This window comes from Propionispira raffinosivorans DSM 20765 (genome assembly GCF_000381065.1).
GTDB lineage: Bacteria > Bacillota > Negativicutes > Selenomonadales > Selenomonadaceae > Propionispira > Propionispira raffinosivorans.
The window spans coordinates 1-57,671 of record NZ_KB905841.1; the positions used below are offsets into that span (position 1 = coordinate 1).

General features: G+C 38.7%; 52 protein-coding genes and 1 tRNA gene. 8 read left to right on the top strand and 45 right to left on the bottom strand.

All coding sequences use genetic code 11. From position 1 onward, the window contains the following. Positions 1–405: 405 nt before the first annotated feature. Positions 406–1,338: a Gfo/Idh/MocA family protein gene (locus tag F606_RS0102990; protein WP_019552385.1), complete on the bottom strand. Its 933-nt coding sequence runs from the start codon at positions 1,336–1,338 to the stop codon at positions 406–408. A 191-nt stretch (positions 1,339–1,529) separates the two neighbouring features. Here F606_RS0102990 and F606_RS0102995 point away from each other — a divergent pair, with 191 nt between their 5' ends. Both F606_RS0102995 and F606_RS0103000 read left to right on the top strand, forming a co-directional pair. Then, on the top strand, positions 1,530–2,312 hold the full coding sequence (locus F606_RS0102995; RefSeq protein WP_019552386.1) for an EFR1 family ferrodoxin: 783 nt from the start codon (positions 1,530–1,532) through the stop codon (positions 2,310–2,312). A 28-nt stretch (positions 2,313–2,340) separates the two neighbouring features. Further along, the gene (locus F606_RS0103000; protein ID WP_019552387.1) at positions 2,341–3,132 is read left to right on the top strand and encodes a class I SAM-dependent methyltransferase; all 792 of its coding nucleotides are present in this window, start codon (positions 2,341–2,343) and stop codon (positions 3,130–3,132) included. 194 nt (positions 3,133–3,326) lie between these two features. Here the strand turns inward: F606_RS0103000 and F606_RS0103005 are convergent, their stop codons facing one another. From F606_RS0103005 to F606_RS0103020, 3 genes are all read right to left on the bottom strand, one after another. After that, the gene (locus F606_RS0103005) at positions 3,327–4,400 is read right to left on the bottom strand and encodes a tartrate dehydrogenase (RefSeq protein WP_019552388.1); all 1,074 of its coding nucleotides are present in this window, start codon (positions 4,398–4,400) and stop codon (positions 3,327–3,329) included. Positions 4,401–4,749: 349 nt separating this feature from the next. Continuing rightward, the gene (locus F606_RS20445; RefSeq protein WP_169558417.1) at positions 4,750–5,190 is read right to left on the bottom strand and encodes a hypothetical protein; all 441 of its coding nucleotides are present in this window, start codon (positions 5,188–5,190) and stop codon (positions 4,750–4,752) included. A gap of 60 nt (positions 5,191–5,250) precedes the next feature. After that, positions 5,251–5,529 (bottom strand): hypothetical protein, encoded by a 279-nt coding sequence (locus F606_RS0103020; protein ID WP_019552391.1) that lies wholly within the window; start codon positions 5,527–5,529, stop codon positions 5,251–5,253. Between the two features lie 260 nt (positions 5,530–5,789). Between F606_RS0103020 and F606_RS0103025 the strand changes: the two genes are divergently transcribed. After that, positions 5,790–6,635, top strand: a complete 846-nt coding sequence (locus F606_RS0103025; protein ID WP_019552392.1) for an AraC family transcriptional regulator — start codon at positions 5,790–5,792, stop codon at positions 6,633–6,635. A 43-nt stretch (positions 6,636–6,678) separates the two neighbouring features. Here the strand turns inward: F606_RS0103025 and accC are convergent, their stop codons facing one another. From accC to F606_RS0103130, 21 genes are all read right to left on the bottom strand, one after another. Beyond that, positions 6,679–8,028 (bottom strand): acetyl-CoA carboxylase biotin carboxylase subunit, encoded by a 1,350-nt coding sequence (gene accC, locus F606_RS0103030; RefSeq protein WP_019552393.1) that lies wholly within the window; start codon positions 8,026–8,028, stop codon positions 6,679–6,681. Positions 8,029–8,057: 29 nt separating this feature from the next. Further along, a complete protein-coding gene (locus tag F606_RS0103035) occupies positions 8,058–8,501 on the bottom strand; it encodes an acetyl-CoA carboxylase biotin carboxyl carrier protein (RefSeq protein ID WP_019552394.1) in 444 nt (147 codons plus the stop codon). Between the two features lie 51 nt (positions 8,502–8,552). After that, positions 8,553–9,551, bottom strand: coding sequence for a 5-oxoprolinase subunit C family protein (locus F606_RS0103040; RefSeq protein ID WP_019552395.1), 999 nt, complete (start codon positions 9,549–9,551; stop codon positions 8,553–8,555). Continuing rightward, positions 9,551–10,312 carry a 5-oxoprolinase subunit PxpB gene (gene pxpB, locus F606_RS0103045; protein WP_019552396.1) on the bottom strand — a complete coding sequence of 254 codons (762 nt, stop codon included), beginning with the start codon at positions 10,310–10,312 and terminating at the stop codon, positions 9,551–9,553. The genes F606_RS0103040 and pxpB (F606_RS0103045) overlap by 1 nt, the downstream gene beginning before the upstream one ends. After that, the gene (gene pcp / locus F606_RS0103050; RefSeq protein ID WP_019552397.1) at positions 10,309–10,914 is read right to left on the bottom strand and encodes a pyroglutamyl-peptidase I; all 606 of its coding nucleotides are present in this window, start codon (positions 10,912–10,914) and stop codon (positions 10,309–10,311) included. The genes pxpB (F606_RS0103045) and pcp overlap by 4 nt, the downstream gene beginning before the upstream one ends. A gap of 26 nt (positions 10,915–10,940) precedes the next feature. Beyond that, positions 10,941–11,894 carry a DUF979 domain-containing protein gene (locus F606_RS0103055; protein ID WP_019552398.1) on the bottom strand — a complete coding sequence of 318 codons (954 nt, stop codon included), beginning with the start codon at positions 11,892–11,894 and terminating at the stop codon, positions 10,941–10,943. Further along, positions 11,891–12,592, bottom strand: a complete 702-nt coding sequence (locus F606_RS0103060) for a DUF969 domain-containing protein (RefSeq protein ID WP_019552399.1) — start codon at positions 12,590–12,592, stop codon at positions 11,891–11,893. The genes F606_RS0103055 and F606_RS0103060 overlap by 4 nt, the downstream gene beginning before the upstream one ends. Positions 12,593–12,690: 98 nt before the next feature. After that, complete coding sequence (locus F606_RS0103065) at positions 12,691–13,449, bottom strand: LamB/YcsF family protein (protein ID WP_019552400.1); 759 nt, start codon at positions 13,447–13,449, stop codon at positions 12,691–12,693. A gap of 342 nt (positions 13,450–13,791) precedes the next feature. Then, complete coding sequence (locus tag F606_RS0103070) at positions 13,792–14,727, bottom strand: 5-oxoprolinase subunit C family protein (RefSeq protein ID WP_019552401.1); 936 nt, start codon at positions 14,725–14,727, stop codon at positions 13,792–13,794. Further along, positions 14,724–15,479, bottom strand: coding sequence for a 5-oxoprolinase subunit PxpB (gene pxpB, locus F606_RS0103075; RefSeq protein ID WP_019552402.1), 756 nt, complete (start codon positions 15,477–15,479; stop codon positions 14,724–14,726). The genes F606_RS0103070 and pxpB (F606_RS0103075) overlap by 4 nt, the downstream gene beginning before the upstream one ends. A gap of 56 nt (positions 15,480–15,535) precedes the next feature. Further along, on the bottom strand, positions 15,536–16,432 hold the full coding sequence (locus F606_RS0103080; protein ID WP_281166755.1) for a LysR family transcriptional regulator: 897 nt from the start codon (positions 16,430–16,432) through the stop codon (positions 15,536–15,538). Positions 16,433–16,690: 258 nt separating this feature from the next. After that, positions 16,691–18,778, bottom strand: a complete 2,088-nt coding sequence (locus F606_RS0103085) for a BglG family transcription antiterminator (RefSeq protein WP_019552404.1) — start codon at positions 18,776–18,778, stop codon at positions 16,691–16,693. Positions 18,779–18,906: 128 nt separating this feature from the next. Continuing rightward, positions 18,907–20,274: a PTS ascorbate transporter subunit IIC gene (locus F606_RS0103090; RefSeq protein WP_019552405.1), complete on the bottom strand. Its 1,368-nt coding sequence runs from the start codon at positions 20,272–20,274 to the stop codon at positions 18,907–18,909. A gap of 22 nt (positions 20,275–20,296) precedes the next feature. After that, complete coding sequence (locus F606_RS0103095; protein ID WP_019552406.1) at positions 20,297–20,572, bottom strand: PTS sugar transporter subunit IIB; 276 nt, start codon at positions 20,570–20,572, stop codon at positions 20,297–20,299. Between the two features lies 1 nt (position 20,573). Further along, a complete protein-coding gene (locus tag F606_RS0103100; protein ID WP_019552407.1) occupies positions 20,574–21,038 on the bottom strand; it encodes a PTS sugar transporter subunit IIA in 465 nt (154 codons plus the stop codon). Between the two features lie 26 nt (positions 21,039–21,064). Beyond that, a complete protein-coding gene (locus tag F606_RS0103105) occupies positions 21,065–21,781 on the bottom strand; it encodes a transaldolase (RefSeq protein ID WP_019552408.1) in 717 nt (238 codons plus the stop codon). A gap of 313 nt (positions 21,782–22,094) precedes the next feature. Next, entirely contained in the window at positions 22,095–24,053 is a 1,959-nt protein-coding gene (htpG, locus tag F606_RS0103110; protein ID WP_019552409.1) for a molecular chaperone HtpG, read from the bottom strand. 180 nt (positions 24,054–24,233) lie between these two features. Continuing rightward, a complete protein-coding gene (locus F606_RS0103115) occupies positions 24,234–26,006 on the bottom strand; it encodes a methyl-accepting chemotaxis protein (RefSeq protein WP_019552410.1) in 1,773 nt (590 codons plus the stop codon). A gap of 201 nt (positions 26,007–26,207) precedes the next feature. Further along, complete coding sequence (locus F606_RS0103120; RefSeq protein ID WP_019552411.1) at positions 26,208–26,774, bottom strand: hypothetical protein; 567 nt, start codon at positions 26,772–26,774, stop codon at positions 26,208–26,210. Between the two features lie 193 nt (positions 26,775–26,967). Next, positions 26,968–30,123 (bottom strand): efflux RND transporter permease subunit, encoded by a 3,156-nt coding sequence (locus F606_RS0103125; RefSeq protein WP_019552412.1) that lies wholly within the window; start codon positions 30,121–30,123, stop codon positions 26,968–26,970. Positions 30,124–30,136: 13 nt separating this feature from the next. After that, the gene (locus F606_RS0103130; RefSeq protein WP_019552413.1) at positions 30,137–31,297 is read right to left on the bottom strand and encodes an efflux RND transporter periplasmic adaptor subunit; all 1,161 of its coding nucleotides are present in this window, start codon (positions 31,295–31,297) and stop codon (positions 30,137–30,139) included. Between the two features lie 312 nt (positions 31,298–31,609). On the opposite strand from F606_RS0103130, the gene F606_RS22145 reads away from it, so the two are divergent. Next, the gene (locus F606_RS22145) at positions 31,610–32,044 is read left to right on the top strand and encodes a MarR family winged helix-turn-helix transcriptional regulator (protein ID WP_019552414.1); all 435 of its coding nucleotides are present in this window, start codon (positions 31,610–31,612) and stop codon (positions 32,042–32,044) included. Positions 32,045–32,275: 231 nt separating this feature from the next. Beyond that, on the top strand, positions 32,276–33,232 hold the full coding sequence (locus F606_RS0103140) for an L-lactate dehydrogenase (RefSeq protein ID WP_019552415.1): 957 nt from the start codon (positions 32,276–32,278) through the stop codon (positions 33,230–33,232). 303 nt (positions 33,233–33,535) lie between these two features. Here the strand turns inward: F606_RS0103140 and F606_RS23090 are convergent, their stop codons facing one another. From F606_RS23090 to pdxS, 13 genes are all read right to left on the bottom strand, one after another. Continuing rightward, positions 33,536–33,706, bottom strand: coding sequence for a hypothetical protein (locus tag F606_RS23090; RefSeq protein ID WP_019552416.1), 171 nt, complete (start codon positions 33,704–33,706; stop codon positions 33,536–33,538). Positions 33,707–33,965: 259 nt separating this feature from the next. After that, on the bottom strand, positions 33,966–34,895 hold the full coding sequence (locus F606_RS0103150) for a 1-phosphofructokinase family hexose kinase (protein ID WP_019552417.1): 930 nt from the start codon (positions 34,893–34,895) through the stop codon (positions 33,966–33,968). Between the two features lie 121 nt (positions 34,896–35,016). Further along, positions 35,017–35,871, bottom strand: a complete 855-nt coding sequence (locus F606_RS0103155) for a tagatose bisphosphate family class II aldolase (protein WP_019552418.1) — start codon at positions 35,869–35,871, stop codon at positions 35,017–35,019. Positions 35,872–35,885: 14 nt separating this feature from the next. Further along, entirely contained in the window at positions 35,886–37,313 is a 1,428-nt protein-coding gene (gene lacG / locus F606_RS0103160; protein ID WP_019552419.1) for a 6-phospho-beta-galactosidase, read from the bottom strand. A gap of 30 nt (positions 37,314–37,343) precedes the next feature. Continuing rightward, positions 37,344–39,011: a PTS transporter subunit EIIC gene (locus tag F606_RS0103165; RefSeq protein WP_019552420.1), complete on the bottom strand. Its 1,668-nt coding sequence runs from the start codon at positions 39,009–39,011 to the stop codon at positions 37,344–37,346. A gap of 23 nt (positions 39,012–39,034) precedes the next feature. After that, positions 39,035–39,352 (bottom strand): PTS lactose/cellobiose transporter subunit IIA, encoded by a 318-nt coding sequence (locus tag F606_RS0103170; RefSeq protein ID WP_019552421.1) that lies wholly within the window; start codon positions 39,350–39,352, stop codon positions 39,035–39,037. A 32-nt stretch (positions 39,353–39,384) separates the two neighbouring features. Beyond that, a complete protein-coding gene (lacB, locus tag F606_RS0103175; protein ID WP_019552422.1) occupies positions 39,385–39,903 on the bottom strand; it encodes a galactose-6-phosphate isomerase subunit LacB in 519 nt (172 codons plus the stop codon). A gap of 24 nt (positions 39,904–39,927) precedes the next feature. Further along, positions 39,928–40,353, bottom strand: a complete 426-nt coding sequence (gene lacA, locus F606_RS0103180; RefSeq protein WP_019552423.1) for a galactose-6-phosphate isomerase subunit LacA — start codon at positions 40,351–40,353, stop codon at positions 39,928–39,930. Further along, on the bottom strand, positions 40,350–41,123 hold the full coding sequence (locus F606_RS0103185) for a DeoR/GlpR family DNA-binding transcription regulator (RefSeq protein ID WP_019552424.1): 774 nt from the start codon (positions 41,121–41,123) through the stop codon (positions 40,350–40,352). The genes lacA and F606_RS0103185 overlap by 4 nt, the downstream gene beginning before the upstream one ends. Before the next feature lie 382 nt (positions 41,124–41,505). Further along, the gene (locus F606_RS0103190) at positions 41,506–43,368 is read right to left on the bottom strand and encodes a glycosyl hydrolase 53 family protein (RefSeq protein ID WP_019552425.1); all 1,863 of its coding nucleotides are present in this window, start codon (positions 43,366–43,368) and stop codon (positions 41,506–41,508) included. Between the two features lie 104 nt (positions 43,369–43,472). Beyond that, the gene (locus F606_RS0103195; protein ID WP_019552426.1) at positions 43,473–44,897 is read right to left on the bottom strand and encodes an S-layer homology domain-containing protein; all 1,425 of its coding nucleotides are present in this window, start codon (positions 44,895–44,897) and stop codon (positions 43,473–43,475) included. A gap of 399 nt (positions 44,898–45,296) precedes the next feature. Further along, complete coding sequence (gene pdxT / locus F606_RS0103200; RefSeq protein ID WP_019552427.1) at positions 45,297–45,887, bottom strand: pyridoxal 5'-phosphate synthase glutaminase subunit PdxT; 591 nt, start codon at positions 45,885–45,887, stop codon at positions 45,297–45,299. Between the two features lie 2 nt (positions 45,888–45,889). Then, a complete protein-coding gene (gene pdxS / locus F606_RS0103205) occupies positions 45,890–46,768 on the bottom strand; it encodes a pyridoxal 5'-phosphate synthase lyase subunit PdxS (RefSeq protein WP_019552428.1) in 879 nt (292 codons plus the stop codon). 126 nt (positions 46,769–46,894) lie between these two features. Between pdxS and pdxR the strand changes: the two genes are divergently transcribed. Both pdxR and F606_RS0103215 read left to right on the top strand, forming a co-directional pair. Next, on the top strand, positions 46,895–48,337 hold the full coding sequence (gene pdxR / locus F606_RS0103210; protein WP_019552429.1) for a MocR-like pyridoxine biosynthesis transcription factor PdxR: 1,443 nt from the start codon (positions 46,895–46,897) through the stop codon (positions 48,335–48,337). 61 nt (positions 48,338–48,398) lie between these two features. Further along, positions 48,399–48,475 (top strand) — tRNA-Pro (locus F606_RS0103215). 76 nt (positions 48,476–48,551) lie between these two features. Here the strand turns inward: F606_RS0103215 and F606_RS0103220 are convergent. Both F606_RS0103220 and F606_RS0103225 read right to left on the bottom strand, forming a co-directional pair. Beyond that, entirely contained in the window at positions 48,552–48,947 is a 396-nt protein-coding gene (locus F606_RS0103220) for a thioesterase family protein (RefSeq protein ID WP_019552430.1), read from the bottom strand. Between the two features lie 76 nt (positions 48,948–49,023). Continuing rightward, positions 49,024–49,902 (bottom strand): LysR family transcriptional regulator, encoded by an 879-nt coding sequence (locus tag F606_RS0103225; protein WP_019552431.1) that lies wholly within the window; start codon positions 49,900–49,902, stop codon positions 49,024–49,026. Positions 49,903–50,057: 155 nt separating this feature from the next. Here F606_RS0103225 and F606_RS0103230 point away from each other — a divergent pair, with 155 nt between their 5' ends. Further along, positions 50,058–51,278 (top strand): MFS transporter, encoded by a 1,221-nt coding sequence (locus F606_RS0103230; RefSeq protein WP_019552432.1) that lies wholly within the window; start codon positions 50,058–50,060, stop codon positions 51,276–51,278. A gap of 187 nt (positions 51,279–51,465) precedes the next feature. On the opposite strand, the gene F606_RS0103235 is transcribed toward F606_RS0103230, so the two are convergent. The 5 genes from F606_RS0103235 to dapA all read right to left on the bottom strand — a co-directional run bounded on the left by F606_RS0103235 (position 51,466) and on the right by dapA (position 57,643). Beyond that, a complete protein-coding gene (locus F606_RS0103235; RefSeq protein WP_019552433.1) occupies positions 51,466–52,812 on the bottom strand; it encodes an enolase C-terminal domain-like protein in 1,347 nt (448 codons plus the stop codon). A 36-nt stretch (positions 52,813–52,848) separates the two neighbouring features. After that, a complete protein-coding gene (locus F606_RS0103240; protein WP_019552434.1) occupies positions 52,849–54,234 on the bottom strand; it encodes an enolase C-terminal domain-like protein in 1,386 nt (461 codons plus the stop codon). 82 nt (positions 54,235–54,316) lie between these two features. Then, positions 54,317–55,675 carry an MFS transporter gene (locus tag F606_RS0103245; RefSeq protein ID WP_019552435.1) on the bottom strand — a complete coding sequence of 453 codons (1,359 nt, stop codon included), beginning with the start codon at positions 55,673–55,675 and terminating at the stop codon, positions 54,317–54,319. Between the two features lie 179 nt (positions 55,676–55,854). After that, a complete protein-coding gene (garR, locus tag F606_RS0103250; RefSeq protein WP_019552436.1) occupies positions 55,855–56,739 on the bottom strand; it encodes a 2-hydroxy-3-oxopropionate reductase in 885 nt (294 codons plus the stop codon). 13 nt (positions 56,740–56,752) lie between these two features. After that, positions 56,753–57,643, bottom strand: coding sequence for a 4-hydroxy-tetrahydrodipicolinate synthase (gene dapA, locus F606_RS0103255; protein WP_019552437.1), 891 nt, complete (start codon positions 57,641–57,643; stop codon positions 56,753–56,755). Positions 57,644–57,671: the final 28 nt, after the last annotated feature.

Here is a 57,671-nt window from a genome sequence, read left to right on the forward strand (position 1 = left end):
GTTTACGGTTTTCTTTGAGGCACCGCAGCTATATGCGATGTTCTGTTGGCTGAATCCTAATACGTGCAGGCGTAGGATTTCGCGATAGTGAGTCATAGAAATAACCTCCATAAAAATGAATTTACACCGAATGGTGTATAACTCCATTATAGGTCGAATTGGTTTCCATGACCGGAATCGCGGTTTCCAATTTTCCGGTAGGCCGGTTTCCTAAAGCCGGGCTGATGGTGTAGTTTGGACCATATTATTCATTTCTATTTGTTCCATCTCTCAACCACGTACCTTTCTTTTATCCATCGTTTAGATTTGATACTGTAGTCCCTGAACCTTATTTAAAACAATTCTCTAAAAGAATCCGATATCCTGTAGCTGAAATTTAAATATTCCTTAAAATATGTTTTTAATTTAAAATTCAAGATATTTTAAATCGATCATATCTTGTAAAAGCTGTTGGGTTTTTAAAGCTTCTATTCCATCAATAGCAGGTATTGTATCACCTTGTACCGCCGCTATAAAGTGCAAAATTGCTGCTTCAAAGCCCCGTCTTTTTAAGATACTCTCCCAGGAACCAGAAGTTGTTGTAATAACTTTCCCTGCCTTTTCTATTTCCATCGTATCCATGTTTTTCACACGAATCACAGAATTTTCATTCACAAATTCAAGCTGTTCCAGATTTGTGCCGCTTTTTCTGTGCATCCCAATAAACACAGTGCTGCCATTATTGGTTTGATAAGCGTGCTGAGCACTTACAAGCTGCTGGGCATCATTTAAGTTAATGTGCCCCGTAAGTTTATTATTTGGTTCTCCCAACCAACGAACCGTATCCACTAAATGAATATAATCATCTAACATGGTCACCGCAAAATTAACATCATGCAGCGAATTTATCCGATGTTTTTCCATACGAATCCAAGCTATGTTATTTGCCTGTTCACGTGCCCTGATATACAACGGTACAAAACGACGGTTAAACCCAACCATCAATTTTCGTCCAGTTTTTATACTTAAGTTAACCAGCTGTTCAGCCTCTTCAATGGATGCCGCCAAAGGTTTATCGACGTAAACGTCTTTGCCTTTCTTTAAGACTTCGGATACAATAGCAAAATGACTACGAGTTGAACTATGCACAAAAACTGCATCACATTGATCAATTAAATCACCACTCGTGGCAAAAGAAGGAATGCGATAATATTGGCAAATTGTATCTCGTTTTATTTTTGTTGGCGAATAGGCTCCCATCAATAACCAATTTGTTTGTTGCGCAAGATAAGGAAGATATACTTTTTGGGCAATCTCGCCCAGGCCAATGATTCCAATTCGAATTTTTCGATCTTTCATAAAAGACTTCGCCCCTTATCACTTGATAAAATCACTCATAATTAGTATAACATAACAGTATGCATTTTACGCAAAACATAGCGATCATCTAATCTATATTACTTTCTAACAAAAAAACTTTATTATTTACTGCGATTTACATAAAAATGATGTACAATAAATACAGAGTCAACCTAAAGGAGGATCGAATTTTGAAAACAAGTATTTATTATTTCACAGGAACCGGCAATTCTTTAAAAATAGCCAAAGATTTAAAACAGGCACTGCCCGGGGCTCGCTTAATCCAAATTTGTAAACAAAATATGAATATTCAAGCAGATATCACCAGTGATAAAATCGGTTTTGTTTTTCCCGTATATTATCGGGGCTTACCACATATGGTACGAGATTTTATTAAAAATTTAAAAATAAATCCCCAAACTTATTTCTTTGCAATTGCGAATTATGGTGGCTATGCTGCTATTTCTTTTTTACAAATTAATGAATTATTAAAAGAAAAAAACACCTATCTTGCCGCTCATTTTGGGATTCCGATGCCTGGTAATATGTGGTTTATGTATTACCCTCATCCAAAAAAAGATTTCACAGACCGCACAAACTTACAAAGGAAAAAAACAAAAGAAATCGCGCAACAAATAAAAGTTAAAACAGAAATAGAGTTAGCGCCCTTTTCAACTTATGAAAAAGAACAAAATATCTATGATGCCTTCGTCCCTGATCAAATGGATGCTGACTTTTGGGTACAAGAAAACTGCAACGGCTGTGGAATTTGTGCCAAGATTTGCCCTGCAGAAAATATTAAAATGGAAAATAGCAAGCCGGTTTGGCAGCATCAATGCCAATATTGTCTAGGGTGTATCCATTGGTGTCCAAAAGAGTCCATAGAATTTAAAGAAGATTCTTTAGCCAAGGAACGATATCATAACCCAGCTATACAATGTTTTGAAGTCATGCCATCAAATCATATTATATAAAATCTAATTCCAAAGTGAGGGATTCTACATGACAGATGAAGTATTACATATATTGCAAGATCCATATACAAAACACAAATTAGAATTACGTCAAGGTACTTTAATCAATCAGGAATGTCAAAAAGAATATCCATATAAAAATGGCTATTATTCCTTTGTATCTGGCAAAGAACTGAATGGCAACAACAAAAAATACAGTCGACTCTACAGCAAGTTTGCTTTTATTTATACACTAGCGAATCGCGTTTACTTCTTTTTCAAATTTGGCAGTGAATTCAAAGCTCGCAGTGAGTATTTAAATGAGCTGGACATTAAAGACAATGCTAAAGTTTTAGAAGTATCAATCGGTACAGGTGACAATCTCTTATATCTAAATCATCGAGCACGGTTTTATGGTATCGACATCTCAAAAAAAATGTTAACAACTGCGGTCAAGCATTTATTAAAATGGAAAATACCTACCTTTTTAGGTCGCTGCGAAGCAGAAAACCTGCCATTTAAAGATAATGTTTTTGATGTTGTTTTCCATATTGGTGGTATCAATTATTTTAATGATAAACAAAAAGCCATCCATGAAATGATTCGTGTGGCAAAACCAGGAACAAAATTAATGATTGTTGATGAAACTGAAAAATGTATCGAAAAAATATATCAATGCACTCCCGTATCCAAAAAATATTTTCCTGATGTTTCCGCGGCAGCTGCACCTGTTCATCTTGTTCCTCCTGAAATGCAAGATATTTCCGTAAAAATTGTCAATGACGGATTATTTTATTGCATTACTTTTAAAAAACCTATCACCGAAACAATTCCTTCGTAACAAGATATTAAAGAAATTATAACCTATCAGTCTGCCAGGAAGGGGTAGGGCATCGTTTGCTTCCTACGTAACGCCACTCAACCCTATATCCCCTTCCTGACGATTGCCATATAGACTATTCAATGCAATTTATATAATAAAAAATTCGTAAGCAGTAAAATCTGCCTACGAATTTTTTTATAACCCTTACGTTCTTATTTTATTTTTTGTTCCAATAAACGGACCACTTCATTGCCTACAGACGCTGTGTTAGCTTGTCCCCCTAAGTCTGGAGTCAATACATATTTTTCCACTAAAATTTGTTCAATCGTCTCTAACACTATTTTCCCCAAAGTTTCCTGCCCCCAAAAATCAAGCATTTGACTAATCGACCAAATAGACGCCAAAGGATTTGCCAAACCTTTACCGGCAATATCCGGTGCCGAACCATGTATTGGCTCAAACATCGAAGGATACTTTCGTTCCGGATTAATGTTGGCGCCAGCAGCCAGTCCCATACCGCCAGCAATCGCAGCACCTAAATCTGTTAAAATATCACCAAACAAATTGGAGGTTACAACAACTTGAAAACGTTTTGGATCTTTAACAAAAAACATACTAGCAGCATCAACAAGATAAGAATGGATTTCTACATCTGGATATTCCTTGCCGATTTCAGCAAATATTTCATCCCAAAACACCATCGAATAACCAAGGGCATTGCCTTTACTAATACTTGTAAGTGTCTTTTTGTTTTTACGAGCTAATTCATAGGCATAACGAATAATCCGTTCCGTGCCTTTTCGCGAAAACACCCCCGTTTGTAAAACAACCTCTTCCGGTTTTCCCGGATAGAGTCGCGCACCAACATTCGCATATTCACCTTCACTATTTTCACGGACAACAAGCATGTCAATTTCTTCACGTGGAATATCTTTTAGAGGGCATGGCGCCCCCGCTAAAAGTTGAATGGGACGCAAATTAACATATTGATCAAAGCCTCGTCGTATTTTTAAAAGTAAGTCCCCCAGAGAAACATGATCTGGAACACCAGGATACCCCACGGCACCTAAATAGATTGCATCAAACTCTTTTAATTTTTCCATACCATCTTCATCCATCATCTTGCCATGTTTTAGATAATATTCACAGCCCCAAGGAAATTCTATAAAATCCACGGCAAAAGTACCAGAAAGTTCGGCAATTCGCCTGAGCACTTTCATACCTTCTGCCAAGACTTCCGGACCAACTCCATCACCAGCTATTACTGCAACTTTATAATTTTTCATTCTAAGCCTCAATCCTCTCTCATAAATCCCGATCATCCTAGCCCGTAATAAAATACATTGAAAATTCAATCATTTGATTATATTCTTCAATAAAATAACCAATCCCTTCTTTTTGAAAATATCCCAAACTGGTGGAACCTATATATATGGCATTAAACATTTTATATGGCAATCGTCAGGACTGGGGTATAGGTTTGAGTGGCGTTACGTAGGAAGCAAACGATGCCCTATATCCCATTTCTGGCAGACTAATAGCTATATGTCGTATATTTTATGCATTAAATATATCTTATCAAAAAAATATCACAGCAAATAAATTGGCTGTGATATTTTTATTTTATATGAAATTTCATGATGCACAAACAATATCTCCCCGCCCTGCTTCACGGATCTGCCGGGCAAAAAAATCAGTTATCGTTATATCACTTACAGAAATGTTTTGCAATTCGTTACCAGTTTCAAACAAATCAACTGTAACTTTGCCAGCCAACGTGAAAATCATAAAAAACTGATCCTTCATATAAGCTTCATCCACAATATATTTACTAAAAACTCCTAACATCTGTTCATTTTTTCGCACTACACTGCCATCGGCACGGTACATTTCAATATTAATTTTTTTTCCATTAAAAACCGGTCCAATGATAAATCCATCCGCTCCCAATCCATTATGACGATCACAGAGCAATTGGATTTGTGCTTTGTCCAACACAACATCATTTCGCTGCGGATCATATACAAGATACTCATTTTCTAAAATACGATACTTTTTTAATAAAACAGGCATCATGCAACCCTCCATTTTTTTAATATATAAAAATACATGTTATTTTTATTCAAATCTTGCGGTTCATCCCTGCAGCTCCCTATTTTTAAATTGAAGCTGATGAATAAAATAAGGATGCGACTCAAATACACTTTTAAGGTCATAAATACTGACCGGGGTTCCAGAACTAATAGTAATTTCGCCTAAATACGTATTGAGCGTACCATAATAAATCAAATCCAAGTTTTGAATATGAATATGTTGAATCGTGCTACCAACAATTTTTTTATTCATCCAATGTTCTACTACAGAAATCCGAATATTTTTTTCAATTTCCACGACGATCAATCGTATCTGCTTCATAATAGATTCTCCTCAACACCCTATTATTTCTTTTTTATTATATTGATCGTAACACAGTTTTATATAAAAAAGACGTCAAAAAACTGCTGTTTACATAAAGAATATGTAAAGATTGCAATTTTCATTTGGTGTTTAGAAGAACACTATCAGGAAATCTTCTTCGTTATATACAGTATAGCAAGCATCAAATACATATAAAATTGTAAAAATGCTTTTTATATTGCAAATATTGCTATATAATAAAAATTGGAGGTGCTGTAATGAATATGTATGAAAAAAAAGGGTATTTAAACACTGATTTTAAGTTTTTTCATTTAATTGATACTGCTTTACGAGAATTCAATTATCATTATCACGAATTTGATAAAATCATTATTTTCCTTTCCGGCAATGTGAATTATATGATCGAAGGGAAGTCTTATATGTTAGAACCACGTGATATCTTACTTGTAAACCGCAATGATATTCATAAACCAAAAATCGATTTTTCTATACCCTATGAAAGAATCGTAATTTATATCTCACCAAATTTCATGGAAAAATATCATACGACTTCTTATGATTTAGCAACTTGCTTTCATCGGGCAAAAAAGGAACATTCAAATGTTATTCGCATCCATCCAGCAAAAAGGCAAAAACTACTCAATCTCATTGATAATCTAAAAAAAACACTGACTGAAACTGCTTTTGCCAGTGATTTATCTGCTAAATTACTTTTCTTAGAATTTATGATTCATCTGAATCGCGCGATTTTAGATCACCAAATTGAAACGATATCAACAACTGTTTATGATAAAAAAATCATTGAAATCCTACAATATATCAATGCCAATTTATTTGAAACAATACATGCGGATAATCTGTCACAAAAATTTTTCATCAGCAAATATCATATGATGCGTAAATTCAAAGAAGAAACCGGCTACAGCATCCATCAATATATAACCAACAAACGTTTGCTCTGCTCTAGGGATTTGATTCAACAAGACATTCCAATCACAAAAGTCTGCTTTGACTGCGGCTTTAAAGATTATTCCACTTTTTCCCGGGCTTTTAAAGCAATATTCAAGACAACACCACGTGAATACAAAAAATCACGACAATAAAAATGCAACTCGAGAATATATATTCTTCCCGAGTTGCATTTTTTTATTGAAATTTCGACTCATTTTTTTCCAGAAATCCCGTATCAAAATCGCCTTTCACAAAATCCGGATGTTCAAGCAATTTCCGCTGAAATGGCAGCGTTGTTTTGACTCCTTCAATTTCAAATTCAGCTAAGACACGTTTCATACGAGTGATTGCTTCGTTGCGATTTCTGCCCCAAACAATAACTTTCGCCAAGAGTGAATCATAAAACGGCTGAATTTCATAGCCTTCATAAACCGCACTGTCAATGCGTACACCAAACCCCCCCGGTGCTCGATATAAGGTAATAACTCCAGGATTTGGTAAAAATCCATTTGCAGGATCTTCCGCATTAATTCGACACTCGATGGACCAGCCCTGAATTTGAACCTCATTTTGTTGAAACGAAAGTTCTTGACCAGCAGCGACCAAAATCTGTTCTTTAATGAGATCAATACCAGTTATCCATTCCGTCACCGGATGTTCAACCTGAATTCTTGTATTCATTTCAATAAAATAAAAATCTCCATGTTTATCCAATAAGAATTCGACTGTTCCAGCACCATAATAGGTAGCTGCTTTTGCTGCAAGAATAGCTGCCTGTCCCATTTTCTTACGTAAAGGTTCATCGAGTTTTGGCGATGGAGCTTCTTCCAGAAGTTTTTGGTGCCTTCTTTGAATCGAACAATCCCGTTCACCCAGATAAACAACCTGACCAAAACGATCCGCCATAATTTGAATTTCAACATGGCGCGGATTTTCCAAATATTTTTCCAAATAGACCCCCGCATCACCAAAAGCGGCAGCGGCTTCCTTTTGGGCCGTAAGAATTGCTTTGGCTAACTCCTCTGGATTAGCCGCAACCCGCATGCCTTTACCACCACCACCTGCCGTTGCTTTTACAATAACAGGATAACCAATGTTCCCCGCCAATAAAACTGCTTTTTCAACTGATGTAATCAACCCTTTGGAACCAGGAATAATCGGCACTTCCGCCTTTTCCATCGTAGCTCTTGCCGTAGCTTTATCGCCCATTTTTTTTATAGCTTTGACCGAAGGACCTATAAAGCAGACCCTTTCCTGCTCACAGATTTCAGCAAAACCCGCATTTTCCGCTAAAAAACCATAACCGGGATGAATTGCTTCTGCTTTTGTAAAACGTGCTACGGCAAGTAAACTTGCTTGATTTAAATAACTTTCACCCGCCGCTGCTGGACCGATACAATAGGCTTCATCTGCCAGCTTGACATGCAACGCTGTAACATCCACGGATGAATAGACAGCCACCGTTTTTATATTCATTTCGCGGCAAGCTCTAATAATCCGAACTGCAATCTCACCGCGATTCGCGATTAATATTTTTCTAAACATGGTTTTCCACCTTTCTCTTTTATCCGATTTTATTTGGTTTGAATGAGAAATAATGGCTGTCCATATTCGATAAAATCTCCATCTTTTGCTAGAATTTCTACAACTTTACCTTCGACTTGAGCTTCAACTTCATTAAATAATTTCATGACCTCCACTACTCCAACAACCGTTTCCGGTAAAACTTGCTGACCGATTGTTACAAAAGGCTTAGCACCAGGTTCTGCCGCCATATAAAAAGTACCAACTACAGGCGATAGAATTTCATGAAGGTCTATTTCTGATTGCTGTTCCAATTTTTCATTAACAATTTTCGGTGATGTTTGGCATGATTCTAAAAGTGGTTCTTCTTGATTTTTAAAAACCACACCTTTTGCTAAAATAAGCTTGGTGCCTTCTTGTTCTAGTTCCAAACGCTCCAGTGAAGATTTATCTAAAATTCCGATAAGCTCTTTTAACTCTTCTATTGTAAACATAAATAGATTCTCCTTTATTTATGATGCATTTCGATTTAAAGCTCAATAAACTCAATTTACATATAAAGTGATGTTTCTTTTAATCTCCTGCAAATAAATTTCTCGTTTCATATAAAGAACTTCTGCTTCTTGTAGCGATATTTCAGAAAAGTGGATCCGTTGTCCAGGTTTACTTTGTGCCAAAATAGTGAGGTCGACTCTTGCGACTTGAGCGATTTTCGGATAGCCCCCCGTAGTCTGACAATCTGCCAAAAGAATAATTGGCTGCCCATCCGGTGGTATTTGAATCGTGCCAAACGTCACCGCCTCAGAAAGCATTTCGTTTGGATTTTCCAGAGTTAATGCATCGCCTGCCAAACGATAGCCCATACGATCCGATTGCGTCGTAATCTGAAATGACTTTTCGAAAAATTTTTTTTGGCTTGCTGCGTCAAAAAGCGAAAACTCATTTCCACGCGTTACGCGAATCACAATATTGTTTGATGATGCCAAACCTAAAGGTTCTGGAACATACCATAATGAACTGATAAAATTTTTTGTTTGATTGCTTTTTTGTAGTTTTTTTGTAAAAGACAGCTGATGATCCTTTACTGACGACACTTGTAAAACATCACCTTTACGTAAAGCCCGCCCAGAAAATCCTCCAATTCCCGCTCGCAGATACGTGCTTTTACTTCCCATAACGACCTTTATATTGTAGCCGCCTGCTACTGCCAAATACGTACGACAGCCCGTTTTGCAGTCACCAAATTGCAAAATCGTATCTTGTGTAATATAAACAGGGCGCCACATCGGAACTCGTTCACCAGCGATCATCGGTGATAAATCAGCCCCGGTAATGGCAATCATGGTATTTTTTTTAAGTTTTAGATGAGGACCAATCATCGTTATTTCCATGACAGCCTCCGGTTCAGGATTGCCTACCAAAATATTAGCGATGCGAAGCGAAAAAGCATCCATAACACCACTTACAATAACCCCATATTTTTGATAACCCGTTCTGCCTAGGTCCTGGATACTCGTAAACAACCCCGCTTTTAAAACCTCCATCAGCTGCATCCGCCTTTCTCATACGCTTGATATTCTTCATATGATATCGAATAAAACTCTATAATATCACCTGCTTGTAAGAGACTAGGAATTTTTGAATCTGGCTGAAATAAGGCGAGGGGAGTCCGTCCGATGAGCTGCCAACCGCCTGGTGTCTCGATGGGATATATCCCGGTCTGCGTGCCTGCAATACCCACTGAGCCTTTTGGTATCGACAAACGTGGTGTAGACCGACGTGGTGTAGCAATTTGTGATGGCATGCCGCCTACATACGGAAATCCGGGTGCAAACCCAATCATATAAACTAAATATCTACCACTCGTATGAATATCTATAACATTCTGAACCGATAGATTATGATAGGAAGCAATATACTCTAAATCCTGACCAAATTCGCCCCCATAGCAAACTGGTATTCGGACAAGATTTGTCTTGTTTTCTGCATTCAAATTAACCATAGCGAACATCTCTTGCAAAATCCCCGCAACAATTTGATAAGAAAGTGATCCCGCCCCACCAGTCTGTTTATGAGCGATTGACCTTACCTGTAATGGATCATAATAGACGGTAACACTGCAAAACGATGTGATATATTCAACCATCCCTAAAAATGGATGCTGTTCTAGATAATTGGCAAAAGCTTTTACCTGTCGATGGATGTCCGGCGCAATCGTTTTACCAAAAGAAACCGTAATCCCCGCTTCGCCTAGCGGCATCGTCGTAATCGACTCATTAATACAACGATCTTCAGAAAAGATCATCTCATCACCTCAATACATTCTGCAATTCCCTGAACAATCATAGCTAAAGACATACTTGGCTGACCCGGTTTTTGAATCACCTGCTCAGGTAAATAAGGTATATGCATAAATCCACCGGTACGTATATTTCCTTCTTTTTCAAGAAACTCCATTAGACGATAAAATATATGATTACATACAAACGTGCCCGCTGTATTAGATATTAGCGATGGAATATTAGAATGTGTCATTCTATCAACCATTTTTTGTATGGGCAACGTAGACCAATAACCTACTGCCCCATTCTTGTTAACCAATTCATTTACCGGCTGATTTCCTTCATTATCTGGAATACGAAAAGAATCTACATTGATTGCAACACGTTCTGGTGTTATTGCCACACGCCCTCCTGCTTGACCAAGAGCCAAAATACTGTCAGGCTGTATTTCATGAATATAGTTTTCCAATGCATCAAAGGCTTTTCCCCATACAACTGGCAATTCTCGTGTAACGACTTTTATTTTTGGAAAATTCATTTTATCTATTTCTCGAATCACTCGAATCGTTGGATTTATCGACTCTCCTTCAAATGGAGAAAATCCGGTCAATAAAATTGTCTTCATAACGTTCTCTCCCCTCAATCTGATATCTAAAAAGCAAGAAAATACATGAGGAATACATTGCAAAATAATAACAGTAAGGCGGTTGGTATCTGGGTTTTTATAACAGCATTTTTATCCTCTAAGTCCAATAAAGCTGCCGGAACAATATTAAAATTTGCCGCCATTGGCGTCATCAATGTACCACAATAACCAGAAAACATCCCAATAGCCGCTACGACTCCAGGATTTCCACCATGCAATTGAATAATCAATGGCAGTCCTACGCCAGCTGTCATTACCGGAAAAGCAGCGAAAGCATTTCCCATGACCATTGTAAAAAGTGCCATACCCAGTACATACGCTAAAACTACCATAAATCGATTATCGACAGGAATCGCCGATCCGACCAATTCTGCTACGACCTGCCCCACACCAGCAGCGGCAAATAAAGCACCTAATGTTGCTAACATTTGTGGCAAAACAGCCGCCCAGCCAATTGCATCAATCAAACGACGAGACTCTTTTAATGAACGAATTGTTGTATCTTTCGTTAAAAATAAAGCCGTTAATAAAGCAACAATACAAGCTACACCTAAACTAACCAGCGTAATATTGCTTTTATCTAAAAGAGCCAAGCCAGCTATGCTAATATCTTTTAAACCCAATGTTCCTATAATCGTAACAATCGGAATCAGTAATGCTGGTAAAAACAGACGGCTGCCCAATTTTTTTGCTTGCGTGAATCTATGCTCTTGTGAAACTTCATCATACATTCCTAATCGTACACCACCAGCACCAGCTATAATAGCCATTGCAATAACCAAAACCCCCATGTAAAGCGGTGGAATAATATCCCCAAATATAAAAGATACGGCAAATAATCCCCAAAATGAAGCCGTCAATATGCGTTTTGAGTTTGATTTATCTTTTAGAGCAAAAAAAGCAATAATTGCCATAAATATTCCCGTCAGATAATAAATATAAGTTAAGCTAATAATCATGATTTTTCACACTCCTCAACGTCTTTTAGACTAACATTATATTCAGCATCTAACTTTCTATCCAATAAAATTAGCCGAACCGAATGAATTAGAAATGCTAAAATCGCGGTTGGTATTCCCCACAAAGCAATATCTAAGGGCTCAAGAATCAGTCCATTTTGTTCAAAAAATCCTTTCATCAGTAAAACCCCACCAAAAGCGACAAAAATATCTTCGCCAAAAAAAACGCCTACATTATCTACCGAAGCAGAAAAACTTTTAATTTCTTCATGTGTCTTTGCTGATAGTTTCCCATATTTATTTTCAGCAGCCCCCTCCGCCATCGGTGCTATTAACGGACGCACCATTTGTGCATGACCACCTAATGCCGTCAAAGCCATTGCTGCAGCAGCTTCACGAATAAAAAGGTATAAAATAAGCACGCGCCCAGTCGTTGCTATTTTAACAGAACCAATGAGTTTTTGTGCTTGCTCCTTTAACCCATTACGTTCTAGTAAACCAATAACTGGCAAGGTAAGAATAAAGAGTGACAGATATCTATTTTTAACAAAAGCTTCACCAAAAATAATAAGAATTTTATCAATAGGCAACGCCCCTGCGAGTCCCGTTACAATTCCGGCAATAACAACAACCATCAATGGATTAAATCTTAAAACGAAACCTATAATTACAACTACAATACCTAATAATGTTAACATCGTAATCCTCCTCCTTGTCCTGCTCCCAAAACTCGATAATTTTCTTCTTGTGCAGCCATCTTATAAAATACCCTGTATAAAGACTTCTATAATTTTTCCTATCGCAACGACTGTACAACAATCCCCTTGTTCCGTAAACTTTCTTTTATTTTTTTAGCGAACAATACAGCTTTTGCTCCATCGCCATGAATACAGATTGTATCCGCTTTAAGATTGACAAGACTACCTTGTCTTGATAAAACAGAACCATTCGTCACCATACCAAGAACTTGCTTGATGGAGTCTTGTTCATTGGTAATCATCGCATTCATTTGCTGCCTTGATGTCAGTGAACCATCCGATTGATACGTACGATCCGCAAATACTTCACTGGCAGTACGAAGACCAATCTGCTCACCAGCTTTAATGCTTTCACTGCCGGATAAGCCAAATAAGATCAACCCTGGCTCCAGTTTATAAATTGCTTCGGCAATTCCCTCTGCCAAAAATTTGTTTTTTGCAGCCATATTATAAAGTGCACCATGAGGTTTAACGTGTTGCAAAATCCCCCCGGCTGCTTTGACAAAAGCCTGCAGTGCACCCACTTGATATAAAACCATATCATAGGCTTCTCGTGCGGTTATATCCATCACACGGCGACCAAATCCATTTAAATCGGGAAGTCCCGGGTGTGCACCAATTGCCACATTGTTTTTCAGAGCCAATTCTACGGTTTTGTGCATTACGGCTGGATCTCCAGCGTGAAATCCACAAGCAATATTTACGGAAGTTACAAACGGCAGGATCTCTTGATCAAGTCCTAATGTATAACTACCAAAGCTCTCACCTAAATCACAATTCAAATCTACCTGATACATTTTGTATCGCCCCTTTCTATGTAGAACGCATTAAAGAAATCCCATCCAGTCTATCAGTCTGCCAGGAATTGGGTATAGGGCATCGTTTGCTTCCTACGTAACGCCACTCAACCCTATACCCAATTCCCGACGAGTACTATGTAAAATGTTTAATGCCATATATATACAAAAATGGCACCTCAAACAAAGTTAATCTTTGTCTAAAGCGCCATTGCTTCTCTAAAATAATATTGGTATTCTTCTTGGTATTATCATATCACCTCTCAGGCATTCGGTAAAATTGAAAAAATAAATAGGGTTGTTCAATTTTTTCGAAAGTTGAACAACCCTATTTTAAATACATCAGCCAAGTTGTTTTCTAATCCGCGCATAGGCTGTTCTTTCAATTTCCAAAGCAGCAATTGCTGCCGCTTCTGTTACCTGTTGAAATTGAATCGTATCACCTATATTTGCCTGTGCAACTTTCGGAAAATCAACCTGGATTATATAGCCTATTTTAGGAAATCCTCTCGTAGTACCATGATCCGATGCCACAATATAAGGAAGTCCGCAGGCAGGAATCTCTATTGCACCAAGCCCCACTCCATCCGATATAACATCGACCTTGTCCAGCATAGCCAGTTTTGGACCGGCAAGTTGATAATTCACACGATCTGCCGCTGTAACAAGATAAGACTCCGTAAAAAAGCGAATCACCGCTTCAGCTTGAAATAAATGTGTCTGCGGTCCACTGACCACACGCAGCGTCCATTGCTGAGAATATACAGGAATATCAGAGGCAGCTAATTTTTGTACTTTAGCTGGACGAAGTATATCTTTCCCCATATATAAAACATCCCCTTGCTGCAAAGTCCGCCCTTCTACTCCTCCCAGTTTCGCACCAGTATACGTAGATCGACTCCCCATAACCCATGGAACATCAAAACCACCCCTAACCGCTAAGTAAGCACGCTGCCCAAAAACAGCCCGTCCAAAATGCAATTCTCCGCGTCGTGGTATCAATATAGATGACCAATTGGCGATAATTTTTCCATTGACTCGTGCCTGCATATCTGCACCACAAAGCGAAACCAGCGTTTCCTCATCAAAGCGAAAGGCCGCCCCTGATCCCGTCATTTCAATCACAGCAGCTGTTTCCAGATTACCAATAAGACAATTTGCCATTTTATAGGCATAGCTGTCCATAGCTCCAGCAATTGGCATACCCCAAGCTTGATATCCCCAGCGTCCTTTATCTTGTAATGTCGAAAAATCTCCCTGTTGAATCACTGTAATCATACTTTCTCCTGCTCCTCCGCACTGACTTTAAGTTGATAATTTCCTTTTGCCACCTCTTGACGAATTGAAAAATACTGTTCAAAAGGAATCGATTCAAATTGCACATAATCGCCTGGTGCGAGTAAAAATGGCTCTGACCTTGTCGGATCAAAAGCTTTTAAGGGGGTCCGACCAATCAGCCACCATTCACCCGGGCTTTCAATCGGGTAAAATCCCGTCTGATTACCGCCAATTCCCACCGAGCCAACAGGAACCCGACTGCGTGGTTTTTCCTGACGAGGCACATTTAATAAATCGGATAATCCGCCCAAATAGGGAAATCCGGGTGTGAATCCCAGCATATAAACTAAATACGGCTGCCCTGTATGCATTTTAATGACTTGCTTTGCCATAATACCTGTATATTTTGCAACATATTCTAGATCCGGTCCTAAAACGCCACCATAACAAACGGGAATATGCACAACACGTCGTACTAAATTCCCAAATTTGGTAAGTTGCAAATCCGCTAAAATGACCTCAATCTGTTTTGTTAAAGACGCTCGCGTAATTTTAAATGGATCAAAATAAATTACAACAGAGCAATAGGACGGAACGGCTTCGATCATTCCATTAACTTTAGAACCTGAGACCATCCGCATAAAAGTCTGAACACATAAATTAATAGTCGGAGAAATGGTTGCACCAAATTCTACGACTAAGCCACCTTCTCCCGCAGCCAATAACTTTACATCATCTAAAAAAGAATCCATTTAATCAGTCAACTCACTTCTTTATTCTTTCCCGGTAATAATCACTTTTTAGATCATTACTCTACTAAACGTTCACGCACAAGTTTAATAAATGCTCGGATGGGCAGTGACAGCCATTTGTCTTTGTGATGAACAATATAGGTATTCGTGTCAAGATCAATTCCCTGCCACGGTAAAGCAACAAGCTCCCCCGCTTCAATTTCCGTTTTTACGGCAGCCAATGGCAAAATTGTAATTCCGAGCTGACTCTTAACAAATTGTTTGATCGTATAAATCTGCCCTATTTCTAAAATAGTCCTTGGTGTGATAGAAGATTTTTCAAGGTATTCTTCCAAGACCGTTTGGTAATGACTAATCGAATCTGTAAAAACCAGAATCTGCCCTGTTAAATTCTGGACCTTAACTCGCTTCAGTTTCGTCAAAGGGTGATTTGGTGCCGCAACCATAACAATCGGTTCTGCCCATAAAAATTCACTGACAAAATCACGGTCTTTGACTTTTTTTTCTAAAAAAAATGCCACATCCATCATATTTTTCCGCAGTAAATTTCGAAAATCACTACCAATTCCCAAACGTAATTTAAGCTCCACATCGGGATATAAAGAAACATATTCTTTAAGAACATCCGTTAAATAATACATGCAGACAGATTCCGGTATACCAAGGATTAGGGACCCTTTTGGTATATCAAAATGATCCAATTCATTTTTGGCCGCTTCGGATAACTTCGTAATCTGTTCCGCATATTCATAAAGGCGTTCCCCATCCGTTGTTAACATTAATTGATGCCCAAAGCGTTCAAAAAAAACTGTATTAAATTCTTTTTCCAGTAATTGAATATGTGTTGTCACCGTTGACTGCGTGTAGCCCAAAAGTTGTGCCGTTTGTGAAAAACTGCCCAGTTTTACGATACTCATAAAAGTTTTAAGCTGCCGGATTTCCAAAATTATCACCTGCTGTTTTAAATATATACTACCACAATACAATTGCTCCTTATTTAGTTACCATCGTAACATATAGTATATACTATTTGCATCTTTTTATAATAGTTTTAATTTAAAACCAACAAAACTCCCAATTTGAATTTTTCAAACTGGGAGTTTATTACATGCCTTATGGCAGCGATACTTTCTAAAGACCACGTAGTACAATTTAAATATTTTTTCATACCACTTGTCAGAATTAGACTGTTAAACCATATATTTTAATTACTATTGTATATTAAATAATTCCAGTACCTCGATTTTGCTTTGAACTTGCGTAATATGCTGCAAAAAATCGCGTTGTTCCAAAACCCGAATCAACTCTTTCAAGGCTCTGGTATGCGTAACATAATCCACTGCTGCCAATGTAATCAGAACTTGCACCCTGCCCTCCTCACCGGATTCAACCATATCAAATTGCACAGGTCGATCAAGGATCAGGATACTAAAACCTGTTTTTAAAGCGCCATCGCTTGGTTTAGCATGCGGCATAGCAATACCTGGCAACAGCACAATATAAGAACCTATCGTTTGTACATTTTCTACCATAGCTTCAAGATATTGTTGTGTAACATACCCTTCCGTTTGCAGCAGTCTTCCTCCAACCTGAACAGCCTCCTGCCAAGTCTCAGCATTCCCATGCAGCTGGATTCGATCTTCCGAAATCAACTCCAGCAGTGCTGGATACTCGATCTTATTTTTACGGAGCAGACTGCTTAGTTCATTACATAATACTTCTGGTGCATTAATCGTGCAATTCTTACCAATAATCTGCAACAGGCTTTGCACAGATACGACTGCCGTTTCCTGAATTTCTGCCACATCAATGTTTCGAGCATACTGAGAGAAAAAGATACTCAATTCACTGATATTTTTTTCATTGAGAAAAGGCTGAACTATGACGCATTTTATATGATCAAGTTTAAGCGGTACCGTCGTTATAACTAAATCAATCACTTCTTGTTTGATCGATTCATATGCATCATGAACAGATACCGTACCTACAACCTCAAAATCGAAAATAGAACGTAATTTCAGCAAAACAAACTTTGATGTGCCAACCCCAGTAGCACAAACAATCAAGACTCGTGCTTTACGTTCATGGCTATTTTTCATCCGCTCACGTGAAGTCATAAAATGGATACTTATGTAGCCGCATTCTTCTGCACTAACTTTTGTCTGTAAGTCTTTTTCTAAAAAAGCTGAGACGTGTCTTACACAATTAAATATATCTACATATTGTTCCTGTATCTCTGTCAGCAATGGATTATTAATATTGATTTTATGTTTAAACCGATATATGGCCGAGCGCATATGCTGTAATAAATTTTCATAAAGCTGTTCATCCAGCGTGAAATCAACTCCATATGTTGTAGACATTTTCTCAATTAAGGTCGATACCAGCATTTGTATATAAATATCATTTTCATTCGGAGTATGACTGCTGTCATCTGCTAAAGAAAAATTGCTTCCCAATAAATGAATAGCAATATAGCCAATCTCATTATCCGGTATTATAATATGAAAACGATCTTCCAGTTTACGGGCTATGCCAGCTGCAACAGCAAATTCTGCTGTTTTCGTCAATTGACGAAACTCAGCAGCATCCATCCGTATATCTTTATCCATTTCTATTCGTTTAACTGCAATTGCTAAATGGATTACAAGATTATTAAATGCATAATCTGAAAAAGTATTTTTTAACTGTTTTTCAGCTTCCTTAACAGCATCTTGAATAATACCAATATTAACATCATTGAATAAACTGATAAAATTAACATTAAATAAATTTAATGTGTCAAAATGATCAAATAGCAATTTGGATGCCATTTTACGGAGTTTTACTTCATCGCCAACAAATTTAATACCTTTTCCTTTGGATGTTTCAATCATGTCACGATTTAACCCCAACCGTACTTTGATTTCCTTAATGTCATTTTGAATCGTTGTTTTACTGACCAACATTTTATCGGCCAATTGTTGTACCGTTGTATAAATATCTCGCTCTAACAAATCATATAATATATAAATGATACGTTCATTTTGGGATAATACATATTCATACGTATCTGAATTATGTATGCAGCACAAAAGTTCCTGTCGCTTAATATTTGCTAACAGCAAAGAAATTCCTTCATTCGGTTTTCTGAGCAGCCTATTAAAACCTTCGTCAATTAAATATTCATCGATATGATCCAAATCATATCGGACAGTTCGTTCACTGACACTCAGATCTTGGGCAAGACTTTCAATTTTTATTGGCATCTGGCTATATAAAATCCGATGCAAAATATGTGAGCAACGATTATTCAACATAAAATCACCTGCCCTTATTTATCGTACACGTAATCTAAATTACAGATAAGAAAACATCTCTATTTTATTGTATCGATCACGCAATAAAATAAAGATGTCTCTTATACACAGCTAAGAAGTTAAGTGTATTACTCTTCGTTTGGATTATTAATTACTTTATTTTTACTCGGAATAAAGTTTGGCACCAGAAGTACTACGAAGAGGATCGCTATGACAGCAAATATTCCCATTTGCCCTGTGGCACTCGATATTAACCCCAATGTAATACCTAAAACCCCAAAATCAAAATCGCCAAATGTTGTATTTTGAAAACCTAACGAACCAAGAACTGGAAGCAAAAGAGCCGGCGCAAACGTAATCAAAAGTCCATTGACAAAAGCCCCGCAAACAGCCCCCTTACGACCACCCGTTGCATTTCCAAATATTCCTGCCGTTGCCCCACAAAAAAAATGTGGTACAAGCCCTGGAATAATCAAAACACCACCCAGAATACCAAGAATAATCATCCCTATCACACCACCAATAAAAGAAACAACAAACCCAATAACAACAGCAGTTGGGGCATAGGTGAAAAATACCGCACAGTCAACTGCCGGAACAGCATCTGGAATAACTTTTGTTGCAATGCCCTGAAATGCAGGAATCAAATCGCCCAAAATCATCCGAACTCCTGAATATACTATTGTAACACCAACTGCAAACTTAAACCCTGACATAACCGCAAATAAAATAGGTGACATTCCTTCCGACAAAGTTGCTACATATGTCGGACCTGCAGCAATAGCGGCTATCAGATAAAAGAACATCATCGTGATAGCTGTAGAAACCGTAGTATCTCGCAAGAATCCCCATTTTTCCGGGATCTTTATTTTCTCGGTGCTTTCTTCAGGTTTGCCTACTTTTGAGCCTACCCACGCTGATATATAATAGGCTAAACTCCCAAAATGGCCTAAAGCAATGCCATCACCATCTGTAACTTTATTGGTGTATTTTTGTCCAATTGCCGGAGAAATCGAACTCCATGCGCCTAAAATAAAACCACCACACAAAATAAGTTCAAGCCCTTTCATTCCTGAAGTGCCAAGAACTGCGGATAATAAACATGCCATAAAAAAACTATGATGCCCTGTTAAAAATACGTATTTATATTTCGTGAACCGTGCAATCAACAAATTAACAATAAGTCCTACAACTAAAATCGACATTGTTTCCACGCCCAGAATTTTTTGTGCAACGGATACAATGGCTTCATTGTTTGGTACAACACCCGTAATATGGAAACCTTTTTCAATCATTTTTCCCAACGGATCTAAATTCGTTACGATAAAACCAGCACCAGCCCCTAGCATTAAATAACCTAAGATTGGCTTTAATGTACCTGTCATGATTTTATAGAATGGTTTTCCCAGTGCGACCAGTCCCACAAAGGATACCATCCCTATTAATAATGCTGGCTGTTGAAGTACATCTCGCAAAAACTCAAGAATTTCAATCATGTATATTACCTCCATCTCGTTATTACTGGTTGGCTTTTGCCCTGATAATTTCCAATATGTCTTCCTTTATTTTCTTCTTATTTATATAACTCCTTACAACTGCTACATCTTTATGCTCAAATTGTTCTGCCAGTTCTTTGACAGTCACAATTAAATCAACATCTTTCCCTTGTGCTGAATTAAAATCGATGGATTCAACATCCGCTTGAATTCCCTCCTCTTTGCAGATTTCTTCGATTTTCATTGCCAGCATTAAACTACTGCCAATCCCATTACCGCAGACCGTTAATATCTTCATTTTAATCATCCTTCACTGTAAAATCTTTATTTTGAATATATGAAATAATTTCATTCTTCGTCATACCATTTCGCACCGCTGCTAGAAATGGCTCATCTTCTATCAGTATCATTAATTCAGCTAAAGCTGTAATATGGGTCGTTTGATCAATCGCACAAATAAAAATCAAGATGTCAACTGGATCATATTCTTCGTTGCCAAATGGAACAGGATTTTTAAGGCGAACCAATGACATACCTATTTTTTTAACCCCATATTCGGGGCGTGCATGCGGCATAGCCAATCCAGGAGCTATCACTATATATTGTCCCATTTTTTGTATGTTTTGCACCATAGCATCTATATAATTCTTATCCGTATTGCCGGCATCCACCAACATTGCCCCGCCATACCGTACTGCCTCTTCCCAACTTTTTACCTCTATATCCACTGCAACAGTTTGATCTGTAAATAGCTTCTGTATCATCTTAAGCACCTGCCTTGAACAAATTTCTATACGATTGAAAACCCTAACCCAGAAGCGTCTTTATAAAATGATTGTACCGTTTCCAGTGAATATTCTTTTAAATCTTTACCATAATTCTGACTTTTAGCTAAAATAGAATTTTGAACAGTGATAATGTCACAACCTACTTCTTCGGCCTCAATAATATTATAAAATTCACGGCAGCTTGCCCACAGCAGCTCTACATTAGATTTACCGTGACAGATTTGCACTGCCTGTTTCATGAGTGTTCTAGTGTCAACTCCAGTATCCGCAATACGTCCAGCAAATACCGAAACAATACTTGCCGCTTTTGGATTTAAAGCATCGACTACAGCTTGTACCTGATCAAGCGTAAAAATTGCTGTAACGTTTAAATGATAACCTTGCATGGACAATTTCTTAATAAGCGGTATCGAAGATTCCCCTTTCGTATTTGTGATAGGAATCTTCACATAAACATTTTTAGCAAGATTCGCTAAAATTGTTGCTTCTTTTTCCATCATTGAAAAATCATCTGAAAATACTTCAAATGATACTGGAGCATCATGAATAACCGCCAAAACTTCTTTGGCAAATAATTTATAATCTTTCACGCCTGCTTGTTTCATCAAGGATGGATTTGTTGTAAACCCATCGGCTGTACCTTCTTTATAAATGCTAATCATATCTTGTAGATTCGCACCATCCGCAAATAGTTTGATTTTTAAATCTTTTAGATTCATTTTTTATCGTCTCCCCTATCTATCTTTTCCTAATTCTTATTGTAATGTTCTAAATATTTCGTGTAAACAGCAAAAACTTGCACAATAATTCCGGCAAATGTAGCATTACAAAAAAAGCCGCTGGCATAGATTGGTATAACTGTAAAATATAGAGAGCCAGCCTATAACAGCGCACAAAAAAAGCAGGACTGTGGATGTCCTGCTTTTTTTAATAAGAAACTTGGGGTGTGTGAAAAAATATGAGTTAACCTACAAGACTTATTATGCCTTATACGTCTTTGAATTCTATTTGAAATACAAAAAATTTTAAATTTTATTTTGCCATTAATTTAGCAACTTTATTCGCAAAGCCAATTGGATCTTCTGGTAAAATACCTTCAATCAAAAGAGCTTGTGTATAAAGGAGATCACAATAGTCCTTGAATTCAGCGGATTCTTTATCCGTGCCATGGATAGTCTGCAAACGGCTAAAAAGATCATGATGTGGATTAATTTCCAGAATACGTTTTGCTTTAAACATCGGATTTTTAGCATCCGCAAAAGCTTGTTCCATCGCAATACTTGGTCCCTGTTCATCTGCGACCAGACAAACAGCACTCGATTTAAGACGGTTACTGACTTTAACATCAGATACTTTATTCGTTAAAGCTTCTTTGATGTCTTTAATTAAATCTTCATTTTTCTTGCTGATATCTTCTGTTTCTTTTTTTACTTCCTGTGATTCTACATCATCGAGTTCAAGATCACCACGACTAATCGAATGGAATTGTTTGCTGTCGTACTCACGAATGGTTTCAATCGCAAATTCATCCACAGGATCGAGTAAAAATAATACTTCAATACCTTTTTCACGTAAAAGTTCCATCTGTGGTAAATGTTCAATTGTTTCACGATCTTTACCTGTTGCATAATAAATTTTCTTTTGGCTTTCTGGCATACGTTCTACATATTCTTTTAAAGAACTTACGGTAGAAGCTTCTTTTGAAGATACAAAAAGCAATAAATCTTTCAATTTAGTAACAGTATCATTCCCAGAATACATACTGTTATAAATACCAATTTTCAGTGATTTGCCGTATTCTTCCCAGAATTTTTCATATTTAGGACGATCATTTTTAAGCGTTCTTTCTAATGTTTTTAAGATATTTTTTTCGAGATTTTTGCCGATTAATTTAAGCTCACGGCTCTGCTGTAAAAGCTCACGCGAAATATTAAGCGAAAAATCTGGTGAATCAACCAGCCCTTTGACGAAACGTAAATAGTCCGGTAAAAGGTCTTTACATTTATCCATAATGAATACATGACGGGAATATAACTGCACGCCTGGTTCATAATCATTGTGATACAAGTTAAATGGTGCATGAGCAGGGATAAATAGCAAAGAGGTATATTCTACTGTACCTTCCGCTTTTGTATGCAGGACATCCATCGGAGCTTCCCATTCATGGAATAACTCTTTAAAGAAATCATTATATTCTTCTGGTTTAATGTCGTTTTTATTGCGAGTCCAAAGTGGCTGCATCGAATTGAGCGTACGCATTTCATCGCGTTTTGTTTTTTCAGCCCCTTCAATTGGTTTTCCTTCTTCATCTTTTGGCGTTTCTTCAATGACAAAATTCATTTTAATTGGATAACGAACATAATCGGAATACTTTTTAATTAAAGTTTCTATTTTATATGTATCCGTAAAATTCTCTTCGGCTTTTTCGCCATAAAATTCTGGCAGTAATGTCAATGTAATGCTGGTTCCGCGTGCTTCTTTCTCACACTCTTCAATACTATATGTGCCATCGCCATTTGATTCCCATTTCACAGCAGTTGCCTGACCAGCTTTACGGGTAACAATCGTGACTTTTTCGGCAATCATAAAGGCAGAATAGAACCCAACACCAAACTGACCAATCATTTCCTTGTCCGAAACATCGCCACCAGCTTCTTTAGCTTCTTTCATTTTTTCCATAAAGGCTTTCGTACCGGATTTCGCAATCGTACCAATATTATCTACGACTTCATCATACGTCATACCAATACCATTATCAGAAATTGTCAGTGTATGGGAAGCTTCATCCGGTACGAGATAAATTTCAAATGTATCATTACCTTCTAATAATTCACGGTTCGTTAATGATTCGAAATGAGCTTTATCGATTGCATCCGATGCATTGGATATTAATTCCCTTAAAAATATTTCGCGATTCGTATAAATAGAATGAACCATCAGATCCAATAATTGTTTTGTTTCTGCCTGAAACTCATGCATTTCTTTAGCCATAATTTCAAACTCCTTTACCATTTCAATAATTTTTGTTAGCACTCGTTCTCTGTGAGTGCTAATCTATACATTATGATACATCTATTTTGCTAAAAAATCAATATCTCTTCACATCATAAAGTATTTTTCACAAAAAATTTTCCTGCCACAGTTCAGTCCGTGACAGGAAAATTAAAAATATTACACTTTAAACTTGACGATTGCTTCCTGCAAATCCTGTGCCATTTGAGCTAAAGCCTGACTCGCATCGGCAATTTCATGCATAGATGCCGTTTGTTCTTGGGTCGAAGCGGAAACCGTTTGTGCTTCTGCTGCAACATTTTTACTCATAGTATCAATTTCTTGTACAGCCATAACAATATCATTTGTCCCTAAAGCCATCGTTGTAATGACTTCAGCCATTTGATTCGATTTATTGGAAATACCTTCCACTAATACTGCAATTTGCTTAAATGAATCTCCAGCATTCGTTACAACTTCCGTACCAATCCGTACTTGCTTGGTACCTTCTTCCATTGTTGCAACCGCATGGGCTGTATCAATCTGGATTGGTCCGATAAGTTCCGCAATCTGTTTAGCCGATGCACTCGATTGTTCAGCAAGTTTCCGCACCTCTTCTGCAACAACCGCAAAGCCGCGCCCCTGTTCACCAGCACGCGCTGCTTCAATCGCTGCATTGAGCGCCAATAAGTTCGTCTGTCCAGCAATACCAGCAATCGTATCAACAATCGTACCGATTTCTTTCGATTGTGTACCCAGTTTCGATACAACCACGGCTGAATTATTCACCGTGCTTTCAATCAATGCCATCTGCGCTATTGCACGTTCTACAGCATCACTACCGCCTTGAGCTGCCCCCGTAGCTGACTCAATTTGTTCTCCTGATTCAACGACATGCATTGAAATTTCTTCCATACTGATCGACATCGTTTCAACGTGTTCAGCTGCACTTTTGACTAGGTCAACTTGCTTACTGCTCGCTTCCGCAACATGAATCATTGATGTGGCAGTCTGACCACTCACTTGAGCGGATTGATCGGCATGAGCTGTAAGTTCTTCCGAAGATGATGCCACATAGTCAACAGAGCCGGCAATCTTTTTAATGAGTTCATTCATATTTTTATGAACAATACCTAGTGCTTTAGACATCTGTCCCAGCTCATCAGTCCGATCATTCAATACCATGTGTCCACTATGTGAAAAGTCCCCCTGAGCAAAACGATTTAGCTGTTCAGTAGTATCTATGATTGGTGCTGCAAAACGTTTTCCGATATAGGTAGCGACAAACATAAGTACAATTTGTATAAGAAGCATACACAAAAGCATCCGCAATAAGCTTGCATGTAAATTCCCATCGGCAATTTTCTGCTGTTCAGCAACCTTGGTATCAATGTAATCAATCCAGGTTCCTGTTCCAACAACCCAGCCATAAGGCTTAAAGGCTAATGAATAATTTCTTTTAGGCAGTGGATTTGTATCCCCCGGTTTAGCAAATAATAAATCGGTATAACCGCCGCCTTCTTTTTGTCCATTGGCAATAATTTCTTTTATGTAAAGTTTTCCATTTGGATCTTTCGCATCAATTCTCGATTTACCTTCTGCGTCCCGTCCCATCAAAACAACATTGACACCCTGTTCCGTATCAATATAAAAATAATTACCATCACCAAACCGTAAATCACGCACATAGTCTGCCGCTAAAAGTTTAGCTTGGTCTGGTGTCAAACTTCCCGCTTGCTGCTCTTTATAAGTTTTGTTTATAAAACTCACAGCCATCTCGACCTGGGTACGCATTTCATGATCTACACTATCCTGCAAATTGGCCCGATATTGTGCAATCTGCTGTTCATTTTCGCTAAATAGATCATAGCTAGCAAAACTTCCCACCAATAAGATTGAAATAATACTGATACAATTCAAAATAACTACCATCTGCGTTTTAATTGACTTCATGCCTTATCCCCCACAAACTTCATTTTGTATTCTGAAACCATACTAAACAAAAAAACATCTGAATTGCGTGAATTTTTTCATTTACCTATCTATTATAATTCCAGAAGATACGAGTAGCAAGAAGTTTCTATGATTTTTATGCATAAAAAAAGACAATCATATAAAATGACTGTCTTTTTTATTATTTGAATTTGTTCTTTATTATTTAGTCCCGTTTTCAACTTCACGGAATGAGATAAGGCCTTTTTGATAAGCATCAATTGATTTTTTTGTCAGATCAGGATGTTCAACTAAAACTGCCGCATAACGATTATTGGTACCACGAATATACGTTTTTATTTGTTTATCCGTTCCCGCCGTAGCTGTATACAAAGCGTTTTTCCCATCAATTGGAACAAGTTTTGCATATTCATAACCACTACTTAATAATTTTTTAAACAAAAGATCTCTGTCTGCATCAGAAATTTTATCTAAATCCGGCACATCTGCATCTTTAAAGGCATCAACTGAAATAATCCAGGCTTTTTTTATATTGTAGCCGTCATTCTCAAAAATAAGAACGTCTCCATTTTCTTCGGAAGAGACTGCACTAAGAGGAATAACCCCTACCGGTTTTTGTGGGCATTCAATTGTATAGCCATATTTTTCACTCGTATACTTATATGTATCCGCCGCATGCGTCAGTGATGGAAAACTAAGCGTCCCCACAAGCACTGCACAACAAACAAAAAGCATCTGGCGAATCCATACTTGATTGTATTTTTTCATTAATAAACACTCCTCTTCGTAAAGATCTTATTTTTTAATACCATATTACCTGTACCATGAACCAAATGATTGGCTTTATCTTTACTATTATATAATACATTGTCAATCTTTGAAAAGGGCTTGAAGCTGCATTTTTTATCAATTTTATAAAAAAGGGACTGCCTTTCGGCAGCCCCTCATAAACACATCAGCCTTACATATATTCTGTTGGCGATGCCTTTTCTTTTTTCTTGGTCGGTGAAATTTTTTCTGTAATTTTTTCAACTACAACAAAAAGAACCGGAATGAGGAATACACCAAATGCTGTGGCAAAAACCATACCACCAACAACTGCAACCCCCATTGAATTACGTGCACCAGCACCAGCACCTGTTGCAATAGCAAGTGGTAAACAACCGATGATGAACGCAAGCGATGTCATGATAATCGGACGAAGACGAAGTCCGGCAGCTTCAATTGCTGCTTTAACCGGTTCCATTCCTTTATCCACTCTAACTTTAGCAAATTCAACAATCAAAATTGCATTTTTCGCCGCCAACCCGATAATCATAATGACACCGATTTGCATGTACACACTATTTTGCAGATTCATAACATATTCAGACAGTAATGCTCCAAAAACACCGGTCGGTACTGTGAGTAATACAGCGTATGGCACACTCCAGCTTTCGTAAAGTGCTGCCAGACATAAGAATACGAAAATCAAAGCAAGTGCTAATACCTGCATCGTTGCATCACTCGAATTTTTTTCTTCACGACTTTGGCCTGACCATTCAATATTAAAGCCAGTTGGAAGTTGTTGTTTGGCGATTTCTTCCATTACTGTAATAGCCTGTCCAGAACTATAACCATCACCAACATTCCCCTGAATTGTAATACTGCGGGCAGCATTAAAACGAGAAATAATCGATGGTGCCGTTTCAAGTTTTGGTTTCAAAAGTGTATCAAGTGGAACCATGGTTCCTGATGAGCTCTTAACAAAAATGAATTTCGCCGTATCTGCTTCATTACGATACTTTGTATCAGCCTGAAGCACGACTTTATAGGTACGACCAAACTGGTTGAAATCATTGACTTGTGTTCCCCCAAAATTAACCTGCAGAGCAGTAAACACATCAGAAATATCTACTCCAAGGTTTTTAACCTTTTCACGGTCAATGTCAAATTCATACCCTGGTGAATTAATTTTATACGTAGAATACACGCCCTTTACTTCAGGCCGTTGATTTGCCGCTTTGACAAGATTCTGCGTAATCGTATTTAGTTCTTCATCGGTATGTCCCGACATATCCTGTAGCTGCATCGTAAAACCACCGACCATGCCAAGCCCCGGAAGCGATGGCATATTGAAGGCAACAACGGATGCTTGGGGATATCCCATGGCGCCCTGTCCAAAAACACGGCCTACTTGTGCATTGATTTGTGTTTCAGCAGAAGTTCGCTGGCTCCAAGGTTCAAGCCCAATAAACATAACCCCTCCATTAGATTTTGCTGCACTGGATAAAATGTCATAACCTGTAATAGCCATTACATTTTTAACCCCAGGATTTTTCTTTATATCATCCGCCAGATGATCCATTACATCCTGTGTGCGATTTAAAGATGTTCCTTCTGGCATTGATACTGACGTCAGGAAAAATCCCTGATCTTCATCCGGCACAAAAGTCGAAGGCAACACTTTATAAAGAAAGGCTGTAAGACCCACAATAATCAGCAATAAAATAGCACAATATTTTGCTTTACCAATCAAAGCAGTTACTGCACCAACATAGCCTTTATTGGTACGATCGAACCAATCATTAAATTTATCAAAGAAACGTCCTAAGATCCCTTTATGGGCATTCGGATCATGCGGTTTCAAAAGCATGGCACAAAGTGCCGGCGTCAGTGTCAATGCCACAAAGGCTGATAAGGCCATTGAAATAGCAATTGTCAACGCAAACTGCTTGTAAAGTACCCCCATGATACCACCAAGGAACGCAACTGGCACAAAAACGGCTGCGAGTACGAACGCAATCGCCACAACCGGACCAGATACTTCATCCATTGCCCGTTTTGTTGCCTCTTTTGGATCAAGTCCGCTGTAACGCATATGATGTTCAACATTTTCGATAACCACAATCGCGTCATCGACAACTAAACCAATCGCCAGCACCAGTGCAAACAGCGTCAATGTATTAATTGAAAAGCCCAGTACCACAAATGCACCAAACGTACCAATTAAGGATACCGGGATTGCCAACATCGGGATGAGCGTGGCTCGCCAGCTTTGTAAGAACAAAAATACAATGAGCACTACCAGAAGCATCGCTTCCGCAAATGTTGTGAGAACTTCTTTAATGGATTCGCGAATATACTGGGTATTATCAACGACTTCCTGATATTCGAGATCCGGTGGGAAATCAACAGCTGCATCTTTAATTACTTTCTGTACGGCACTAACCGTTTGCATTGCATTGGCATCATTTGTCAGCTGTACACCAAATGCAACAGCCGGTTGTCCGTTGGCCTTCGCCACAACATTATTCGTTTTCCCGCCAGTTTCGACGCGGGCAATATCTTTGAGACGGACAAACGAACCATTGGATTCCGCTTTAATAATAACATTTTCAAAGTCTTCAACCGTCGTTAAACGGCCCTGAACTTTACCTGTATATTGAAATTCCTGATTTTTCGGTGCAGGCATCTGCCCGATCGTACCAGCCGGGGCTTGCACATTCTGCTCTTTAACAGCTGACGTTATATCGGCAACCGTAAGCCCAAGTTCAGCAAGTTTATCAGGATTGAGCCAAACGCGCATCGAATAATCCGAGCCGAAAATATTAACATCACCGACACCTTTTACACGTTTGATTTTATCAATCAAATAAATATCTGCATAATTTTTCATAAAGACACTGTTATACGTACTATTTGGTGAATATAACGATACCATCAAAGCCATATCAGCCGAGGCTTTTTTCGTTGTGACACCAACAGTCTGAACATCTGATGGTAAACTTGCATTCGCTATAGCAACATTATTCTGTACCTTTACAGAATCCATGTCGCCATCTGTACCTAATTTAAATACAACACTTAAACTATATCTACCGGTATCATCAGTATTGGAACTCATATAATCCATACCATCGGTACCATTAACCTGCTGTTCAATAACCTGAGCAACAGTCTGATTCACAACGCTGGCATTTGCACCAGTATAAGTTGTAGAAACACTAATTGTCGGTGGTGATATCTGAGGATACTGCGCAATTGGCAGACTCACACCAGAAATCGTCCCGATAATAACGATCATAATTGCAAGAACAATCGCAAAAATCGGTCGTTCAATAAAAAATCTTGACAAAATATAGCACCTCCTAGGAATTCATGGACAAATTCAACTCTTCCGGAGTTACCATTGTCACATCCAGATCCATACCGGCCTGAAGTTTTGTCAAACCTTCAACGACAACGGTATCATCTGCTGTCAAGCCATCTTTAATAATCCAAAAACCACCAACTTTTTCACCAAGTGTTACAGCACGTGATTCAGATTTATTATCCGCACCAACGACCGTGACAAAAGATTTATCCAGTAATTGCTGAACTGCACGCTGGGGAACGAGAATTGCATTTGGCACTACTTCACCGCTAACCTTCACACGAGCAAACATGCCCGGTAATAAAATGTTATCAGGATTATCAAAAGCTGCTTTCACAGTTAATGCGCCTGTATTAGTCGATAAAGAACGATCCAATTGTTCAATTTTACCTGGAACAGGATAATTTGTACCATTACTTAACGTAATCGTTACACTGGCTCCCGGACCACCACTTACAGCATTATTCGTATTATTCTGCATGAACTTCAAGTACTCATTTTCACTAATACTAAACTGTACATATACAGGATTTATCGACCCCACGGTAACCAGCGTTGTTGAACCAGCTGATGCATAGGTACCAATTGCCACATCATTAACATCAAGCCGCCCATCCATTGGCGCAACTACAAGTGTATCATCGAGATTTTCCTGTGCTTTTTGTACAAGTGCACGATTTGCATCAGCTGCCGCTGTATTTTGACGAACTGTTGATGCTTGTGTCGTGGCAGTCTGTTCATCAATCGAATCGGAAGCAAGCAACTCTTGATATCGCTTTAAATCAATCTGCGAGTTATTTAAAGTTGCTTCCGATTGTGCCAGAGTGGCCTGTGCTGAAAGCAAGGCACTTTCATACTGACGTGAATCAATTTTGTACAAAGGCTGTCCCGCATGTACATATTGACCACCTGAAACATATTTTTCGACAATCGTACCAGAAACTTTCGGTTGAACTTTTACTTCATTTTTGCCTTTTACCTGCCCGGCATATTCATAGCTAAGCGGTGTATCTTTCTGAATAGCTTTCATTGCTTTAACTGGTGTTGCTCCACCCGTTTTTGCAGTATTTGCTGCTCCGCAGCCTGAAACAACTAACATTGCGAGTACAGCTAATAAAGCTAAGCAGTACGTCTTCATGCTTTTCACTGAAAACAAAATAGTTCTTACCTCCCCTATTAAAACCCACAATAATCACATTCCCTGTGAATGTGACTGAACGCAAATTTTAATTTTTAAATTAATAGATATATACATAGTACACACTTACAGATAGTAAATAAATGTTTACTATTGATGAATATTATAGTATAGTATATTCATATAAAAGTCAAGGTATCCCGCCGTTCAAATCCACTATTTTTTTCTTTTTAAAACAATTGTTTTTTATTCATTTTTCGATTTTTTATTGTTTATCCAACTATATTTTTAAAGTCGATTATTTTATTAGAAAGGAGTCGTTATGTTTTTATGAAACCCGTAGTAAACCGTAAACAGCTTTCTGATGAGTTTATTGATTTTCTATTCACCTTCCATAAAAATTTTTTCCATCAAATGACATTTCCTGTTCCCGCAAATCACTTTATGACATTAGTATCTTTATCGGATCATGGAACACTTACGATTACAACCCTAAGTGAACAATTAGCTATTTCCAAACAACAGATGACCCCTATTATCGATAAGCTGTCAAAGAATGGCTATGTTGAACGCCATACGGACGCACGAGACCGCCGCTGTACAAATGTTACATTGACCGAAAAAGGCATAAAACTTTTAAGTGTACAAGATTCTGTAACAAAAATGCTGTTTGAAAAAAGAATCAATCTATTGAGCAACACCGAAATCACATCATTCGACCAGTCTCTTAAAGTTCTTGCACCTTTATTTAAAAAAATGTTTTAAGTTTATATTTATTTTGTCTTCACAATGAGATCATTGGGTCTCATTTTTTATTATAAATGAAAGAAAAATATATACAGCTTTGCTTTCCATTGCACTTTCATTGACATTATTTTTGTAATGCTGTAAACTAAATTTCAAGTCAGGAATCTTTCATAGGTAAAGATTTTCCGTTCTTGCTGAGCCAGGATGACGATTACGTTATTCTGGCTTTTAATTTTAGGAGGTTTTCGTATGATCAAAAAAAATAAAATAGCCATCATCGGCTTAGGCCACGTTGGTTCAGCCGTACTCGCTCGTGCCATTGCGTGTCAATTAGCACCAGAAATCGTCTGTATCGATACGGACGAAAAAAAAGCCCATGGCGAAGCATTAGATGCCAGCCATTCCACGCCCTGTACATATCTTCCCGGCATTAAAGTCTATTCCGGTGGTTTCGAAGAATGCAAAGATGCCAGCATCATCATCTGTTCTGGCGGACCAAGCATCATTCCCGGTGAAAAACTGGACCGATTAATCTTAGCTGAACGCAACGTTAAAGTGATTGGCGACATCATGGCAGAAGTCACTCGTTATACAAGAGATGCCATCTTCATCATGATAACAAACCCACTTGATGTGACCACTTATCTGGCCGCAACGAAATTCGATTATCCTGCGGGCAAACTATTTGGTACCGGCACAACACTTGAAACACTTCGTTTCAAACGAATCCTTGCCGATCATTATAATGTAGATGCAAAAGATGTCCAAGGTTACATGCTGGGCGAACATGGTAATTCTGCTTTTCCTGCCTGGAGCATGGTAAATATTGGCGGCATTCCCGTTGATCAGCTAGATTCTTATTTCGAAACAAAAAAACCGCTTGATAAAGATAAGCTTGCTGCCGACGTTGTCCAGACAGCCTATGATGTGCTGATGTCGAAAGGCTGGACCAATACTGGCATTGCCATGGGAGCCTGTCGACTTGCCAAAGCTGTCCTATTTAATGAACACTGTATAACGCCTGTCTCTACACCGCTGCAGGGTGAATATGGCTTAACCGATGTTGCACTCAGTCTGCCGAGCCTCATTACGGAAAATGGTGTGCAGAAACGTCTCGCCATCCACTTAAGTGATAAAGAGCTAAAAAATCTTCATGCCAGTGCTGACAGCATCAAAGCTGTTTTAAAAGCAAGTCATTTGATTTAAAACAAACAGTTTCCTTCATTATATAATACAAAGCAAATGGTCTTTCTTTTTTCATTATAAAACTGAATCTAAAAACGGCTTATTCATTCGTTTATATTTAAACTTTTGAATAAGCCGTTTTTCATAATAAGGTACAAGCTCTCTTTACGAGTCACTTCTACATGTTTGTTAGCTGATTAAATGTATCTCTTCTACCATGATGCACCTTCATTCATATTTTTAAACTAAAGGGATACGATCTATAATACATTACATAAATTTTTGGTTTATTTATTTATTGATTGACAACAAATAATTTCGTTTTTACTTTTTTGCTAATAATAGCCCGGAATCCGATAAACCCTTCGCCGAATCAGTACTTTGATATTCTGCATGAACTGATTTGGCTCTTTGATTATCAGAATGATATGCCGCTAAAAAGCTAAGCATAAATAAAATGGATGCAATCCATATATATGTTTTTTCTTTCATCATAATAAGCCTCCTCCTATAAAATAAAAATGCAAAAGACATCTGGAGCTATTCTCCTGAATATCTTTTGCTATCAGTCTCTGATCAGCTAACAATTATATCCAAATAATACTCTACAACTTTTCTTTAAAACAATGGCAACTCTGACAAGTTTTAAGGAAAGATCGCTTAGTCATCACTCAGAACTTATTCATATATCATATCACACGACAATTACATTGTCAACCAATTTGTATATTATTTTAACTTCATGCATTCTTCGTTACGATAGTTCCTGCACCTGTACCAATTGTTTCAATGTATTTACGGTCGACAAATTGACAAACCCGCTTTCTTTTTCCATCGCATTTGCTGTTCCACACGCCGAAGCAAATTTTAAAAGTTCTTTTATCTCGTAATTACGAGCGAGTCCAACTGCAACGCCCGCCACATAAGCATCCCCCGACCCGACAGGATTAACGGCATTAACACTAGGAAACGTTACATGATAAAAGTGATTTTCATAACCTGCTACAGAGCCCTGCGAGCCAAAGGAAATCACAACGAAAGTTATACCAGCTTTTTGAAACAGCTTGATTTCGCGTACAGCATCCGTCGGCGTCTTAATTGCCCGTCCCGTTAAGGCTTCCACCTCTGTTTGATTGGGTTTGATAAAAAATGGCACGGACTTAATTCCTTCCTGCAAGAACTTACCACTTGCATCCAGTAAAAAGCGTTTGCCTGCTTGATGACTTAAATCAATTAATTTACGATAAAAATCGGGTACTGTATTACGAGGCAGACTACCGGATGCAGCGACCAAATCAGCGCCTTCCAACAAATCTTTATATTGGTCTAGAAAGATTTCTTGTTCTTTCCGGGTAACTTCCGGTCCCGGTTCTAATATTTCCGTTTGTACTTTGTCAGCTGTAATAAAAGCTAAACACTCGCGCGTATGCCCTTGAATCTTGACAAAATCTTGTTTTATGCCACGCTCTTGTAATTTAGCTTCAATAAATTCGCCGCTTTTCCCGCCTAAAAAACCCGTTACCAAACATTCATCGCCTAAGATCGTAGCAACATTTGCCACATGAATTCCTTTGCCGCCAGCCGTATTTTCTACAGAACGCGCCCGCATAACACAACCCGTTTTGATTTCATCCAACTCATATCTTTTATCTACCGATGCATTTAAATTGACTGCTAAAATCATAACTTTATTCGCTCCCTTTCCATTTACACTGCGATCTTTTCAAACAAAAAGCGCAGACCTTTTAGTCCTGCGCTTTTTGAATCATTTTCCTAAAAATAATCAACTGACTATTTCTTTAGAATCAGTAACGATTGGCACTGCCGCAAACTGTAATTTTATGTCTCACTACAGCTTCCATAGCCACTTTACCTGGTGTCATATACTTACGAGGATCACTGGCATCTGGATTTTCGACAAAAAATGCTTTCACCGCATTCGCAAATGGAATTTTTAGATCGGTTGCAACATTCACTTTACAAATCCCCATGGAGATCGCTTTTTGTACCAAATGATCCGGCACATCAGAAGCCCCATGAAGAACTAATGGAATATCCACAATTGCCCGAATCTCTTTCAAGCGATCAAAGTCCAGTTTCGGTTCCCCTTTATATAGACCATGTGCCGTGCCGATTGCAACTGCCAGAGAATCGATGCCCGTAGCTGTAACAAACTCAACCGCATCAGCTGGATTCGTATACATTGCATCTTTTTCACTTACATTAATATTATCTTCCTGCCCGCCGAGGACACCAAGCTCCGCTTCCACTACAGCATCATAACGATGTGCATACTCCACAATATCTTTCACAATAGCAATATTTTCTTTAAACACATGCTTGGATGCATCAATCATACAAGATTTAAAACCAATTAAAATATTTTTCTTAATAACATCCGGATCTTCAAAATGATCCATATGTATAGCAATTGGAACATGGCAATTGGCCGCTGCTGCTTGAGCCATCGCTTCTATATAAACCGAACCCGCATAACTTTCAACCGTAGATGGCGTACCAGCAATAATAACCGGCGATCCCATAGCCTCTGTCGTCTCTACTACAACCTGCAAAGTTTCCATATTGTGAATATTAAAGGCTGGTACCGCATATCCATCCCGTTGTGCTTTCAATAACATTTCCCGACTTGATAATAACATCCTTCGACACTCCCTTATTCCAGTGAATCAACACTCACTAAATGTTTTGTTTCTGCAACTTTCTTAAACCAATACGCACTCTTTTTGGGATATCGTTCCTGTGTCTTAAAATCAACATAAAATAATCCGTACCGTTTGTTATAACCATTGGACCAAGACAAAACATCCATAAGCGACCATACATAGTACCCTTTTACATTTACTCCGTCGGCAATCGCTTTGAGAATATAAGAAAAATGTTTTTTGATATATTCAATACGCGGTGTATCATCAATTTTTCCATCTTCAAAATCATCTTTATAACCCATACCATTTTCCGCAATATAGATTTTTTTATAATTTGGATAATCTCGTTTGATACGCATGAGCATCTCGTACATTCCCTGTGGATAAATTGGCCAATCCCAGTCCGTAGTTTCGACAGCAGGATTACTGACCCTGGCTCCAATACCTTTTAGAGCAAAAATACTGGTTCCTTTTTCACCGGTTCCATTATGATGAATTTTACTTTCACCATCATACGCTTGTAGAAAATGACTTGAATAATAATTCATACCGAGAAAATCAATATGTTTCGCAGCGGCAGCAAGGCTTTCCATATCGCCATCAAAAACTTTAAAACTTCCATCATTCGCTGTGAGAATCTCTTCAACGGTTCGAAGCGTTTCTGCATCGTATTTCCCTTTGAAACAAGCATCCAGCATAAAGCGATTCGCCAGCATATCGTCAAGATAAGCAGCTCTCTTATCTTCTGGTTTATCGCTAATCGGACATTTCCCTTCTAATGTATGCACAATACCAATTTCGCCTTTTAAGTTCATTGATTTGTAAAGCTCAACTACTTTAGCATGAGCCACCATCATATTATGCATAATCTGTACTGCTTTTGGTATATCATATTGAACATTAGGGGGGAAGTTACCAATAATATAACCATTTTGCGCAATAGACCAAGGTTCATTGAACGTTGCCCACTTAACGACACGATCACCAAACTCTTCAAAGCACACTTTTGCATAAGCCACAAAATGATCGATTGTTTCACGATTGAGCCAATCCCCATCTTCAAAAAGCCCCAATGGTGTGTCAAAATGATGTAAGGTAACAAAGGGTTCTACATGATTTTGAATACATTCGTCAATCAGCCTATCATAAAAATTGATACCTAATTGATTTACTGCCCCTTTGCCTTGCGGAATAATGCGACTCCAAGAAATTGATACCCGTATCCCATTGATGCCAAACTTTTGTGATAATTCTAAATCATCTTTATATTTATGATAAAAATCACTCGCCATATCGCCATTAAACCTGCTTCCCGGGCGTTTTAAGTATTCATCCCAGCAACAAGGACCTCTGCCATCTTCGCTGGCTGCACCTTCGACCTGAAAAGCTGCCGTTGCACCGCCAAAGATAAAATCTTCTGCAAATTTCTCTTCCATATTCATTCCATCCTTTTATCCCAGAATAGCCTAGGCTTGAATCAACCTTAAAGCAAAATTCAAGGCAGCCTCTGGATCTCTTGTTAAGTTCACATATTCCTTGCCGGAAGTAGTCGCTGATTTTACATGCTGTGCATCACAATCATGTTTCAATTCGTCATACATCGAAGCCATCTGTGGTGCTAAAATAATCAAATCAAAATCCGTGATATTTTCTTTATGTTGTCCATACGCCATCGCAATAGATTCCATATGCACGCCTTCTTTGGCTGCACCTTTGGAAATTGCTTTTGCAAGCATGCTGCTCGTCGCACCACTGGCACAAAGCACTAAAACAGAAAGATCTTTTTCTTGAGATGCCTGCACAACATTTGCTTTTAATGATGTCATTGGTGCAGCTACAATTTCATCTTCAACGATTTCGCCGCCATTTGCAGCTTCTTTGACAACCAGCCCATCATCATAGGCTTTAAAGAACGGGTAATAAACAATAGCATCTAGAATAAGTAAAAGTGGAGCGAGCAGGAATGACATTTTAGCAAATCCTGTCCCCAAAATCAAACCGATCGTTCCCGGAGTAGTCCACGGGAGGATATATAAAAACCCATTCATTCCTAAATTATCAATAAAGAATTTAAACAACCATACATTTAAAATCGGGGTTAAAATAAATGGTACAAATAATACAGGATTTAGTACAATCGGTGCCCCAAACAAAATCGGCTCATTGACTGCAAAAGTTACCGGAACAATCGATGCTTTCCCAACAGCGCGCAGCTGTTTTGATTTTGCAATAAAAGCACACATTGCTGTAAACATCAAAGTTGCACCAGTCCCACCTAATGTAGCAACAAAATAGGAAGTACCATGCGTTAAAGCAAAGGTTGCATGCTGTCCTGCTTGATAAAGCTGTAAATTAGCTTCCACATTGGCAATATAAATTGCTGTTACAGCTGGTTCAACAATAGAAGGACCATGTATCCCGACAAACCAGAACATCGCCATCGCACCATAAATAATAGCTAAACCCGTATAACCATCCGCTGCTGTGAAGAGCGGTTTAAACACTTCCAGAATCCAGGCACTAAATACCATACCTGATGCATCTTTGAACCATATATTAAAAGCCCAAAATGCTAAAATGGATACAGCTAAAGGAATAAGATCCGCAAATGTCTGTGAAATGTTATGCGGCACCTGATCTGGCATTTTGATTGTAATATTTCTTTTTACAAAAAATTTGTAAATATTCGGAACAATAAAAGCGACAACAAAGGCGGATAGCAAACCTTTTGTACCCATAAACTCGGTTGATAAGCCACCTTTTACACTTTCAACACTCAATAGTAAGAAACAAATAATTGCTACAATCATAACCGATACTGAATTGATCTGACGAAGTTTCGGCAACGTATTATTGATATTATCCGTTAAACTTTTCCCAATCGTAGCAACCATTAGAACTGCCAAAATCCCCATTGAATATCCATAAGCCTGCCAAAGCAGAGCACTGATATTATCAGGCCATTTAAAACCAAATATTTCCGGCACACAGGCAACCAAGATAAATAAACTTGAAAATAAAACAACTGGTATACAACTGATAAAACCATCCCGAATCGCTCTTAAATATGGATTTTTGGAAACCGCTTCAAAAAACGGTTTCATTGTTTCAATCAGGGCAATCAACTTTTCCATTTATTTTCCTCCTGCTTCTTCTTTTATTTATTTACTTTTTTATAAAGTTGAATAAAGTTTTTCACGAGATCACGCAGCAACATAACCGTCATAAGATGATCCTGCGCATGAACTGTCAAAAAAGTAATCTTTACAGAGTCTCCGGAAGCTTCCATCTGCAATAATTTAGTCTGCGTATTATGTGCTTCGGTGATCAAATCATCACCCTCTTGAATCATGGCTGTCGCTTTTTCATAATCTGCATTATTCGCAGCGGTTAAAGCACCGATGTATTTTGATCTTGCATCTCCTGCATACGCAACAATTTCTACTGTAGTCATTTCCATTTCTTCATTTGTCATACGTTTCATCCCCCATGTTAAAAAAACTCAAATCAATCGTGATATTCGCCGCGATTCCACTTTTCAATAAACGGGTCAAATAGATGCTCATTTAAATATTGGCTATCTTTTCGTTTAGCAATCACATCGATTTTTGCAATTAAATTTTTATCTTTTTCAGTTGGTTCAAATTTCGTTTCAATAAATGCATCTAAAATTTCTTCCATAAGTCCCACGCCGGTAATCCTGCCACCCAAACCAATAATGTTTGCATTTAAATGTTTTTTCGCATAAATTGCACTTGTCATGTCCCGAACCAAGGCAGCTCTCGCACCCACAACCTTATCAGCTGATGTTGTAATACCAACACCAGTTCCGCAGATTGCTATTCCTAAATCTGCTTTACCCGATACAACTGTTTCCGCCATTAACTTACCATAAATAGGATAATGCGTTCTGGCATGATCATAGGTCCCGCAATCAATCACTTCATACCCTTTCTGTTTTAAATAATCCACAACATGTATTTTTCTATCCGTGACAATATGGTCACATGCAACTGCTATCCTCATACCAATTCCTCCTAGTTTAATTTCTTATAACATTTCATTCAGCATATCTACACGAATCTGATGCCGTCCTCCCGCATATTCTGCTTCAATATAAGAATCCACAATCGCTTCCGCAAGCTGTGCACCAACAATGCCGGCACCAAGGGCAATAATTGAAGTATTGTTATGGCTTCGTGTCATATAAGCAGAATGTTCATCAGATACTTCGGCACAAATGATACCTTTGTGTTTATTCGCTGCCATAAAAGAACCAGCTCCATACGCATCAATTAAAATCCCTCGATCTGCTTCTTTGGCAAGAATACCCCGTGAAACTCTCGCCGCTGCATCGACAAAATCAACCGTATCCGTCGTTTTATCCACCACGTCTATCCCTTTACCTGTAAGGTACCCTTTAATATGTTCCTTCAATTCATACCCGTCATGATCTGAACCAATCAATATTTTCATAAGTTTTCCTCCTGAACTGCATTCATGATCTTACAATACTTCGAATATTTTAGTTTTAAATCTGGATCAATTTTTGAGTCTGTAAGTAGTGCAGTAATTTCTTCTAAATTATATAGCGTATAGAAATCTTCCTTTTCAATTTTACTTGAATCACATAAAAGATATCTTTCTATGGCATTATTCATGATGATTTTTTGACAATGGCCTTCCTCTTCATTTGAAGTCATAACATCATTGCCTGCGACACCATTGGCCCCAATAAACGCAATCTTCACACGTATCTTCGCCAGCATATCATTGGCAAAACTGCCAACAAAGGTATTTGTTTTGGCTCTCAGGCGACCGCCAACTAAAATCAGATCAAAACGATCATCCCCGCGAAAACGTTCAAATACACTTAAGCAATTCGTAACCACTTTGACGTTTGATGCTTTGATGTAATCCGCTAAAAATTCAGCTGTAGTTCCTGGTCCGACGTAAATGATATCATGATCGTTTACTAAACTTGCCGCAATTTTAGCGACTTCCATCTTGTTTTCTGTATTGATACCTCTTTTTTCATTTAAGGAAAGTTCTTCAAACTTCGCGCTTTCCTTACTGCGAGCTCCCCCATGAATTCGAATTAACAGACCACGTTCTTCCAAGCTTTGTAAATCTCTGCGAATCGTCATTTCAGTTGCTTCTAGTTTCTGTGTCAAATCAGCTACCCGAATAATATCGGCTTTGTTTAAACTTTCCAATATGATTTCTTGACGTTCTTCTTTTAACATTGCTTCATCTCTTTTCTGTTGTATAAAAGTTATAATACAAATCATGTTCTTTGTTTATCGTTTTTTATCGTTTTTGTTTATATATTTATTATAACGTTTACGAAGATTCTTTCAATGTTATATTTTTATCATTTTAGATCATTTATAACCATATAAGTCTATTTTTTTACATTAAACCAATTTTTTATATATTTTTATCTTTATATCACAATATTACGCTGTTTTTTATTATATCTATATTTTATTTCCGATCCCATTACATGTTCTAATCAAACATAGTTTAAAATAAAACATCTATCTTACGTTAGATTCTTATATTTTACATAACAAGAACCCAGCTGAGATAGATGTTTTATTGCCTATCAATTTAAATCAAAGAGTTTTATTCTTGAACATACAATTCAACATCATCAACGGAGCCCCAATTACCTGCATTTGCTTGATTGTCGACACCAATTGTAATTTGTCCATTCGTAACATTAATGTCTTTAATTGTCCATTGATGCCATTTATTCCAGCCATCGTTTGTAATCGGCGTCGTTACTTTCGCACCGCCAAATTGCTCTGCAAACAGTTGCACAGTTTTTTCACCGCCACCGCCTTGTGTCCAAACCGACAACGTATATTTCCCATTTTTCAAACCAGTAATAGTTTGTGTTGCCGTAAAGGAAAAAGCTTTATCCGCCCAATAATGCATAGCACTCTTATCACGGACATCACCAGCAGAATTAGAGTTATTCACCGCACTCATATCGCCTTTAACTGTCCATTGATTTAAATCGCCTGTTTCAAAGTTGCCATTTTTAACAAGATTTACTTTATTGATCACAGTCACTTTAGCTATCGCCTTAATCTCACTGCCAGTAACACTGCCGCTGACACGATAATTACCAACTGTATCATAAACTGGCGCTGCCACATCCCAGACAACCGGAAGGTCTTTGCTGGAATCATCTGTATAAACCGCACTAATCGTTTGTGGCAATTCAGTTGGTTTTCCTATATTTCCTATTACATCAACCGGTTCCAACGCTTTAATTGCGGCCTGTACAAATTTATTGTCTTTCGCAGATACAAGATTAAAGACATCTAATGATTCTAAAGCATTCCCTTTGAAATCAAACATAGCAAGATTTTCCCATTCATTGCCCTCGCCATATTTCCAGCCAACACCAGGGGTCGGAATCCAATCTGGTTCCCAATAAAAGATACCCATACCGCGTTTATTATTTACTTTACTTACAGCTTCCATAACGTTTCGAAGTCCTGTCGCCTGCCCTTGGACACTGCTCTTATAACCACCAATCCGTTCTTCCGTCGGTCCATAAACATTTTTCTGTGTATCAAAGCCATCGTTTGTAAAGCCGAATGCTGTTTCTACGACAACAACGTCTTTATTATAGCGGCCACTAATATCATTCATATTATTTTCAAGCTGTTCCATTTTACCATGCCAGAATGGGTAATAAGATAAGCCAATGACATCAAAATCATTCACTTTATTCGTCACAATTAAAGAGTCAAAAAAACTGCGGTACAATGCATTATCGCCACCATTTGCCAAATGAACCATCAACTTAACCTGGTGATTTGGGTCATTATCATGAACTGCTTTCAAGCCTTGACCAATCATCCCCGCAAGATTTTTATAACCTTCCGGTGACACAGGTTTTCCTTCCGGCCACAGCATACCATTATTAAGTTCATTCCCAATTTGCACCATATCCGGTGCAATGCCTTTTGCCGTAAAGTCTTTCATAACCTTGCTCGTATAGTCATAAACATCTTTTTGCAACTGTTTTGCATTATGATTCGCCCAGGCTGCCGGTTTATTTTGTTTACCCGGATCAGCCCAGAAATCACTGTAATGAAAATCAAGTAAAACTTTCATGCCTCTTGCTTTTGCTCTTGCTGCAAGTTCCAAAGCCTTCGCTTCATCCGTATTACCGCCGCCCACTTCAATGCCATTCACGATCGGATTATTCCAGATCCGTAAACGAACCCAATTAATACCATGCTGCTGCAAAATATCTAAGCAGTCTTTTTCTACACCCTGATCATAAAATTTACCATTTTTTAATTCGATTTCTTTGAGCATTGATACATCTGCACCCTTAATAAAATCAGAACGAATACCATCAATCGGATTCACCTGAATTGCAGCTTCTGCATCGGTTGCACCAAAAATAAGAGAACCTGTCATAATCGCAGAAAGCACCAGCGAAGCTAATTTGTTTTTTTTCATGTCTTCACCTCATATATTTGTTTTGAATAATATACATCTACCAATGTTCGTAAATCCACCTGCCTTGTTCAAACGAATCTACGAAATAAATTTAAATTTTTAATTTAGAAGCTAACGGTAACAGCCGCATATGCTATATCATCATATTTGCTAAAGCCGGATTTTCCACTATCATACGGCTGCATTTTATAATAAGTTAATTCTAAATTTGTATTGCTAGCTAGCATATAACTTGCACCAATACCCCAGCCTTTATCGCCATCACCATTGTAACCATTCCCACCAGCTACGTTAAGTCTATGCCCCCAATATTTAGAATCAATTGCTGCATTGCCAAGACTCATGTATTCAGCATACACTTTCCATGTTTTCGCCTGACTCCAAACTTGATTGCCATATGTCAATCTCGTCCAATAGCCATGATTTTGATCAGCAGATTCTGCATTATTCTTCACATATTCAGCAATCAAATTAACCTTTTTGCTAATTTGTGAATTAAAGCCCAATGCATATTGATCAAATGCATATGCCTGGTCCGTCCATACGTCCGTAAGCACAGGTATTTGAGTCCAAGTTCCACCTACATCAACCCATTTATTTTGATATTCTGTGGAATGGTTTTTCAATGTTCCATTCGTTTTTAAATGAGCCAGCGTAACATGGGTAGCAGCACTTGTAGTAACGTCAACATTTGCCATAAATGCTCCCATATTTGAATCCTGCCAGCCTTCGGCTGCCATGTCGCCCCAGCCAGCCGAAGCTGTCACATTATTGCCAAATTTATGTGTAGCATAGATACCATCAATCTGATTTTCCCACCAAAGAAGGCCCTGTCCCAAATTCAGCTCAACACGGCCAAGCGAAACTTTTGTATTCGCATGATCCCAGTCCAAGCTGAATTTATCAAGTCTGAATGCGCCCTGATCCCGATAGCTGTTATCCCAAGAATTAAAGTTCTGATTGTTGCCGCCCCAGCCGTTTTTCACATTAATTTGATTTTCATATTTGATACGCCCATTAATGGATAAATTTTTCCCGGGTTCAGCATAAATTCCCAAACGTACACGTTCTTCAAACTGGCTAGCCTTTGACGTATGACCATCATTCGTATCTTTTATTTTATTATCTTTATTTTCATAATAACGAAAACGTGCATCACCATACCATTTAAAAGAAGACATTTTATCTTCAACTTTTTTGAGGCGCACTCCCATATTATCCAGTTCACTTGAATATTCTTTTGACAAGCGATCCAAAGACGCTTTGTTGGCATCATCTGCTTTATCCACATTCGACATTGCTTTGGCTACGAGTTCTGCCATTTCATAACGGGTAATCGCTTTTTCTCCACGGAAATCGCTATCACCATAACCATCAACCAGACCATCCTGCACTAACTTTTCCACAGCAGAATAGGCCCAATGATCTTTCGGTACGCTGGCAAATGGATTTGCCTGTGCCGCCATCGCAACGTTCGACAGACCCAATGCCCCTATAACCGCTGCACTAAAGATTAACTTCTTTTTCATGTGTGACTCCCCCTATGTTTCTTTTATATAAAATTTAAGAATACGCACTTTAAGTATGTCCCTTTATGTTCGATACTTTATGTATTGTGTTTTATTTTGATCTTTTTTTATCGTTTTTGTTTATATCTTTATTATATAGATTTATTTTTTTCTTTCAATAGCAAATATTCTTTATATTCGCTTAAATAAAGACAAAAATAAGCTTTATAATATATTGTTCTGAAAATTTAGTATTTATTCTATTATTTTCACTGATTTAATCGTTTTCTCTCTTATAAAGATAAATTATTAGAATTTTCTTTTTGTTTTGTACAAACAAAAAGGCACTAGTTAGGACAAAAATATTGTACCTATCTAGTGCCTTATACCTATAAATCTTCTTAAAATAGAGAAGAATATTTATTTCGCCGCTCGATTTTGAATAAAATGTTTGAAAAAATACCGATGAAAACTCAAATCCGTCGTAAGTTCCGGATGAAACGAAGTCACCAGCATATTATTCTGCGCGGCTGCTACAATGTGCCCCTGTATCTTGACTAAAACTTCCACAGATTCCCCAACTTTCTCAATATAAGGTGCTCGAATAAAAACTAGTGGTATATTGCCATGCGAAACGTTCGGTAACGAAACCGTTGTTTCAAAGCTATCAAGCTGGCTGCCATAGCCATTACGACGAACGGTAATATCCATCGTTGAAAAATAGCGTACTGGCTGCCCTGTTATTTCTTTTGCCAACAGGATAAGACCAGCACAAGTCCCCCAAACAGGCAATCCATTGGCTATCTTAGTGCGAAGCGGTTCCAACATATTATAATAACCAAGGATTTTCCCCATCGCTGTAGATTCTCCTCCCGGCAGTATAAGTCCATCAACTTGATTGATTTCAGCCATTGTCTTAACGGCAAGACCTTCAACATCAGGTAAACGATCCAGACAGGCAATATGCTCTGCCACCGCGCCTTGAATCGCCAGTACTCCAACTGTATACATATTTACCAGCCCCTGTTTGCCATATGTTCCTGTGGTGCGAGCGTATCAATTTCAATACCAACCATCGCTTCACCAAGATCTTCCGAAATCACGGCGAGTTTAACTGGATCATTATAATAAGTTGTTGCTTCAACAATTGCTTTCGCACGTTTTTCCGGATCACCTGATTTGAAGATACCTGAACCGACAAATACACCATCTACACCAAGCTGCATCATTAGTGCAGCATCCGCTGGGGTTGCAATCCCGCCAGCAGCAAAATTCACAACAGGGAGTTTCCCGTTTGTATGCACATATTGTATTAGATCAAATGGTGCGCCATATTCTTTGGCAATTGTCATAAGTTCCATTTGTGAAGCAGCTTGTACGCGGCGCATATCATTCACCATCGTACGCATATGGCGGACTGCTTCCACTACATTGCCTGTACCAGCTTCGCCCTTCGTACGAATCATTGCTGCTCCTTCACCAATACGGCGCAGCGCTTCCCCTAAATTACGTGCCCCGCAGACAAAAGGAATTTTAAAGGCAGCCTTATCAATATGATTCACATCATCTGCTGGAGTCAATACTTCTGATTCATCAATGTAATCAATACCAAGTGCTTCTAATATCTGCGCTTCAACAAAATGACCAATTCTTGCTTTTGCCATAACCGGAATCGATACAGCCGCCTGAATTTCACGGATCATTTTAGGATCTGACATACGGGCAACACCGCCTTCTTTACGGATATCTGCCGGAACACGTTCCAGTGCCATAACAGCTACTGCGCCAGCTGCTTCTGCAATCTTAGCCTGTTGTACGTTTGTCACATCCATAATGACACCGCCTTTAAGCATTTGTGCCAAGTTTTTATTTAATTCATATCTGTTTTCCATAAAATTATTCCTCTTTTCCTATTGTTATAGTACTTTGTATTTGTTAAAATAAAATTGTACCGATACAAAATAACTGATCGGTCTTAAATTTCTCTTATTCTAGCAAAGTGAGGTGTAATATACAAGATGGAAAATAATTTCATTGATTTTGTATCAATACAATTAACAAAAAACAGCAAAGAGGCTCTGTATGTACAACTATACAATCAGCTTTGTGAATATATTAAACTTGGTCGTCTTGCGCCCGGTTACCTTTTACCTCCCGTACGGAAATTTGCCGCATTTTTAAATATTAATGCCGGAACAGTCGTTAGTGCTTATAAAGAACTTGAAAAAAATGGCTATATTTTTTCACGTTCCGGCAGTGGCAGTTATGTCGCAGAATCGAATACCTCAATTGATGAGGAACAGCCCCTAGAGATCAATGACCGAAAAATCGATGATCCCGAAACTTTATCACCGTTTGATTCTGCAATGATAAATATGTCTAGTATCTCGCTAAATCCAGATATTGTTTCCGTCGAAAAATTTAAGCAGGTCCTTATTGAAGTCCTCGACCGCGATCAAGGTTACGCCTTCAGCTATCAAGAGAGCCAAGGCTTTTATCCATTGCGTGAATCCATTGCCGCACATTTCAACAAAAGCGGTGTGAAGACAACACCCGATACCGTACAAATTATTTCCGGCGCCCAACAAGGTATCGATATCGTTGCCCGAGCTTTATTGAATTATGGTGATTATGTTTTCACTGAAAGACCAACGTACCCCGGCGCAATCGACGCTTTTCGCTCACGCGGAGCCAAAATCATTGATATTAATTTAGAAGTAGACGGTATTGATATCGATGACCTCGAAAAAAAGCTCCGCCAGTTTCGCCCAAAACTAATTTACGTTATGCCAAACATCCAAAATCCTACAGGAATTTCCTATTCAATTGCCAAACGAAACCGCTTAATGGGACTTGCAAGATATTATAATGTTTTTATTTTGGAAGATGATTATATCAGTGATTTATCCTATAGCAAAGACGTTTTAGCACCACTCAAAGCCCTTGATCGTGACGATCGTGTCATCTATCTCAAGAGCTTTTCAAAAATATTTATGCCGGGACTCCGCCTAGCTTTTTTAACAATGCCAAAAGTCTTTGCTGCCAAATTATTAAATGTAAAACATCTATCCGATATATCAACCTCTGGCCTTACCCAAAGAGCATTTGATTTATATCTGCGCCAAGGCATCTGGCAAAAGCACCTTGCCGAAATCAAACAAACCTACCAAATACAATTTGAATTTACCCTGCAAGCTATTGCAAAATACCTGCCGAAAGATGTTCATTTCATCAAGCCCAATGGCGGTCTATCGATCTGGTTTACATTGCCACAAAATGTCTCAGCAAAAAGCATCATGGAAGTCGCTTTTCAAAACGGGGTTCTGCTAACAGAAGGATCCCCTTTTTTCCCTCGCCAAACCTCAGATCAACATATTCGAATCAGTTTTGCCACCATTCGCCTGCAAGAAATAACTGCCGGCATGCAAATCATCGGAAAAGCCATTGAAACTCAGCTGTAAAAATATGTATAAATCACTTGATTTTTTCTACTAAACGCAATATAATATGTAGTGTGTTAATCGGGATGTAGCACAGTTTGGTAGCGCGCATCGTTCGGGACGATGAGGTCGCAGGTTCGAATCCTGTCATCCCGACCAGTTTTTAAACAGACGACGAGTCATAATGAATTATGGCTCGTCTTTTTTGTGTTCAAAAATCTACATTTTTTATTTATCAATACAATTTCGCCTCTGCTTTTTGCAAAAAAGACTCTTTTTTAATAACGAAACGCTCATGGATTCCTTCGGCAATTTTTTCTTTTTCATCAAAAGCTGTGACTTTAAAAGTCAGTTTTCGACCTTCTACAAGAATAAGTTCACTCTCTACACGCACCTTCATCCCCACAGGTGTTGCGGCAATATGCTTTACATTCAGCAAAATACCGACTGTAGACATCAAATCCGGGAGAGTTTTTTGTGCCAAAAGCGCACTAGCTTTTTCTATAAGTGCAAGCATTGCTGGAGTTGCGTATACCGGTAAACTTCCGCTACCCATAAAAACTGCCGTATTTTGCTCAGCTACCACATCTTGTGCAGTTTCTTTCATCCCTATTTTAAATTCAAAATCCATAACAGCATCTCCACTCTTTTAATTTTTCACATAATGTTTTTCGCTACGATCTTATTTGGTTATTCTATACGTTTTATTAATGAAACATTTCTTTAAATAATGTCAAAAAATGCTGACCGCTATGTGACAACGTACGATTTTTCAGCCACGCAACTACAGTTTGTGTTGAAATCACCGGATCAACAATCGCTTTATATACAAGATTATCTTCCGTCAACAATTCCTCAGTAGACTTCGGCACCAAGGCCATACCAATTCCCATTTTCGTCCATAAAATATTTTGCAAAATCCCATCACTCACACAAACAATATTCGGTACAAAACCCAAGGTACTACATTGTGCTAAAAAAATTGTCTTCCAACGCAAAGGAATAATAAGCGGCTGATCTTTAAGTTCCAGCAAACTTACCCGATCCACACGTTTCCCGCAGCAGCACAGATTTTTCTGCATAACCATAACCAGTGGCTCGTTGGTAAGTGTAATGGACTCATAAATCTTAGGATCAACATGCGTGCGCGTGATACCAATCTCAATGATCCGATTATCCAAAAGTTCTAAAATGCGAGCGCCTTCTCCTTCCCATAATTGAAATGTAACTTTGGGATACCGTTTATGGAATTCTTTAATCAATCCAGGCAAAAGTGTAGCACCAGAGGTCGTCACCGTACCAATCATTAACGATCCCATTACGCCTGAGCCAATCGCCGTAATTTCATTGACTGTTCCGTCTACCATACCTAATATTTGCTCAACTCTTGTATAAAGAATTCGCCCAGCCTCCGTAAGCCTGATTCTGCGGCTGCCGCGTTCAAAAAGTTGAACCCCCAGAGATTCCTCCAGTTTTTTCATTTGTTTACTGAGGGCCGGTTGCGCAATGTCCAAACGTTTTGCTGCGTGACTAATATTACCTTCCTCCACGACTGCATAAAATGAATGCATATCTTTAAATTCCATATGCTTCCCCCCATTTGTATTCCGATTTTATATATTACATATACTTTTTTGCTAGTTTTACCATACTTCTTATTGTGCTATACTTTCAAAGAATCATCAATAGTTTCAAGTAAAAAAATTGATTTTTTATAATTTATTTTTAAAGAAGGTATACTATGTCTATAAATAACACAAATCAATCACAATGGAAACGTTCTTTTTATATTATGTGGGCAGCACAATTTATCGGTATGAGTGCAATCACTGGTGTCGTCGCATTTTTACCCCTTTATATAACGCAGCTTGGTGTCACCAATACATCCTCGTTAGGTCTCTGGGCCGGAATTCTCATGGGTGCTACTTCATTTTTTGCCGCACTTTCGAATCCATATTGGGGGGCTATGGCCGATCGCAAAGGTCGCAAACCAATGGTTGAAAAAGTATTGCTTATCTTTGGGCTGATTATGATTGTAATGGCTTTTGTAACCAACGTCTATCAGCTTTTAGCCTTGCGCATATTTCAAGGTCTTTGCGGTGGTTTTGTCGCTGCTGCAACCGCACTCGGCATCAGTATGGCACCAAAAGAAAAAATTCCATTCATTGTGGGTATGTTTCAAACAGCACTCATTGTCGGTGGTGCCGTTGGACCAATGATTGGCGGTATCATTGCCGATTTATTTGGTTATCGTTTACCGTTTATCATTTTCGGCTGTCTATGTTTACTCACATTAGTGATTATTCGTTTTGCCATTTCAGAAGCTTTCACACCAGCACCCAAAAATGAACAAACTTCCATCAAAGAAACTCTTCATTATATTTGTTCTTTAGGTGATTTAAAAGTCATGCTGATGGTTTTATTCTTAGCACAATTTGCTATGCAAAGCATCGGACCAATCTTGCCGATTTATATTCAGGGTATGGTATCCAATACAGGCAGTTTGGCCAGTATTTCAGGCACAATCATTGCAATCGGCGGAGTAACCAGTGCTTTAGCCTCGGCCAGTATGGGTTTTATCAGCAAACATTATTCCCATCGCCGAATCCTTACCATAGCCTCTATCTTATGTGCCATTACTTTTATTGGTCAGCTTGCGGCAAACAGCATCTTCACATTAGGCATCATGCGTGCCGTCAATGGCTTATGCATCGGAGCGATGATCCCAAGTGCCAATACCATTGTGACGTATCTGATTCCTGAAGCAAAACGCGGAGCCGCTTATGGTATAACCGGTGGTGCTGCTCTAATGGGCAACGTTTTAGGTCCATTATGTGCTGGACTCTTTTCCATCTTCTTTGGGATTTCCTCTATTTTCTGGGTCACCTCATTCCTGTTTCTAGGTGTTTTCGTTGTCTTATTCGTACAAATCAAAGCAGATTATCATCCCCAAATGTCATAAGTCCACATCACTAAGTGTCTACGCTTTGACGAACATATTGAATAACTCCATAATTCCTCATAAATAAACTGCCTGATGAATCGTTCGATTCATCAGGCAGTTTATTTTCATACAAGCTAAAATTTTTTCATATGAACTGAGGCATTTTTCAATTTATAAAATGTATTGAATTATTTATCTCATTGCATCACCGAACAAGGCAGGGGCACTTAGGATCATATTGCCAATTTGGAATAAGATACTGCATCGTCTTGGCATCATCACGTGCTCCAAGATTATGTTTCTGATAAAGATCATGTGCCTGTTCAATTTTATCCATATCTATTTCAATACCGAGGCCAGGTTGATCTGTCACTTTAATTTTCCCATCAATAATCTGCATAGGCTCTTTCGTCAAATGCTCCGTGTGTTCCTGCCAAATCCAATGCGTATCAAGTGCCGTAATCTCGCCGGGAGCTGCCGCCCCAGTTTGTGCAATCATAGCTAAAGAAATGTCGAAATGATTATTAGAATGTGAACCCCAGGTAAGTCCCCACTCATGACAAAGCTGCGCCACCCTCACTGCTCCCTGCATCGTCCAAAAATGCGGATCAGCAAGCGGAATATCAACAGATTGCAACATAACGGCATGGCTAAGCTGCCGCCAATCTGTAGCAATCATATTTGTTGCTGTTGCCATACCAGTACCCTTCCTAAATTCTGACATAATTTCACGTCCGGAATAACCATTTTCTGCCCCACAAGGGTCCTCAGCATACGTAAGGATGTCAATCTTGTTTTTGCACAACCGTATAGCTTCATCCAGCGACCATGCTCCATTTGGATCAAGCGTAATCCGTGAATCAGGGAACGTTTTCTTTAAAGCAGTGACCGCTTCGATTTCTCTATCTCCACTTAATACGCCGCCTTTCAGTTTGAAGTTTTTAAAACCATATCGATTCGCTGCCGCCAGTCCAAGACGGACCACCGCTTCTGGCGTCAATGCTTCTTCATGGCGGATACGAAGCCAATCATCTTTTTCGGATTCTTCACTTAAATAGGGCAAATCCGTCTTTTTGCGATCACCAATAAAGAAAAGGTATCCCAAGAATTCGACTTCATCACGCTGCTTTCCTGTCCCAAGCAGTTCAGCAACTGGCACGCCAAGATATTGCCCCAGAAGATCAAGGCATGCAGCTTCTACAGCCGTAGCTGCATGAATCATTGTACGCAAATCAAACGTTTGTACACCGCGTCCCTCAGCATCGCGATCTTTAAAGGCCTCTCTTATTTCATTGAGAATATGGTTATAGCGGGCAATGGGCCTACCGATAACAAGTTCTTTTGCATCCTCAATCGTACCGCGTATCTTTTCTCCGCCAGGAACTTCACCTGCCCCGGTATGCCCGCTGCTGTCTTTCAATATTACGATATTCCGCGTAAAAAATGCGCCATGGGCACCACTAAGATTGAGCAGCATACTATCATGTCCCGCTACGGGAATAACCTTCATCTCCGTAATAATTGGAGAACTATCTTTACTGCTGATTTTCATATATATCATATCTCCTTTGATTTTTAGAAATAAATTTTATAAATCATGCATAAATGCTGGCTTCTTTGGATCATATTTCCAGTCTGGTACAAGATATTGCATCGCCATAGCATCATTGCGTGCACCCTTGCCATATTTTTCATACAGACTATTTGCTTTCTCTACTTGTTTCATATCAATATCAATTCCCAATCCAGGCTTATCTGGAACTTTGACTGTTCCACCAACGATTTTCGGTGGTTCCTTTGTAAGATGTTCCTGGCCTTCCTGCCAAATCCAGTGTGTATCGATAGCAGTAATCAGACCAGGAGCTGCCGCTGCTACCTGCGTAAACATGGCGAGTGATATATCAAAATGGTTATTGGAATGTGATCCCCACGTCAGCCCCCATTCATGGCAAATTTGCGCCACACGAACCGCCCCCTGCATAGTCCAAAAATGTGGATCGGCCAGAGGAATATCCACAGACTGCAAAGAAATAGAATGTCCAAGCTGGCGCCAGTCCGTTGCAATCATATTCGTTGCAGTTGCCAAACCCGTTGCCCTTTTGAATTCAGCCATAATTTCCCGTCCTGAATAACCATTTTCCGGTCCACAAGGATCTTCCGCATAAGCGAGAATATCAGAGTGCCCTTTACAAAGTTTAACAGCATCATCCAATAGCCATGATCCGTTCGGATCAAGCGTGATTCTCGCCTGAGGAAACGCTTTTTTTAATGCCACAATCGCTTCTATTTCTTTTTCTCCACTCATAACGCCGCCCTTTAATTTAAAATCCTGAAAACCGTACTTCAGCGATGCCGCTTGAGCCTGCCGCACAACCATTTGTGGTGTCAAAGTCTCCTCATGACGAATTTGATACCATTCATCTTTACTGTAACCTGCAGAAAGATAATTTAAATTCGTCTTTTTTTGATCGCCTACATAGAAAAGATATCCCAGCATACGGACTTCATCACGCTGACGCCCATCACCTAAAAGATCTGCAACGGACACATTAAGATATTGTCCCAATAAATCCAGTAGTGCTGCTTCAATAGCCGTAATTACATTATCAGTTCGCAAATTAATTTCATGCGGTTGTTGCAGTACAGCAGCTTCTGCAGCCGAGGTTACCTTATGAACCGTAGTCTTTATTTTAGTAAAACCTTCGCCAAGAATAACCTGTCGAATCTTCTTAATAATATCATGATACCGCCCAATGGATTTTCCTTCAACTAGACCAATTGATTTTTCCAGTGTCAGCCTTATCCCTTCGCCGCCAGGAACTTCACCAACTCCGGTATTTCCTTGATTATCTTTGATGATAACAATATTCCGCGTAAAAATCGGTGCATGTGCACCACACAAATTCAACAGCATACTGTCATGCCCCGCTACAGGAATAACCTTCATTTCTTTTACCACAGGTGTATCACGCATACATAAATCCCCCTAACGTATTGTAAAATACCATTATTATGTACTATTATTTTAAATTTTCGTCCAAGGAACAAAGTTTCCTTTATTCCTTAACTGTTTTTAGTTCAACACGGTGGATATCACCAACTAAGAACAGATAACAAAACGCGGCCACAAAACCATGTGCTACTGTAAATACAAGTGCCCATTCAAAAGACCCGGTTACTGCTACAATATAGCCAATAACGATAGGCGTCGTAATGCTTGAAAGATTACCGCACATATTAAAAAGCCCTCCAGCAAGCCCCGAAATTTCTTTAGGAAAAGTGTCCGACCCAACAGCCCAGCCTAAAGCACCAAAAGCTTTGCCAAAAAAAGATAAGGACATAAACAAAATAACCAGCGGAATCGAATCGACATAGTTACAGCCGATCATCGCCATACTCATTATCATCCCGCCGACAATCGGAAATTTGCGTGCCAATGAAAGTGAATAGCCTTTTCGCAATAAAAAATCAGAAAATACGCCGCCAAAGATTCCCCCGCTAAAACCGCACAAAGCCGGAATAGCCGCTGCAAAACCGGCATGAAGTATATCCATTCCTCTGGCTTGGACAAGATAGACTGGAAACCAACTAATAAAGAAAAACGTCATTGCATTGATACAGTATTGTGCTAGGTATATCCCAATAAACATACGATTCATCAGTAACTGTTTAATAAGATTAAAATTGGGTCCCTTTTGTTTCGCAGTTTTATCTTTTTTCCCCATATCCATGCTGACTAAGCCGCCGCCTTCTTCGATATAATCAACTTCGGCTTTATTGGCCATAGGATGTTCTTTGGGATCATGAATAAACTTCAGCCAAAAAATTAACATAACCAAGCCTATCGCGCCCATAACAAAAAAGACATAATGCCAACCGAAATAATGCACGATCCAACCCATAAGCGGTGCAAAAATAACGGTTGCGAAATATTGTGCTGCATTAAAAATAGAGGATGCTGTACCACGTTCCTGTTTCGGAAACCATGCGGCAACAATACGGGCATTCGCCGGAAAAGACGGAGCTTCAAACGTAGCCATTAGATAGCGAAAAGAGAAAAGAACGACCGCTGCGGTAATACCCGCAAAAAATGCCGAGAATCCCTGCAGCATAACAGAAATAGACCAAAGAACCAATCCAATGGCATATACCTTTTTAGAACCATACCGATCAAGCAACCAACCACCCGGTAATTGTGCAATAACATAAGCCCAGCCAAAAGCAGAAAAAATATATCCCATCTGGATACTCGTAAGTCCCAAATCATGTTGTATTGCCGAACCCGCAATAGAAATTGTTGCCCGATCTGCATAGTTTATGGCGGTAATAGCAAAAAGAATAGAAACGATTATCCAACGAACATTTGTCTTTTTCGCCTTTAAAGGGCTTGTGGTCATAGTATTATCCGAAAACATTCTGATCACTCCAATTACTTATTTTTGCGTATTCATTTTTATCCTAAATCCAGCAGCTGGAAGTATACCGTTCCCCATGCATGAGTTGAGTAATAATTTTCTATTTATTATGATAATTCAGTTAATGTTGGAAGGTAATGCAGACAAAGCGCTTTATCTGCATTACCCTATAGATTTACTTATCGTTTGACTTCCACATGAGCCAGCTTTTCATAATATTTTACAATACTGCTATGATCGCCTTCTTCTAATCCATCCGCCCGCACGGCTTGCATAATTTCCATTACACTTGCCGTAAGTGGGAGCGACACACCTACTTCATGAGATGTTTCCAACACATTTTTAAGATCTTTTATATGAAGTTTAATTTTAAATCCAGGATCAAATTTACGATCCATGATAAGTGGTGCTTTCGCATCCAATACCGTACTTCCCGCCAAGCCGCCCCGAATTGCCTGATAGACCAGTTCCGGCTCTACGCCAATCTTACTGGCAAGAACAAGGGCTTCACTCATGCCAGCAATATTGACAGCAACTATAATTTGATTCGCGAGCTTTGCTGCATTGCCCGCCCCAATTTCTCCAGTACGAACAACCGAGCCAGCCATCGTTTTTAAAATGTCATAATACTTATCAAAAATCACTTGTTTTCCGCCAACCATAACAGAAATCGTACCATCGATGGCTTTTGGTTCGCCACCGCTGACCGGTGCGTCAAGCATATCCACACCAAATTTTTCAAGTTCTGCAAAAATATCGCGGCTTGCCAGTGGTGCAATCGAACTCATATCAATGAGGACACTGCCTCTTTTTGCACCTTCTTTAAGCCCGTTTTCCCCCAGCACAACTTCTTTTACCTGGGGTGAATTTGGCAGCATCGTAATGATAACATCGGTTAGTGCCGCAACTTCCCGCGGTGTTTCAACAACTTCGGCGCCAAGTTTTTCTAATTCTGCAGCTGCGCCAGGATTGTGATTTGATACAACCAATTGATAACCTGCTTTGATAAGATTCTTACTCATCGGTTTCCCCATAATTCCCAAACCAATAAAACCTATTTTCATGTCAAAGTCCTCCTTATTTCTCTATTGCACCAATTTGTACAAGTATTTTGCGTAGTTTTGTTTGATTTTCTTCCGTCATATGCTGAATCGGACGTATTGGATGTCCGACATTTACGCCAAGTATATTGAGCGCATCCTTTGGTACCACGGGAAAACTTCCTAAACTATAAGCATTGCGAAACAGAGAAAGTCTAAATTGCGCATCCAATGCTCCCTGCATATCACCCGCCATAAACTTGTCATAAATTTCAACAACAAGCTTAGGTACAACATTAGCAGTGCCAGCAACACAACCTGTACCACCATAAACCAGCGTAGCCAGAATCATCGTATCTCGACCAGCCATAATGCTGAAATTTTTATCTCTTGTTCGGCGAATATATTCTGAAGTAAGCGTCATATCACCGCTTGTATCTTTAGCCGCCACAATATTTTCAATATCAGCTAACCGTTCTACAAGTCCGGCGGACATATTCACTCCCGTACGCTCTGGATTATTATAAACAACATTGGGAATATTGACCGCTTTGGCAATTGTGACAAAATGATCATATAATTCTTTTTCATTTGGCGTAATAAACATTGGCGTAAGTACCGTAATAGCAGCAGCTTCATAATATTTTGACATTTCAGCCAGATGAATGCACTCCCGTGTCGTAATCGCGCTAGCTCCAACATAAACCGGAATACGCCCATTTACCTCATCCATCGTAATTTCAACAACTCTTTTTTTATCCTCAAAGCTCAAGCCATAAAATTCTCCGGTACTGCCAATAACAAAAACTCCATGGACCCCCCCTTTTATAACATAATCAATCAAGCGACGCAGCCCTTTTTCATCCAGTCTTTCATTTTCATCCAGTGGCGTAATTAATGGTGGTACAACACCTTTTATTTCCAGCATAATATTCGCTCCTCTTTTCTACAAAATT

Excerpts from the sequence above, each read along its gene's own strand:
- F606_RS23090 (WP_019552416.1), bottom strand. The coding sequence starts at position 33,706 with ATGATGAAAGAAAAAACATATATATGGATTGCATCCATTTTATTTATG.
- F606_RS0103020 (WP_019552391.1), bottom strand. The coding sequence starts at position 5,529 with ATGAAGCAGATACGATTGATCGTCGTGGAAATTGAAAAAAATATTCGG.
- F606_RS0103185 (WP_019552424.1), bottom strand. The coding sequence starts at position 41,123 with ATGTTAAAAGAAGAACGTCAAGAAATCATATTGGAAAGTTTAAACAAA.
- F606_RS0103240 (WP_019552434.1), bottom strand. The coding sequence starts at position 54,234 with ATGCGTGATACACCTGTGGTAAAAGAAATGAAGGTTATTCCTGTAGCG.
- F606_RS0102990 (WP_019552385.1), bottom strand. The coding sequence starts at position 1,338 with ATGAAAGATCGAAAAATTCGAATTGGAATCATTGGCCTGGGCGAGATT.
- F606_RS0103105 (WP_019552408.1), bottom strand. The coding sequence starts at position 21,781 with ATGAATCTAAAAGATTTAAAAATCAAACTATTTGCGGATGGTGCGAAT.
- F606_RS0103235 (WP_019552433.1), bottom strand. The coding sequence starts at position 52,812 with ATGAAAATCAGCAGTAAAGATAGTTCTCCAATTATTACGGAGATGAAG.
- garR (WP_019552436.1), bottom strand. The coding sequence starts at position 56,739 with ATGAAAATAGGTTTTATTGGTTTGGGAATTATGGGGAAACCGATGAGT.
- pdxR (WP_019552429.1), top strand. The coding sequence starts at position 46,895 with ATGGAAAATAATTTCATTGATTTTGTATCAATACAATTAACAAAAAAC.
- F606_RS0103245 (WP_019552435.1), bottom strand. The coding sequence starts at position 55,675 with ATGTTTTCGGATAATACTATGACCACAAGCCCTTTAAAGGCGAAAAAG.
- F606_RS0103170 (WP_019552421.1), bottom strand. The coding sequence starts at position 39,352 with ATGACAAATGAAGAAATGGAAATGACTACAGTAGAAATTGTTGCGTAT.
- F606_RS0103035 (WP_019552394.1), bottom strand. The coding sequence starts at position 8,501 with ATGTTTACAATAGAAGAGTTAAAAGAGCTTATCGGAATTTTAGATAAA.
- F606_RS0103000 (WP_019552387.1), top strand. The coding sequence starts at position 2,341 with ATGACAGATGAAGTATTACATATATTGCAAGATCCATATACAAAACAC.
- F606_RS0103150 (WP_019552417.1), bottom strand. The coding sequence starts at position 34,895 with ATGATTTTAGCAGTCAATTTAAATGCATCGGTAGATAAAAGATATGAG.
- htpG (WP_019552409.1), bottom strand. The coding sequence starts at position 24,053 with ATGGCTAAAGAAATGCATGAGTTTCAGGCAGAAACAAAACAATTATTG.
- pdxT (WP_019552427.1), bottom strand. The coding sequence starts at position 45,887 with ATGTATACAGTTGGAGTACTGGCGATTCAAGGCGCGGTGGCAGAGCAT.
- lacA (WP_019552423.1), bottom strand. The coding sequence starts at position 40,353 with ATGAAAATATTGATTGGTTCAGATCATGACGGGTATGAATTGAAGGAA.
- F606_RS0103055 (WP_019552398.1), bottom strand. The coding sequence starts at position 11,894 with ATGATTATTAGCTTAACTTATATTTATTATCTGACGGGAATATTTATG.
- F606_RS0103165 (WP_019552420.1), bottom strand. The coding sequence starts at position 39,011 with ATGGAAAAGTTGATTGCCCTGATTGAAACAATGAAACCGTTTTTTGAA.
- F606_RS0103230 (WP_019552432.1), top strand. The coding sequence starts at position 50,058 with ATGTCTATAAATAACACAAATCAATCACAATGGAAACGTTCTTTTTAT.
- lacG (WP_019552419.1), bottom strand. The coding sequence starts at position 37,313 with ATGGAAGAGAAATTTGCAGAAGATTTTATCTTTGGCGGTGCAACGGCA.
- F606_RS22145 (WP_019552414.1), top strand. The coding sequence starts at position 31,610 with ATGAAACCCGTAGTAAACCGTAAACAGCTTTCTGATGAGTTTATTGAT.
- F606_RS0103225 (WP_019552431.1), bottom strand. The coding sequence starts at position 49,902 with ATGGAATTTAAAGATATGCATTCATTTTATGCAGTCGTGGAGGAAGGT.
- F606_RS0103140 (WP_019552415.1), top strand. The coding sequence starts at position 32,276 with ATGATCAAAAAAAATAAAATAGCCATCATCGGCTTAGGCCACGTTGGT.
- F606_RS0103025 (WP_019552392.1), top strand. The coding sequence starts at position 5,790 with ATGAATATGTATGAAAAAAAAGGGTATTTAAACACTGATTTTAAGTTT.
- F606_RS0103005 (WP_019552388.1), bottom strand. The coding sequence starts at position 4,400 with ATGAAAAATTATAAAGTTGCAGTAATAGCTGGTGATGGAGTTGGTCCG.
- F606_RS0103120 (WP_019552411.1), bottom strand. The coding sequence starts at position 26,774 with ATGAAAAAATACAATCAAGTATGGATTCGCCAGATGCTTTTTGTTTGT.
- accC (WP_019552393.1), bottom strand. The coding sequence starts at position 8,028 with ATGTTTAGAAAAATATTAATCGCGAATCGCGGTGAGATTGCAGTTCGG.
- F606_RS0103095 (WP_019552406.1), bottom strand. The coding sequence starts at position 20,572 with ATGAAGATATTAACGGTCTGCGGTAATGGGATTGGCAGTAGTTTAATG.
- F606_RS0103155 (WP_019552418.1), bottom strand. The coding sequence starts at position 35,871 with ATGTTATTATCAAGTCGGGAAATGTTATTGAAAGCACAACGGGATGGA.
- F606_RS0103040 (WP_019552395.1), bottom strand. The coding sequence starts at position 9,551 with ATGGAGGTTTTAAAAGCGGGGTTGTTTACGAGTATCCAGGACCTAGGC.
- dapA (WP_019552437.1), bottom strand. The coding sequence starts at position 57,643 with ATGCTGGAAATAAAAGGTGTTGTACCACCATTAATTACGCCACTGGAT.
- F606_RS0103065 (WP_019552400.1), bottom strand. The coding sequence starts at position 13,449 with ATGTATCAGGTAGATTTGAATTGTGATTTAGGTGAGAGCTTTGGTAGT.
- F606_RS0103090 (WP_019552405.1), bottom strand. The coding sequence starts at position 20,274 with ATGATTGAAATTCTTGAGTTTTTGCGAGATGTACTTCAACAGCCAGCA.
- pcp (WP_019552397.1), bottom strand. The coding sequence starts at position 10,914 with ATGAAGACAATTTTATTGACCGGATTTTCTCCATTTGAAGGAGAGTCG.
- F606_RS0103085 (WP_019552404.1), bottom strand. The coding sequence starts at position 18,778 with ATGTTGAATAATCGTTGCTCACATATTTTGCATCGGATTTTATATAGC.
- pdxS (WP_019552428.1), bottom strand. The coding sequence starts at position 46,768 with ATGGAAAACAGATATGAATTAAATAAAAACTTGGCACAAATGCTTAAA.
- F606_RS0103195 (WP_019552426.1), bottom strand. The coding sequence starts at position 44,897 with ATGAAAAAGAAGTTAATCTTTAGTGCAGCGGTTATAGGGGCATTGGGT.
- F606_RS0103070 (WP_019552401.1), bottom strand. The coding sequence starts at position 14,727 with ATGATTACAGTGATTCAACAGGGAGATTTTTCGACATTACAAGATAAA.
- pxpB (WP_019552396.1), bottom strand. The coding sequence starts at position 10,312 with ATGATCTTTTCTGAAGATCGTTGTATTAATGAGTCGATTACGACGATG.
- F606_RS0103220 (WP_019552430.1), bottom strand. The coding sequence starts at position 48,947 with ATGGATTTTGAATTTAAAATAGGGATGAAAGAAACTGCACAAGATGTG.
- F606_RS0103100 (WP_019552407.1), bottom strand. The coding sequence starts at position 21,038 with ATGATACAGAAGCTATTTACAGATCAAACTGTTGCAGTGGATATAGAG.
- F606_RS0103060 (WP_019552399.1), bottom strand. The coding sequence starts at position 12,592 with ATGTTAACATTATTAGGTATTGTAGTTGTAATTATAGGTTTCGTTTTA.
- lacB (WP_019552422.1), bottom strand. The coding sequence starts at position 39,903 with ATGAGGATAGCAGTTGCATGTGACCATATTGTCACGGATAGAAAAATA.
- F606_RS0103115 (WP_019552410.1), bottom strand. The coding sequence starts at position 26,006 with ATGAAGTCAATTAAAACGCAGATGGTAGTTATTTTGAATTGTATCAGT.
- F606_RS20445 (WP_169558417.1), bottom strand. The coding sequence starts at position 5,190 with ATGATGCCTGTTTTATTAAAAAAGTATCGTATTTTAGAAAATGAGTAT.
- F606_RS0103190 (WP_019552425.1), bottom strand. The coding sequence starts at position 43,368 with ATGAAAAAAAACAAATTAGCTTCGCTGGTGCTTTCTGCGATTATGACA.
- pxpB (WP_019552402.1), bottom strand. The coding sequence starts at position 15,479 with ATGGATTCTTTTTTAGATGATGTAAAGTTATTGGCTGCGGGAGAAGGT.